The organism is Vibrio wakamikoensis (assembly GCF_050337275.1).
GTDB classification, from domain to species: domain Bacteria; phylum Pseudomonadota; class Gammaproteobacteria; order Enterobacterales; family Vibrionaceae; genus Vibrio; species Vibrio chaetopteri.
The window spans coordinates 57,672-115,342 of the sequence record NZ_JAKJST010000021.1; the positions used below are offsets into that span (position 1 = coordinate 57,672).

Annotated in this window: 51 protein-coding genes (2 of these 51 cut by a window edge); 13 read left to right on the forward strand and 38 right to left on the reverse strand. The window is 44.4% G+C overall.

All coding sequences use genetic code 11. The features are described from left to right. Positions 1-116: the start of a P-loop NTPase fold protein gene (locus tag L4C42_RS12485; RefSeq protein WP_429760699.1), read on the reverse strand. It extends 1,051 nt beyond the left edge of the window; only the first 116 of its 1,167 coding nucleotides appear in the window; its start codon is at positions 114-116; its stop codon lies beyond the left edge, outside the window. 188 nt (positions 117-304) lie between these two features. Between L4C42_RS12485 and L4C42_RS12490 the strand changes: the two genes are divergently transcribed. Beyond that, positions 305-502, forward strand: coding sequence for a DUF3088 family protein (locus tag L4C42_RS12490; protein ID WP_429760701.1), 198 nt, complete (start codon positions 305-307; stop codon positions 500-502). 33 nt (positions 503-535) lie between these two features. Here L4C42_RS12490 and L4C42_RS12495 read toward each other — a convergent pair whose 3' ends face one another. Together L4C42_RS12495 and torT are read right to left on the reverse strand one after the other, a co-directional pair. Continuing rightward, the gene (locus tag L4C42_RS12495; protein ID WP_112462691.1) at positions 536-991 is read right to left on the reverse strand and encodes a methylglyoxal synthase; all 456 of its coding nucleotides are present in this window, start codon (positions 989-991) and stop codon (positions 536-538) included. A gap of 178 nt (positions 992-1,169) precedes the next feature. Next, complete coding sequence (gene torT / locus L4C42_RS12500) at positions 1,170-2,198, reverse strand: TMAO reductase system periplasmic protein TorT (protein WP_353499300.1); 1,029 nt, start codon at positions 2,196-2,198, stop codon at positions 1,170-1,172. 192 nt (positions 2,199-2,390) lie between these two features. Between torT and torS the strand changes: the two genes are divergently transcribed. Next, positions 2,391-5,303: a TMAO reductase system sensor histidine kinase/response regulator TorS gene (torS, locus tag L4C42_RS12505; protein ID WP_429760704.1), complete on the forward strand. Its 2,913-nt coding sequence runs from the start codon at positions 2,391-2,393 to the stop codon at positions 5,301-5,303. Positions 5,304-5,436: 133 nt separating this feature from the next. On the opposite strand, the gene L4C42_RS12510 is transcribed toward torS, so the two are convergent. The 3 genes from L4C42_RS12510 to L4C42_RS12520 form a co-directional block, all read right to left on the reverse strand. Beyond that, positions 5,437-5,622 (reverse strand): hypothetical protein, encoded by a 186-nt coding sequence (locus L4C42_RS12510; protein ID WP_353499302.1) that lies wholly within the window; start codon positions 5,620-5,622, stop codon positions 5,437-5,439. A gap of 51 nt (positions 5,623-5,673) precedes the next feature. Next, positions 5,674-8,028 carry a fatty acid cis/trans isomerase gene (locus tag L4C42_RS12515; protein ID WP_353499303.1) on the reverse strand — a complete coding sequence of 785 codons (2,355 nt, stop codon included), beginning with the start codon at positions 8,026-8,028 and terminating at the stop codon, positions 5,674-5,676. Positions 8,029-8,214: 186 nt separating this feature from the next. After that, on the reverse strand, positions 8,215-9,447 hold the full coding sequence (locus tag L4C42_RS12520) for an L-lactate MFS transporter (RefSeq protein ID WP_353499304.1): 1,233 nt from the start codon (positions 9,445-9,447) through the stop codon (positions 8,215-8,217). A gap of 505 nt (positions 9,448-9,952) precedes the next feature. Here L4C42_RS12520 and L4C42_RS12525 point away from each other — a divergent pair. After that, positions 9,953-10,318, forward strand: a complete 366-nt coding sequence (locus L4C42_RS12525) for an NADH:ubiquinone oxidoreductase (protein WP_353499305.1) — start codon at positions 9,953-9,955, stop codon at positions 10,316-10,318. Positions 10,319-10,565: 247 nt separating this feature from the next. On the opposite strand, the gene L4C42_RS12530 is transcribed toward L4C42_RS12525, so the two are convergent. After that, positions 10,566-12,764, reverse strand: a complete 2,199-nt coding sequence (locus L4C42_RS12530; protein WP_429760708.1) for a TonB-dependent hemoglobin/transferrin/lactoferrin family receptor — start codon at positions 12,762-12,764, stop codon at positions 10,566-10,568. A gap of 208 nt (positions 12,765-12,972) precedes the next feature. Between L4C42_RS12530 and L4C42_RS12535 the strand changes: the two genes are divergently transcribed. After that, positions 12,973-13,860, forward strand: a complete 888-nt coding sequence (locus L4C42_RS12535; RefSeq protein ID WP_353499307.1) for a LysR substrate-binding domain-containing protein — start codon at positions 12,973-12,975, stop codon at positions 13,858-13,860. 27 nt (positions 13,861-13,887) lie between these two features. Here L4C42_RS12535 and L4C42_RS12540 read toward each other — a convergent pair whose 3' ends face one another. Next, entirely contained in the window at positions 13,888-16,572 is a 2,685-nt protein-coding gene (locus tag L4C42_RS12540; protein ID WP_353499308.1) for a bifunctional acetate--CoA ligase family protein/GNAT family N-acetyltransferase, read from the reverse strand. A gap of 240 nt (positions 16,573-16,812) precedes the next feature. On the opposite strand from L4C42_RS12540, the gene L4C42_RS12545 reads away from it, so the two are divergent. Both L4C42_RS12545 and L4C42_RS12550 read left to right on the forward strand, forming a co-directional pair. Continuing rightward, positions 16,813-17,442 carry an SPOR domain-containing protein gene (locus L4C42_RS12545; protein ID WP_353499309.1) on the forward strand — a complete coding sequence of 210 codons (630 nt, stop codon included), beginning with the start codon at positions 16,813-16,815 and terminating at the stop codon, positions 17,440-17,442. A 162-nt stretch (positions 17,443-17,604) separates the two neighbouring features. Further along, positions 17,605-18,600: a D-alanine--D-alanine ligase gene (locus L4C42_RS12550; protein WP_353499310.1), complete on the forward strand. Its 996-nt coding sequence runs from the start codon at positions 17,605-17,607 to the stop codon at positions 18,598-18,600. Here the strand turns inward: L4C42_RS12550 and L4C42_RS12555 are convergent. After that, positions 18,597-19,553: a tyrosine-type recombinase/integrase gene (locus L4C42_RS12555; protein WP_418642959.1), complete on the reverse strand. Its 957-nt coding sequence runs from the start codon at positions 19,551-19,553 to the stop codon at positions 18,597-18,599. The genes L4C42_RS12550 and L4C42_RS12555 overlap by 4 nt on opposite strands. A 93-nt stretch (positions 19,554-19,646) precedes the next feature. Here L4C42_RS12555 and L4C42_RS12560 point away from each other — a divergent pair, with 93 nt between their 5' ends. After that, positions 19,647-20,015, forward strand: a complete 369-nt coding sequence (locus L4C42_RS12560; RefSeq protein WP_042495946.1) for a DUF3319 domain-containing protein — start codon at positions 19,647-19,649, stop codon at positions 20,013-20,015. A gap of 1 nt (position 20,016) precedes the next feature. Continuing rightward, the gene (gene yciH / locus L4C42_RS12565) at positions 20,017-20,328 is read left to right on the forward strand and encodes a stress response translation initiation inhibitor YciH (protein WP_353499312.1); all 312 of its coding nucleotides are present in this window, start codon (positions 20,017-20,019) and stop codon (positions 20,326-20,328) included. A 1,452-nt stretch (positions 20,329-21,780) separates the two neighbouring features. Here yciH and L4C42_RS12570 read toward each other — a convergent pair. The 8 genes from L4C42_RS12570 to L4C42_RS12605 all read right to left on the reverse strand — a co-directional run bounded on the left by L4C42_RS12570 (position 21,781) and on the right by L4C42_RS12605 (position 30,034). Further along, entirely contained in the window at positions 21,781-21,936 is a 156-nt protein-coding gene (locus L4C42_RS12570; protein WP_353499313.1) for a YoaH family protein, read from the reverse strand. 76 nt (positions 21,937-22,012) lie between these two features. Next, the gene (locus L4C42_RS12575; RefSeq protein ID WP_429760713.1) at positions 22,013-23,158 is read right to left on the reverse strand and encodes a conjugal transfer protein TraF; all 1,146 of its coding nucleotides are present in this window, start codon (positions 23,156-23,158) and stop codon (positions 22,013-22,015) included. 93 nt (positions 23,159-23,251) lie between these two features. Beyond that, the gene (locus L4C42_RS12580; RefSeq protein ID WP_353499315.1) at positions 23,252-24,130 is read right to left on the reverse strand and encodes a DUF2861 family protein; all 879 of its coding nucleotides are present in this window, start codon (positions 24,128-24,130) and stop codon (positions 23,252-23,254) included. Continuing rightward, positions 24,130-24,789, reverse strand: coding sequence for a response regulator transcription factor VxrB (gene vxrB / locus L4C42_RS12585; protein ID WP_353499316.1), 660 nt, complete (start codon positions 24,787-24,789; stop codon positions 24,130-24,132). The genes L4C42_RS12580 and vxrB overlap by 1 nt, the downstream gene beginning before the upstream one ends. Beyond that, entirely contained in the window at positions 24,764-26,158 is a 1,395-nt protein-coding gene (gene vxrA / locus L4C42_RS12590) for a sensor histidine kinase VxrA (protein WP_353500199.1), read from the reverse strand. Before vxrA ends, vxrB begins: the two co-directional genes overlap by 26 nt. Positions 26,159-26,394: 236 nt before the next feature. Then, positions 26,395-27,798 (reverse strand): Re/Si-specific NAD(P)(+) transhydrogenase subunit beta, encoded by a 1,404-nt coding sequence (pntB, locus tag L4C42_RS12595; protein ID WP_353499317.1) that lies wholly within the window; start codon positions 27,796-27,798, stop codon positions 26,395-26,397. Between the two features lie 9 nt (positions 27,799-27,807). Next, a complete protein-coding gene (pntA, locus tag L4C42_RS12600; protein WP_429760716.1) occupies positions 27,808-29,346 on the reverse strand; it encodes a Re/Si-specific NAD(P)(+) transhydrogenase subunit alpha in 1,539 nt (512 codons plus the stop codon). A gap of 412 nt (positions 29,347-29,758) precedes the next feature. Next, entirely contained in the window at positions 29,759-30,034 is a 276-nt protein-coding gene (locus L4C42_RS12605) for an HlyU family transcriptional regulator (protein ID WP_353499319.1), read from the reverse strand. A gap of 308 nt (positions 30,035-30,342) precedes the next feature. Between L4C42_RS12605 and L4C42_RS12610 the strand changes: the two genes are divergently transcribed. Then, positions 30,343-31,581 carry a GGDEF domain-containing protein gene (locus L4C42_RS12610; RefSeq protein ID WP_353499320.1) on the forward strand — a complete coding sequence of 413 codons (1,239 nt, stop codon included), beginning with the start codon at positions 30,343-30,345 and terminating at the stop codon, positions 31,579-31,581. A gap of 24 nt (positions 31,582-31,605) precedes the next feature. On the opposite strand, the gene L4C42_RS12615 is transcribed toward L4C42_RS12610, so the two are convergent. Continuing rightward, on the reverse strand, positions 31,606-32,562 hold the full coding sequence (locus tag L4C42_RS12615) for a Solitary outer membrane autotransporter beta-barrel domain (RefSeq protein WP_429760719.1): 957 nt from the start codon (positions 32,560-32,562) through the stop codon (positions 31,606-31,608). Positions 32,563-32,767: 205 nt separating this feature from the next. Continuing rightward, entirely contained in the window at positions 32,768-33,751 is a 984-nt protein-coding gene (locus tag L4C42_RS12620) for a GGDEF domain-containing protein (protein ID WP_353499322.1), read from the reverse strand. A gap of 214 nt (positions 33,752-33,965) precedes the next feature. Between L4C42_RS12620 and L4C42_RS12625 the strand changes: the two genes are divergently transcribed. Next, a complete protein-coding gene (locus tag L4C42_RS12625) occupies positions 33,966-34,403 on the forward strand; it encodes a DUF3069 domain-containing protein (protein WP_353499323.1) in 438 nt (145 codons plus the stop codon). A gap of 43 nt (positions 34,404-34,446) precedes the next feature. On the opposite strand, the gene modC is transcribed toward L4C42_RS12625, so the two are convergent. From modC to L4C42_RS12645, 4 genes are read right to left on the reverse strand one after another with little or no spacing between them, the layout of a single operon-like run. After that, positions 34,447-35,559, reverse strand: a complete 1,113-nt coding sequence (gene modC / locus L4C42_RS12630) for a molybdenum ABC transporter ATP-binding protein ModC (RefSeq protein ID WP_353499324.1) — start codon at positions 35,557-35,559, stop codon at positions 34,447-34,449. Continuing rightward, positions 35,556-36,248 carry a molybdate ABC transporter permease subunit gene (modB, locus tag L4C42_RS12635; RefSeq protein ID WP_353499325.1) on the reverse strand — a complete coding sequence of 231 codons (693 nt, stop codon included), beginning with the start codon at positions 36,246-36,248 and terminating at the stop codon, positions 35,556-35,558. Before modB ends, modC begins: the two co-directional genes overlap by 4 nt. A gap of 1 nt (position 36,249) precedes the next feature. Then, the gene (modA, locus tag L4C42_RS12640) at positions 36,250-37,026 is read right to left on the reverse strand and encodes a molybdate ABC transporter substrate-binding protein (protein WP_429760723.1); all 777 of its coding nucleotides are present in this window, start codon (positions 37,024-37,026) and stop codon (positions 36,250-36,252) included. Positions 37,027-37,042: 16 nt separating this feature from the next. Further along, positions 37,043-38,530 (reverse strand): cobyric acid synthase, encoded by a 1,488-nt coding sequence (locus tag L4C42_RS12645; protein WP_353499327.1) that lies wholly within the window; start codon positions 38,528-38,530, stop codon positions 37,043-37,045. 239 nt (positions 38,531-38,769) lie between these two features. Here L4C42_RS12645 and L4C42_RS12650 point away from each other — a divergent pair, with 239 nt between their 5' ends. Next, entirely contained in the window at positions 38,770-39,306 is a 537-nt protein-coding gene (locus tag L4C42_RS12650) for a hypothetical protein (protein WP_353499328.1), read from the forward strand. 75 nt (positions 39,307-39,381) lie between these two features. Here the strand turns inward: L4C42_RS12650 and L4C42_RS12655 are convergent, their stop codons facing one another. The 4 genes from L4C42_RS12655 to nrdD form a co-directional block, all read right to left on the reverse strand. Next, entirely contained in the window at positions 39,382-40,065 is a 684-nt protein-coding gene (locus L4C42_RS12655; protein ID WP_353499329.1) for an ATP-dependent zinc protease family protein, read from the reverse strand. A 41-nt stretch (positions 40,066-40,106) separates the two neighbouring features. Further along, a complete protein-coding gene (locus L4C42_RS12660; protein WP_429760726.1) occupies positions 40,107-41,294 on the reverse strand; it encodes an amino acid aminotransferase in 1,188 nt (395 codons plus the stop codon). A gap of 228 nt (positions 41,295-41,522) precedes the next feature. Next, positions 41,523-41,993, reverse strand: coding sequence for an anaerobic ribonucleoside-triphosphate reductase-activating protein (nrdG, locus tag L4C42_RS12665; RefSeq protein WP_353499330.1), 471 nt, complete (start codon positions 41,991-41,993; stop codon positions 41,523-41,525). A 38-nt stretch (positions 41,994-42,031) separates the two neighbouring features. Beyond that, a complete protein-coding gene (nrdD, locus tag L4C42_RS12670; protein ID WP_353499331.1) occupies positions 42,032-44,152 on the reverse strand; it encodes an anaerobic ribonucleoside-triphosphate reductase in 2,121 nt (706 codons plus the stop codon). 398 nt (positions 44,153-44,550) lie between these two features. On the opposite strand from nrdD, the gene L4C42_RS12675 reads away from it, so the two are divergent. Then, positions 44,551-45,357 carry an endonuclease/exonuclease/phosphatase family protein gene (locus tag L4C42_RS12675; protein ID WP_429760777.1) on the forward strand — a complete coding sequence of 269 codons (807 nt, stop codon included), beginning with the start codon at positions 44,551-44,553 and terminating at the stop codon, positions 45,355-45,357. A gap of 91 nt (positions 45,358-45,448) precedes the next feature. On the opposite strand, the gene L4C42_RS12680 is transcribed toward L4C42_RS12675, so the two are convergent. The 6 genes from L4C42_RS12680 to L4C42_RS12705 all read right to left on the reverse strand — a co-directional run bounded on the left by L4C42_RS12680 (position 45,449) and on the right by L4C42_RS12705 (position 51,394). Further along, complete coding sequence (locus L4C42_RS12680) at positions 45,449-45,637, reverse strand: YgaP family membrane protein (protein WP_353499333.1); 189 nt, start codon at positions 45,635-45,637, stop codon at positions 45,449-45,451. A gap of 88 nt (positions 45,638-45,725) precedes the next feature. Then, positions 45,726-48,914, reverse strand: a complete 3,189-nt coding sequence (locus L4C42_RS12685) for an efflux RND transporter permease subunit (protein ID WP_429760729.1) — start codon at positions 48,912-48,914, stop codon at positions 45,726-45,728. Between the two features lie 8 nt (positions 48,915-48,922). Continuing rightward, a complete protein-coding gene (locus L4C42_RS12690; protein WP_353499335.1) occupies positions 48,923-49,927 on the reverse strand; it encodes an efflux RND transporter periplasmic adaptor subunit in 1,005 nt (334 codons plus the stop codon). Positions 49,928-50,141: 214 nt separating this feature from the next. Then, positions 50,142-50,585, reverse strand: a complete 444-nt coding sequence (locus L4C42_RS12695; RefSeq protein ID WP_353499336.1) for a DUF6691 family protein — start codon at positions 50,583-50,585, stop codon at positions 50,142-50,144. Between the two features lie 9 nt (positions 50,586-50,594). Then, positions 50,595-51,011, reverse strand: coding sequence for a YeeE/YedE family protein (locus L4C42_RS12700; RefSeq protein WP_353499337.1), 417 nt, complete (start codon positions 51,009-51,011; stop codon positions 50,595-50,597). 104 nt (positions 51,012-51,115) lie between these two features. Then, positions 51,116-51,394, reverse strand: coding sequence for an ArsR/SmtB family transcription factor (locus L4C42_RS12705; protein WP_353500200.1), 279 nt, complete (start codon positions 51,392-51,394; stop codon positions 51,116-51,118). Between the two features lie 207 nt (positions 51,395-51,601). Here L4C42_RS12705 and L4C42_RS12710 point away from each other — a divergent pair, with 207 nt between their 5' ends. Continuing rightward, a complete protein-coding gene (locus tag L4C42_RS12710; protein WP_429760732.1) occupies positions 51,602-53,263 on the forward strand; it encodes an FAD-dependent oxidoreductase in 1,662 nt (553 codons plus the stop codon). An 81-nt stretch (positions 53,264-53,344) separates the two neighbouring features. Here the strand turns inward: L4C42_RS12710 and L4C42_RS12715 are convergent, their stop codons facing one another. The 5 genes from L4C42_RS12715 to L4C42_RS12735 form a co-directional block, all read right to left on the reverse strand. Next, positions 53,345-53,716 (reverse strand): cytochrome b562, encoded by a 372-nt coding sequence (locus tag L4C42_RS12715; protein WP_353500201.1) that lies wholly within the window; start codon positions 53,714-53,716, stop codon positions 53,345-53,347. Positions 53,717-53,905: 189 nt separating this feature from the next. Then, entirely contained in the window at positions 53,906-54,649 is a 744-nt protein-coding gene (locus L4C42_RS12720; protein WP_353499339.1) for a phosphatase, read from the reverse strand. A 108-nt stretch (positions 54,650-54,757) separates the two neighbouring features. Beyond that, the gene (locus tag L4C42_RS12725) at positions 54,758-55,273 is read right to left on the reverse strand and encodes an RNA-binding S4 domain-containing protein (protein WP_353500202.1); all 516 of its coding nucleotides are present in this window, start codon (positions 55,271-55,273) and stop codon (positions 54,758-54,760) included. Between the two features lie 127 nt (positions 55,274-55,400). Continuing rightward, a complete protein-coding gene (locus tag L4C42_RS12730; RefSeq protein WP_353499340.1) occupies positions 55,401-55,892 on the reverse strand; it encodes a hypothetical protein in 492 nt (163 codons plus the stop codon). Positions 55,893-55,902: 10 nt separating this feature from the next. Continuing rightward, on the reverse strand, positions 55,903-57,671 hold the 3' portion of the coding sequence (locus L4C42_RS12735; RefSeq protein WP_429760735.1) for an LruC domain-containing protein. 376 nt of this gene lie beyond the right edge of the window; only the last 1,769 of its 2,145 coding nucleotides appear in the window; its start codon lies off the right edge, out of view; it ends in the stop codon at positions 55,903-55,905.

A 57,671-nucleotide genomic window follows, 5' to 3' on the forward strand; every position in this document is an offset into this window, starting at 1 on the left:
TCTTTACACATATTTGTTATGTGCTGTGCTAATACTGGGCGATGATAAAACCATGGGTCAGAATAAGGAATGTAACTGTGCTTACTCATAGTTGTATGACTCGGTGTACTTTTCATTGTAATTCATTATAGCAAAATGAATTCATCACGTCGTGATGAATTAAGGTGAAGTTAGGCAGAGCAGTGGCAGTAAGACACTAGACGGCGAGCCAGATAGGGAATTGGTATTCGCTTAAAAAGAAAAATTCCCGCTTGAGCGGAGGGGCTGGCGGTTCTGGTCGTGAACCGATCTGAACCTTCGGGGTATGGTGCTCTGCGAGCCGAATGTTGAGGTGTGTCGTATCCCTTTTGCGAAACTTCGTGACGTATTAGTAGCTGCATTAGGACCAGAGCATCAATGGCTACCCGTACTGATTCTGGAGGATAAACAGACCATCACTGAGCCTGAAGCGATCATTGATTACTTGGCGAAGCAATCCGGTGAGCCTCAAGTCCTCCCTTGAACAATGAAAGGGGACGATGCCCCCTTTGGTACACTAGATGCGTTCAGCCAAGTAAGCATCATAGTCTGGAATTTCAATATCCACTTCTTGCGAGAGTAGATTAGATTCAAACAAAAAGTTCGCGGTAGCGCGGTTGGTTGCGACAGGGATGTTCCATACGCTGGCAATACGTAGCAGGGCTTTTACATCAGGGTCGTGTGGTACTGCGTTAAGAGGATCCCAGAAGAAGATCAACATATCCAGTTTCCCTTCAGAAATGAGCGCACCGATTTGTTGGTCGCCACCCATTGGGCCACTGATCATGCTTTTGATGGCAAGGCCAGTTTCCTTACTAAGCATATTACCCGTTGTCCCTGTTGCATACAGAAAGTGACCTTGTAACTTTTCCTTGTTCTCTTGAACCCAGCGCAGAAGCTCAGGTTTGTAATGATCATGAGCCACCAGTGCGATGTGCTTGTGTGCCGGCATTGTGCGAATCGTTTTCTGCATGTACTTTTGTTCCTAATTATCTATTTTTGAATTCTGCTCGTTCTAATTTGAATGCACACAATAGGCTGACGTGAGTGCATTCGAATTAGTTTGATTTAAGTTATTGATATTAAAATCAAGCTTCATACTACGCATCACAACCAAAGCTCGCAATGAGCTTCCTTGGTATCTGTGACAATTAATGCTCTTCGACACTAAAAATAGGCCTGAATGCACTGGGAGACAAGGATTCCCCGATGATTTGTTCATCAAGTGAATCAGGTGTTAGCACTTCAATTTTAGGTGCAAGATCTGTTTCGTAGGGCTCATCTCGTAAATAATGTACGGCTTGACGGATAGACAATTGACCTTGCTCTACCATTTTGTCTGTCGGTGCAAACTCTACTTTGTTGCGAAGTAAGCCGCGATATACCCCGTGACTCAGGTAAATCGATAGAAGCTTGATATCAGAGTGGTGCGGCTGTGCACGTAGCTCACTAATAGCAGCTTCAATAGCAACTGCGCTGCCAACGACATAATCGAGGTTCGGGTAGTTTTCAATGACCTCTTGAACTAGGTTACGTTGTAACTCCTTGTCATTGTCTGCCCATAGGGTTTCAACAATGTTTACATCACTGTGTTTGACTGCTTCTAGAAATCCAAGAATGACAGGCTTTGTCCCACCACTTGATTCTGGGCCAGGAAGAAAAGCCACATCGACGACACCACTGCCTTTAGGGTGCTGCTCTGCCAAGTGTTTACCGACTCGATGACCCATCCAGTACCAATCAACGCCGACAACACCTTTTACGTGTTGACGTTGCGCTTTATCGACAATGAGATGATTTACTGTCGCAAATACAGGCGTGTCTTGTGTGTAGCGACTTAAATCCTGGCTAAATGCGGTGGGAGAGACGGTACCAAGAATGATCGCATCGGCGCCCCAGTCGCGGCAGGCGATAAGTTGCGCACGCTGTTTGTCTATATTCGGATAACCCCCAGACTCCAAGACCTTGAGGGTAATATTCTGCTTCTCTGCCTCTGTCACCATCCCATAGTTTACGGATAGCCAGTATGAGTCTTTAAGGTGTGGGTAAATGGCGCACACTTTTTCTGACTCCGGTGCGTTCTTAACAGTAGTGGCATTTGCTGCATTACTGCTCAGTGGAACACTGGTGGCAATCATTAGCGCACAAATTGTCGAAAAAAAGTGAGTTTTATTAGGCATATCGTCAACGTTTAGTGGTATCTAGCTCTGCTACACTGCAAAATATAGCGTAATACAGTCCAATGAGCGTCGGCAAGCGCTAAGTGTCGATGAGTGGGCGTAATTTTAGTAGTTTGCGTGCTTCTTTCAGGTTCCGATCGATATTGGAATGACAATCCTGGATGGAATCGAAGTAAAGTCAATGGAGTGGGTATGTTGCTCTCTAAAGCCAGTATTGGCCGTAAGTTATTATTTTCCTTTTTAGTGATGGCATTACTCGTATTGCTGTCGACGGCGATTGGCGTGTCTGGATTCTCATTTGTTGCTAAGACAGAGCGCAATGTGGTTGATACAGCCATTCCTTCAATGCTTGAAGCTCGTGAAGTCTCTGAGTTAAGTTCGCGCATCATTGCATCAGTACAAGTGCTCTCGAACGCAAAAACCAAACCACAGCATCAAGAGGCTGGGCGTGTGTTGTTTTCGCGTCTCGAATCTTTGCTCCTGCACATAAAAAGTCTTGGCTCAGATTCGTTCGATTCCAAATTGCTCGATAGCCTTGAACAAACCGTTCAATCTATCATTGATAGTCTTGCAGAGCTGGGCAGCTCTGTGGAACAAACCATCACGCTCGATCAATCAATTTTACAACTGACGACTCAGCTACGAGTGCAAGCGGAAGAGCTAGAGCAACTAACGCGCACCCAAGTTCTCAATACCAGTACGATTGCTGTTGCCAATGTGACTCATATTTACGGTTTGCTTGAAAAGGAAAAGAAAGCAGAAGCACTCAGTGCCTTGGACAGTCTAGTTGAAGTCGACCTTGATCTGTCCGAACGATTGCACGAGTTGCACCTTCTTGCCTTTAAAACACTTAATCAGATTGAGGAGGCGAGAACGGTTTCTGATCCTGGGCGTATCGATGAACTACAGCGTCAGTATCAGACCAACATTAATATCATGCAAAGACGGGTACCCGGCGTTGAGGATCCTACTCGCTCAGAGCAGATGGCTTCGCTTTTAGATGAACTGTCGTCTGGGAAAACGATTTTTACCTTACTCAAGCAAAAATACAACGAGAGGCAGCGGTCTAAAAGCTTAATGCACGAAACGCTCGAATTGTTTACCAAGCTCAATGAAACCATTTCAAAGCTTGTCGACCAATCTAATGCAGCGACAACGGCCGCTGTGGCCGACTTATCTGCGACATTAAAATACGCGCAGTGGACGTTGGGTATACTGTCTATTATCGGCTTTGTTGTGGTTGTATTGATTGTCTGGCGCGTGGTTTATGTGTCGGTAGTAAAACGACTGGCAGAATACTCTGGCGCGCTGCTATCTATAGCGAAAGGGCAGCTCAATGTTGATGTCAGTGTAAAGGGTAATGATGAACTCGCCCATATGGGTCAAGCCATTATCACTGCTCGTAATACGGCACAGGCTCTTAAAGTTGTCGCTGAAGCTGAAATCAAAGCCAAGAAAGAGCTCGAGAATCATAGAAATCAGTTAGAACAAATCGTTACCGAGCGGACACTCCAGTTGCAAACCAGTAATGAAAAACTCAACCAGGAAGTATTAAATCACGCCAAAGCACGCAATGCGGCTGAACAAGCGAGCCGCGCTAAGTCTGCATTTCTAGCGACCATGAGTCATGAGATCCGGACTCCGATGAACGGGGTACTTGGCACCGCAGCCTTAATGGAAGATACCTCGCTGAACTCTCAGCAACGTAATTACTTGCAAGTGATTAATCGTAGTGGGCAGAATTTGCTTGCGATTCTCAATGATATTTTGGACTACTCGAAAATAGAGGCTGGCCACCTTGAGATCCGAAACAAACCGTTTGATCTTTATCGAATGGTGCAAGATTGTTATCAGCTAATGCTCGGCAAGGCTCTGGAGAAGAACCTAGATTTTCGTTTTCATATCGAGAGTGATGTATCTGATGTTTATTGCGGTGACGTTACCCGCCTAAGCCAAGTGCTTAACAACTTGGTTGGTAATGCGATTAAGTTTACCTCGTCCGGTCAGGTTGATATCTACGTATCTCTAGACCCTGATGATGAAACTTGTGTGATGATCGAGGTCTCTGATACTGGTGTTGGGATTAGCCCTGATGACCAATTGCGCTTGTTTGAAGCCTTTACTCAGGCGGAAAATGGTCACAGTACCATTGGTGGTACTGGGCTCGGTCTAGCAATAAGCCAAAGGCTTGTACATGCGATGAATGGCGAGATCTACGTTGATTCCTATCTTGGGGAAGGAAGTCGTTTCTGGTTTGTCATTCCTTTGGAGCAATGTGCACTTGAAGGGCAAGAAATACAAACGCCTATTGGTGGCACTGAAACAGTAAACGGTCGCGTGCTGTTGATAGAAGATAACGCGGTGAATCTCATGGTTGCAGAAGGTTTTCTGGTCAATATGGGGCATCATGTGATTGCAGCGGAAACAGGAGAGGATGCCAAAATTATGTTTTCCGAGCATGATTTTGATATTGCACTCGTTGACATTAACCTACCAGACTGTAGTGGTGTTGATTTATTGAAAGCATTCAGACAAATAGAAAAAAACAAAGCTGCGAACGAAAAGACACCAATGATTGCGGTATCAGCTCACGTATTTAACGAAGAAGTCGAGTCATACTTAGAAGCAGGCTTTGACGGCTATCTTCCAAAACCCGTCGACAGAGAAGAACTGCGAGACACAATACAGCAGCATCTTGCCAATAAGGTGACGACCTACTTGGCTTCGGAAGCGCAACCCTCTCAAACTGAGTTGGACACGTTGGAAGAATCGATGATTATTGATGAAAAAGTACTGCGTGATGACTTGTCGATATTAGGTCATGACAGAGTAAAAAAAATTGTTGATGTGTTTGTTGAGTCGAGTCAGCAGATCATTGAAGAGCTAGAAAGTGCGGCACAAACGGATGATGAGCATGAAGTTAAAGCATTAGCTCACAAACTCAAAGGTAGCGCGGCTGCACTAGGCTTAACGCAACTATTTGAAATCTGCCTTGCTATCGAAACGGCCGATGATCATATTGGTCGATTGCTGTCAGTCCTAGAGCTTTTAATTCTGTCAAGGCAACAGTCCGTTAATCGTTTACAAGGTCTGCTAAACAACTGATACTGTATAAATATACAGTTAGTGGCTTTTCGCTACTTTTTTGACCATTAGAAAAGCTTTTTAGTCACTAAAAATCCAAACCAGAAAAAGGGCTCACATTGAGCCCTTTTTCGTTATACAGTTGGGTATGACCTTACCAATCATCATCAAGATAGGTTCGGTGTTCAACTGCATAGGGATCTTCATCAATCCCTTTGTTAGAGAGTCCTCTCAAGTGTTCGAGTTGGTGTTCCAACATGTTAACGGTCTCGTAGTCACCGTCTGAACAGGCAACATAAATCTGTTGCTCGATGGCTTCAATGCTATCTCTAATGCTCATCTTACACCTCCTAAGAGTTCCCGCGAGCACCTATCTGTTCTTAAGTCGATTCTATCTATTCTCAAACCGATTATAGTCCAACAGCCCGAATTCGATAGGTTGAGTGCGCTGGTAAAACTCATGAACTTGGTCGCTAAATTGCCAAAAATCAGGAGAGCTACGTCTAACTGCATAATTGTCGAGCAGTTTTACATAGTCCTCTTCGCCGTTGATATTACGAAGTGCAACGACAAAATTTTCGATCTCTGACTCTTTGAAACTTAGATACGCGCTGGGATAACTCCCGATCACACCTCGAACAAAGGTAAGGTCATCGTTCTTATAATCGCGATTCTTCTGTTCAGAGAACAAGCTTGAGATGTTGATGTGTGCATTATTGTGAAGCAGAGTAAACAGTTGTTGATTCCCATTGTCCGCTTCAATCATCACCATGACAATTTGAGGTACGGTTTGAAGTCCTTCTCCTCTAATGTCATCGATACTGCGAAGCAATGCTTCGTTTTTCTCAGACAAACCCGTGTTCACGATTTTGAATCGATCGTGAATTACTGGCTCGAGTTTGCTCTGTAACTTGCCATACAACTCTTGCTTATAGTTCTCGGTTAAATAGAGCTCTTGAGTTGGTTGGCTAAAGGGCTTGATGTTGCGTTGTAAAAACTCACTAAATTGTGGGCTTTGCTCTTGATACCAGCTACTGAACTCTTGGTGACGTACCGTATTTGGCAATAGGGCTAAGAAGTTACTTTCACCTTCCATTCGCAAGAAGTCCATGAACATACGAGTGATCAATTGATGGCCAAAGTTACCATAGACGTCAAAACCGGCCACCAGCAAATAATGGATACGTTCTAGAAGGGCGTAATCAAGGATCCACGCCGTTTTAGGTGGCGTGCCCACCATCCCCTGAACTACAGATGCACTATCGAAATGGCGGAAAACGGTCAGAGCTGCGTTTGGGTTCTCGCCATTACCGGTCCAAAGTACGTCGGTAGTCAGGTGTTTGCCGCCTTCAAACCATTTGTTCATGAACTCCGATTTTGCTTCAAGGTAGCGAGTTTGTTGATTTGCATATTTAACCCAGTTAGTAATTGGGACTGTATTGCTTTCAAGCTCACTTGGCAGCTTCAGGTTGTCTGCTTGCTGCTGATAAAATGCATTCACTTCTGGTAAATCTGCTTTGTCTGGGTCGAGGAAGAAGACCCAAAAGCGATCATTAATGACGTTGAGAGCGAGCTGACCGCGACACACTGGCCCTTTGATATAGGCCATGATAGTATTCTGAGCGTTATCAAGCATAAACTTGAAACGTGCATTCACGGGAAGATCTCTAAACGCTGTCATTGGGTTCGCAGAGACTGCGATATCATAGCTAGGAAGGCTATTAACCTCATAGTCTGGCTTAATGAACCATTGGTACCAGGACTCGAGCCTCGGCATGTTAAGCGCAAAAGGCATATGAGTTTTATCAACAATCGTGCTTCTTACCGGTACTAGGCGGTAATAGACGCGGTCAACACCTGGGGCATCATAAGGTCTCCGAGCTACGATCCTGTCTATAGGTTTACCAGGCGGAGTGGCGGAACGAACTATAGTGAAAAAGCGCTGCTCGGTTTCCACTTCTGAGAAATAGAGGTGAGCAAGATAGAGGTGCTCATAGATATACCTTGCCGTCAGCTGGTTTTTTAAGTCGTCATGATTGAGTAGCTTTTCATATTCATTGACTAGGCTTTGCTCTTCATCAGTAAGTGGCAGTGGTGAATTCATTTTTGCGCCATTACCAAGCCATGAGATGAGCGTTTGGTACTCTGTGTTGGTAATGCCTGGCATACCATAAGGCATACCCCAAAGAGGGTAATCGGCTTCGTACGCATCGTATTCTTCGATCGTTGGGCAAACTTGCGTACGATCGATGGAGAAATCAAATCCTTCAAGCTGATCCGTTTCTGGCAAAGGGTGACGTGCTTTCTGTGTTAGCATTCTCGCAACTAAGCCAGCATCTAAGTTACCTGACAGAGATTGTTCGCGCTCATTTAGCACTGGAAAAAAACCTAACTTTCTCCACTCGGCGGTGGACTGAGCGTCTTCAAATAGACGAGTTGGCTGCGAAGCAGTCAAACGGGTGCCTTGATAGACAAGTTCTTTGCTTGAGCCACGGTCAATACCATCAACAGAAGAGAGTTTGAGCTGACAAGGGGCATCGTAGCATGCGTGACAAACGACACAGCGATTGTCGATGATAGGTTTAACCTCAGAGAGGAAGAAGTCTGATTCGGGGGAAGAGACGGGAACGGTACGTTCTCTTACTTCAGGTTTGCCAAATAGCTGGTCATAGTTGAGCCCTGCGTAAGTGGCACATCCGGAAAAAATCAGGATAAGCAGGGTGAGTGAAAATCGTTTTATTGTCATATTGTGTTCTCAATGCATCGCATAGTGCGAGTGATTCCTTTTGCATAAAGGTAATTTTCATTGATAACTCGATAATTTTCCAACTATATATCCAAATCAGCGGATTTATAATGTTCTGAAGAAACAAAAAAAGCCTGACGATTTATCGTCAGGCTTCGATGCGATGGTACTTTTAAAGTAAGAGAATTACGCTGTTTTTAGCTCAGCTGCTTTCTCTTCAGAAATTGGTTTAGTCACAAGCGAAAGTACGATACATACGCCCATCATAACCGCAGAAATTGTGTACGCTAGGTTGTAACCACCACCATGAGTCATTGAGTAACCTACAATAGCCGCACCGATTGCGCCGCCAATACCCCAAGATGTGTAAAGTACGCCGTAGTTAGTACCGTAGTTCTTAAGGCCGTAGTACTCAGCGGTTAGTGATGGGAATACCGCTAGCAGTGTACCATAGCCAACTGCAGCAACGGCTGTACCGATGATCAACATGAACTCAGAAGTAAACGTTGAGAACAGTACCATATTCACACCCTGTAGGATGAACGCTAGCATCAGTGTACGTACGCCGCCGATCTTATCAGACAGGATGCCTGCTGCAATACGACCGCCAGAGTTAAAGATAGCAAGTAGAGAAGCTAAGTAAACCGCGTTCGGTAGGTTAGCTTGCACGCTAGCAATGTTTGTGATGTTACCAATGATCATTAGACCAGCAGCAGCTGCAAACGCATACATAACCCATAGAGAGTAGAACTGAGGCGTTTTTAGCATTGCTTTCCAGCTCATGTCAGCCGCTTTCTTAACTTGTACCGGTGCTTGACCTGCTTTTACTTTTGGCTCTTGTGGCTGATAACCCGCTGGTGGGTTATTGATTGTTGCCGCAAGTGGTACAGCAACGATAAGGACGCCAACACCTAGCACCATAAATGTAGAGCTAATACCCATAGAACCAATCAGAGAAGAGGTTAGGGGAGCTAGGTATACTGCTGCTAGACCAAAACCAGCTGCGATAAGGCCATTAACCATGCCTTTCTTTGAAGGGTGGAACCATTTCATTGCTGAAGGAGATAGACATGCGTAACCGAAACCAATACCCGCACCAGTGATCATGCCGAAAGTGATATTAAGCATCATAACTGATTGAACAAAGCTTGAAGCAATCATGCCAAGGCCAGTTAGCGTTGCACCCAAGATAAGGATGTTACGTGGACCCATACGGTCTTGAAGTACGCCAGCCACAAGAAGACAGATAGAAAAAGTGATGGTCGCGATAGCGTAAGGAGATGACGCGTCAGCTGCACTCCAACCCCATTCACTTACTAGGGCTTTGTTAAATACACTCCAAGCATACAGGATGCCAAGACAAAGGTTGATACAGAATCCTGCAATTAGGATTCGCATAGCTTTATCAATCTTGCTCATTTTTGTTCTCTGATATGTCGAACAACGTTCGGGGGGTTAAACACTCAAAATTAGTTTGCGTTTATCAACAGATGACGCAAAGGAGCGCGGATTATAACCAATATTCCTACAATTGGAATCGATTTTTCCGAATTAATTCAATTAACTTATTGATGTAACAAAGGTGTAAATTTGATATTAATTTGACGTGTGAATTATTGGCGTGGTTCGTCGGATCACAAATTTAGCAAGTATTAAAAAAAACTGAGTTGTAAATACATTGTTACAATGGAACTTTGTTGATTGGTAAAATACGTAACATACTGTTACCCAAGGCGATCTATATTTTCGATTGTTGTCTAAATGTAACGGGAAATGAATGGGTGAAATTTGCACTAAAAACGTTCAAAAAGTAAGCTTGAAATATCATCAATTAGGAATCACAATACAGGCAAAATGAGATTTCAAAATTGAAAATGGACATTTCAAACACGTTTTTGATTATTTGTTGAGGTGACGTATGTTCATGACCAAAATTCTAATGTTGCTCGGTGTCTCTCTTGGAGCAGGCTACGCAGCTGCTGACCACATTCACTCTTATCTACTTGGTTTGTCTATTGCTTCTTTAGCGGTTGGAGCTTGCTACATGATCGCATTTGCGAGTACACGTTTCCCGCAATTCGCTATGGGTCTTTTACTCCTAGGAACGATCGCGAAGCTGACAGTCACCGTGGTGGGGGTAGGGTTAAGTATTTCGAATGATTTGATCACCTCACCAATCGTATTTGCGCTGTCTTATTTGTTCTACATCATTGCAGTGAGCTATTTGTGGTTCAGCTACCGCGATAGCATTACGCCAGCGCCTAAAGGACTAAAAGCGCACGTAGCATAGCTGCCTCATAAGGTATGTTACCTAAACATAGAAAAGCGCCGATTCACATGGATGAATCGGCGCTTTTTCTTTTTCGAGTGTTACTTGTTAACTTTAGGCTATCCGTTTTCATGAAGCAGTTGGCTATGACTTAATCGAGCTCTATGCAGGGGGATACAATAAATTGAGCAACGAATCATTAACGAATATAGGCTGACATTAAAATTGAGAGATGTGGCGGCACTGATACGCCGCCACCTTTAACTCACTAGAACAAGTATTCTAAAGTAACTGACCAGTTTCGACCCGGTTGGGTATAAAGGTCGTAGTTCTTTGGGGACATTGAACCTGGTACTACTGTCTTCGACCTCAAGTCATCATGTAGCCAATACTTAGTGTCAAATGCGTTAAACAGACCTGCACGTAAGGTAAGGTCCTGCATTGGACGGTAGTAGGCGGTAAGATCGACGACGGCATAACCAGGTGCATCGACGTTCTTTTTGTCCGCTTCCGCGTCATTATCCTGCCAATCAGTTTTTCGGCTTGCCATGGTTAACGAGCTCAATAATCCCCAATTGTTAGCTACGTTGTCATATCCGAGCGCAAACACCGAGCGCACAGGTGTAACAGTATCTAGTTGCTCGCCAGTTTTCCTATCTTCACCGTCGGTGTAGGTCAATGAAAAACGAGAGTACATACCTTGAGGTGCGCCTAGCCATTCATCAAGAGCCACATTGGTTGAAAACTCAACGCCTCGAATATCTACGTTGTCTAAGTTAACCATTGTGTACACTTCTTTACCGCTGTCAGGATCCGTTCCGAGATATTTTTGAGAGATAAAATCGGTATATTGATTGTAGAAACCAACCAATTCATAAGTGGCATTTTGAGATTGGCTTCTAAAACCTAGCTCATAAGATGTGCTGCGTTCCGATGTTAGATTCGGGTTAGCCTCGATAATCGCGCCCTGATTATAGGTGTAGTACAGATCGTGAACAGTTGGCGCCTTAAAGCCTTGGCTTACCTGACCAAATACACTGTACTGTTGGTTCAGGTGATAAACTGCGCCCAGTTTTGCAGAAAAGTCATCATCTTGGTAGGCGCTGACTTCATTGCTATATCCGTCGCTTTGTTTTGGATCAGTTTTAAAGCTGTCGTAACGTAAACCCGCATTCAAGACCAATTGTTCATTCAGCAAGAAGATCTGATCGTCAATAAACAAACCAAAGTTTGTGGTGGTCGCATCGGGCACACCGGTAGACCCTACAGTACTACCAGTTTGCTTGTAGTCATCGTTATTCAGTTGAAAACGGTTGTCTTTGTAGCTAGTACCATAGGTAAGAAGGTGATAATGGTTGTCGAAATCCAATTGCTTGTTAAGTTTCGCATCAAATTGCCAAGAGCTGTCTTGGGCATCGCGTTGTCTTAGTCGATCGCCGTATAGATTAGTATTGTCAAAGTTTTTATTTAGGCTGCGACTATCTTGATAATTGACCGACCACTCCAAATCATCAGCGATTCCGCTATTGATTTGCCATTGGTGCTCGAATCCTAGTCGGAATCGTTTGTTCTCATCTGATGTATTTCTAGAGTTGTAGATGAAGTCCATCGGGCCCATCGGAATGCTAATACCGTAGTAGGAGAGTTCATCCTCTTTATGTGAATAATTGTAGTACTCACCCGTAAGCCCAATACGATGTTGGTCATTGACTTGGTAGTACGCTTTCGCTAAAACATTTCCTAGATTCTTACTCGCAGGGTTGGCGGCGCCTCGTTGATCGCCAATCACATTGGCACCACTGCCATGTGTTTTTGTTTCAGAGCCATCTGCATACGTTAGCATCAGCAATGTTTCTAATTTGTCTTGGCGCATTGCCCAGGTTGCTGTGGTCTTGAAGTTTTCGTCTGCTGAGCTGTAACCCGTTTTGATACCAAAACGGTGCTCATTACCATCTGTGATTAGTACGTCATCTGGATTTTTGGTTCTCATCACAACAGCACCCGCGACCGCATCTGAGCCAAACAGGGACGAAGACGCACCCTTATTGACTTCGATCGTTGCCAGCGTGTCGACTTCAATGGCGTTGGGATATTTACGCTGCTCTCCCGCACCTGGGTTATAGCCTACAGGCTGTTGAACTCCATCAACCATGATTTTGACTCGCGACCCGTTCATACCGCGAATGTTGAAACCAGAAAGCCCAAACCGGCCACTGCCTTCTGCTTCAACGCCGGGTAGATACTTCACTGCTTGTTTAATATCGCTCGCCATATTTTTCTCAAATTCATCACTTGAGATCTTGCTAATGGAAGTTGAAACATCAGAGTAGGCTTGAGGTGTTTTTGTGCCAGAAACGACTACCACGTCGTCATAGGACTTGGCGTCTATTTCTGCGTGTAGTTGTGGCGCGAAGGCCAGCAATACTGAAGTAGCGATGAGCTGTCTTTTGAAGGGAAACTGGTACATCAATTTAATCCATAAATAAAAATGTGAGTAATGCCTTTAGAGGATGCCTGGGTGATAATACAGATCAAAATGATAATTACTATTATTATCGTTAAATGAATTGATCGAGCGAGCAAAAATTGTTCATCTTGTATAACTCGATAAGTTTTGCTATCACTGACAGACAGTTAGACAATACCCACCAAATTGTCGGTGATAAGGAATAGAAATGTCGGTGTCGATTACATTGGAAGCGTTAACCATATTGGATGCCATTGAAAGAAGAGGCTCCTTTGCCGCCGCTGCGGCTGAGTTCGACCGTGCGACTTCATCGCTCAGTTATCAAATGCAAAAGCTTGAGCAAGATTTGGATATCATGATTTTCGATCGCTCTGGCCATAAAGCGACACTGACCGAAGCAGGGAAACTGATTCTAGAAAGGGGTAGAGTCATTCTTCAGGCAACGGAGAGCATGATTAATGAAGCAAGATTGCTCGCTAATGGTTGGGAACTCGATCTAACCATTGCTTACGACAGCATTATTCCAGTTGCTAACTTTTTTGACCTTGTTGATAAGCTAGGCAATGTCAGCAAAACACGAGTCAAATTAGAAGAAGAAGTCCTTGCTGGATGCTGGGAGGCGTTGAGTGAAGGGCGTTGTGACTTGCTTGTTTGTCCACAGCCAGATGTATTGCCACAGGGAGTTAAAGCACAGCGTCTTGGTGAAATGTCGATGACATGGGTTGCCGCAACGGATCACTATGTACATAAACGTAATGGTGAGTTTGATAGCGAAGCACGCAGTAAATACCGAGTGATTGCCATTGCTGATACTGCTCGTGAACAGCCTGCATTAAGCGTCAATATTTTAGAGAAACAGCCACGATTAACGGTGTCTAATTTAGACGCGAAAGTTGAGGCTTTGGTCTCTGGGTTAGGAGTTGGAACATTGCCAACACAAGTCGCGGATAGACTGATAGCAGAAGGAAAGCTCAAAGTTATTAAAGATACTGAAGTGAGCAGTATCGATGTAGTTTTGGCATGGAAACGTAATCACATTGGTGAAGCAAAATCTTGGTGTATTCGACATCTCACTAAAACGTGGGATTTAAAATAAGGGGCTTTCGCCCCTTTATCATTTCATTTAATCAAGTCTCAACACCATATCGGCAACGCCATCCTCAAACTGCACATCGAGTTCAAAGCCAAGCTTTTGAGCGAGGGTAAGCATGCCGCGATTAGTGGGCATCGTCATGCCTGAGATTTGCTTGGTTTGCTTGCTCTTGCAGTAATCGATGACCTTGTTCATCAAGATACGACCAAGTCCATTACCTTTAAGATCTGAGCGGATCAAGATAGCAAACTCAGCATCGCTGTTATCCGGCGTGACGAGCACTCGAGATACCCCAATGATATGTGGCGTTTGCTGGCCCATATCAACAGCAACAAACGCCATCTCTCGGTCATAGTCAATTTGAGTGAAGTTCGCTAAAGCTTCATGATTGAACTCTCCCACATCGGAAAAGAATCGCTTGTAGAGATCTTCTTTGGTGACGTTATTGATGAAGTCCGCATGGTAGGGCTCATCTTCAGGTCGAATGGGGCGCAGGAGTACTTGAGTCTCATCACGCAGCGTTAATGTTTGTTCCATTTCAGTTGGATAAGGTCTAATCGCCAGCCTGGATTGCGGCTCTCCTTCATAGCGTTTAATCACGACGGAAGCATCGAGAATGGTAATGTCATCGCCATTAAGAAGTAGTGGATGAATATCCAGTTCGTGGATTTCAGGGCAGGCCACCACAATCTGAGAGATCTTTACTAAGAAGCCAGCAAGCTTGGCGAGATTGACCGCATTGGGCGATTGTTGGAACTTAAGTGTCCCTTTATTAATCGCGTTAATAATCAAATAGCGGGCGAGTGCCATGTTTAAAGGTGGCAACGCGGTGACGGCCTCACGCTCAATATTCCATTCTGAGCCACCTTGTCCTATAAAAATAGCCGGGCCAAATGTTGGGTCGCTAAGCACTTTGACACGAATTTCTTGACCGCCGGCTACTTTCGCCATCTGTTGTACCGTAAGACCCTCGATACGCGCATCAGGGTAAGAGAGTCGGGTGCGATCAAGAATGGACTGGGCAGCATTCGACACTTCTTGCGCATCTTTAAGATTAAGCATTACCCCGTGAATATCAGATTTGTGGGCGATATCCGGAGAGCGAAGTTTTACAGCAACGGGATAGCCAATATTATCGGCTAAGTGTATAGCTTCGCTTGGATCGTGGGCCAACCATGTGGGGAGTGTCGGTAAATTGAGAAGACCAAATAGCTGTTCACAGACATGAGATTCGAGCGATGAAGATCCGTTCGCTTCTGGCAATGTGGAGATTTGTCCTGCCAGCCATTCGTGTGCTTTGTCGAGTTGCTCCGTTGAATAGGAATCCGTCGTGGTCGGCGTTTCCATGAGCTGCCATTGATTTCGTCGGTACTCGACAAGGTGCATGAAAGCAGTCACCGCACTCTCAGGCGTTCGATAGGTCGGTATACCTTGACGGGTGAACAGAAGACGTGCTTCTTTCGCTGTCGCTTCACCGGACCAGTTCGTAAGGATATTAAAGCGTTTTGCTTTAGGGTGTGCTTGGATGGTTTCTATAACTTCATGCGCAGTTTGTGAAGGCTCGGCTGTTGCTGATGGGCTGTGCATGATAAGCAGTGCGTCAATGTCTTCACTGTCGAGTATACACCGTATCGCTTGGCAGTATCGCGCGGATGTCGCATCACCGCCCAAATCGACAGGATTCGATTTAGGCCAGTTTGTAGGCAGTACTTTATCAAACTCGTCAATAGTGTTCGCTGATAGTTGGGCTAAACTCCCCCCTTTATCCGCGAGCGTATCGAGCGCCATTAACGCTGGCCCCATACCATTGGTAATAATGGCTAAACGCTCCCCTCTGAGTGGAACAGAGTGGGTAAGTGTTTCTACCGCAGCAAACAGTTCATGAGTGTTATTTACTCGCAACATACCTGCTCTTTGAATCGCGGAGTCATACACAATATCGAAAGAGCGTGAACTCTGATGAGGTTGAGTCAAACTACCTGTTGTGTGTCGACCGGCTTTTAGTACCAAAATACGACGATTACGAGAAGCAGCACGTGCTGCAGAGAGAAAGCGTCTTGCATCTCGAATGGAGTCCACGTAGAGCAAGATAGCTTCCGTTTTACTGTCACGAGACAAATAATCAAGAATGTCATCGAAATCGACATCGCTACCATTGCCGATGGAGATGAATGCCGAAAAACCGATATTCTTGTCGTTAGCCCAATCCAAAATCGTTGTGCAGACGGCTGAAGACTGGGAAATGAATGCCAACTTCCCGGGTAAACAGTCAACTGGTGAAAAAGAGGCGTTGAAATTTTGCCAAGGCAGCAATACCCCAAGACTGTTTGGACCTACGATTTTCATTCCTGCTTGCTGAGCGATGCGCAAACATGTTTGTTCTATCGTATTGTCATTGTCATAAGGCACGGACATGTCCGAGGCCATTATGATCGCAACTTTAACCCCAGCGACCGCTAAATCGTTTATCAAATCAACATTTCTATCACCTCGGGTACAAAGGATTGCAATGTCCGGAACCAGTGGTAATTCACTCACAGAGCGATAACATAGAATCCCATTAACAGATTTGTATTTAGGGTGAACCGGTAAGATGGTGCCTTGATATCCGCCCATGAGAAGATTCTTGATGACGACGCTACCTGCACGATTCGGTTTACGAGAAGCTCCGATTACGGCGATAGAGCTGGGTTTGAAAAGCGTATCCAACGACATAGCGTCTCCCTGAGCGATGGAGTGATGGAGTGATGGGTATAAGATGCATTATTCAACAATACTAGACTAGCTTTGAATCGATTAAAGTTGGTTTGCTCTTAAATTTAGATATAACGTATTGCTGTGCCTCAATTATTGTGTAACATGTCACAGGTAGTTAAGACAGGGTTTTGGAATCATCGTTAGATGATATTCCTGTCTGATAAAGGATAGACAATAGTTAATTCAGGCAGTGATACGATGAAGAAAGTGGTAATAGTGAGCTTAGCTACCATGTTGGCAGCTTGTTCGTCTGGTGAGTTCACAGCAGAAGTGAAATCTGAAAGTTATCGTGAGGACTATCAACCGGTAGCAACAACCGCTGCGCCTGTTGCTGTCGCGACAACAGCAGTTGCAAATGCTGAGTCAGAAAAAGTAGCGAAGAGTGAAACAGTAGAACGTCAGCCTGCAAAAGCTCAAGCAGCGTCGGCTCAAACAGCATCTACTGCGACTAAACAAAAAGCAGCTCCAACAAAAGCACAGCCTGTTCAGGACAACAAAGTTGTTAAGATTGTCCCGCCGTCTAAAAAGCAAGCAGAGCAAAACGTTCGCTTTGGGTATACGATTCAAGTTGTTGCCGTAGGTAGCCAAGATAAAGTAACTCGCTTTGCAAATAAGCTACCGAACAGTAGCCAACCGGTATGGCAAAACTACAAAGTGGTAAATGGCACCAAGTGGTATGCGTTATTATACGGAGATTTTGCGTCTAAAGCGAAAGCGCAGCAAGCTATCAAAACTTTACCCCAGGAATTCCAAGACTTAAAACCTTTCGTTCGCAGCATCGACAAGATCAAAAAGTCCGATTACCCTACATTGAGCAAGCTTAATTAGTAAAATGAATTACCAAGATGCCCAGCGCTTAGATGCACTGGGCATTTTTGTATGCAAACTGCTCATCCGAGTGAATAAATGGCAAATTTAACAGATTTAGAACTGAATCTTGCTGTTCAATCGTTTATGATTCTTTGAAAGCAATCTAAGGACAAGCTTAAGATGTCAAAACTGAATATCCTGCTTCTATGTGGCGGCGGCTCTGCTGAACATGAAGTCTCTCTCGTCTCTGCGAACTATCTAGAAAGCCAACTCAAATTGAACACTAAGTTCAATGTCACCAGAGTTGAAATCACCAAAGAAGGTTGGAAGTGTAGCGATGGTCACCTCGTTGTTTTGGATCTCAACCAAAAGGCATTGGTGGGAGAACATCTTAAACTTAATATCGACTATGTCGTTCCTTGTATTCATGGATTCCCAGGAGAAACAGGTGACATTCAATCACTGTTTGAAATGGCGGGTATCCCGTATCTAGGTTGTGGACCAGAGGCAAGCAGTAACAGCTTCAATAAAATCACTTCTAAGTTATGGTACGACACCCTAGATATTCCTAACACACCATACCTTTTCCTCACTGAAAATGACGAAAAGTCTCACCAGGCAGCAAACCAAGCGTTTGATAAATGGGGTAAAGTGTTCGTTAAAGCGGCCAAGCAAGGGTCTTCAGTGGGTTGTTACAGTGTAACTGAGAAGTCTGCGCTAAACGATGCCATTGACGCAGCATTCGGTTACTCAGACCAAGTTGTCGTAGAGCAAGCGGTGAAACCACGTGAACTTGAAGTAGCGGCCTATGAATATCAAGGCAAACTGGTTATTACTCAGCCTGGCGAAGTGACAGCTCCAGATGGTGCGTTTTATAGCTATGATGAAAAGTACAGTGCAGATAGCCACTCGACGACTACCGTAGAAGCGACCAACTTAACAGACGAGCAACGCGTCATTATTCATGAGTCGGCTCACAAAGTGTTCACTCGAATGAAGCTTAAGCACTTGTCACGCATAGATTTTTTCCTTACAGAAGACAACAAAATCTATCTAAATGAAGTCAATACATTTCCAGGAATGACACCGATTTCCATGTTCCCAAAAATGGTAGAGCATTCAGGTGTGCCTTTTTCTGAGTTTTTAACTGATTGTATCGAATCTGCTTTTAATTAATCGTGATCTTTCTTAGTCTTGAAGAGTGATTTTTGCTCTTCTGACAGCGACGTTTTGCCACTGTATTGCAGTGGCATCGCTGGACTTGCCCATCGACCAAACTCTTGTATTTCTCTGATTTTCAGACCTTCGCGAGACAACGCCTGAACCGCGCCAACGCGTCCTGATTGAGAAGAAAAACTGAGTGCTTCATCCAAACCAAGTAACTGACTTGCACGCTTCAGTACCCGATGTATTGAAGAGTCATCGAGCGGCGAATCGCTGATATTACCGTGTCTATCGATAGCTCTGAACAGAACAGAGTAGGGAACATAGTCTAACCAACGCTGAATACTCTCACCCCCATACTCACTTAATCTATATTGTCTGTCATCTAATGTTACAGTGTAACCATTTTCGTCTTGTGCGATATCCTCGGCTGCTAAGGACTTTAGATCCCGGCGCTTTAGTGCACATTCGTACAATAGAAAGTAGATAGCCAAATCACGAATGTCTTTCTTTTCATCACTGTAAGATAAGAGGCTATGTAGCTTTGCCAAATGGTCAGCAGTAAAAGGGGTGGTTTGTTTGACTTTAGTGTAGCTAGCAATTTTCAATTGATTCATCACCAATCCTACCTGCCGTGAACGAGTAGGGTCTTTATAATCAAACAGATAGTGAACGACGGATATGGTGACAATGTAACGCCTGACGCTACTGTACTTTTTTTCTTGTCTCGTATACTCGATAAATTCAAGTAAGGTTGCTTCGGAGGCTGGCAATGAAGGATGACTATGTAAGTTACAAAACTCATTGAAAGTGCGCCAATCTTTAGACATAGCCAGATTTGTACTACGTGAGTAACAATTAGCAGTCATGTCAGCGAACTCTTGATAGCTGATCGAAGAACGTAACAATCCTTTAAATCTGTTAGCTTCGTCAGGTTCTGTTATTTGTGGGATGTCTTTTTTCATACTAATGCACTATAACTTAATTGATTGACTTACAATACCTGATAACATGTCAGGTGGACAGTGTTACTACAACGATACAAGAGAAAAGTCTTTATGGCTCTAGCGAGTTATCGAGGGTTTACCCTTAAATCTATCGGCTCTTCCAATCAAACATGGAAAGTCACTATTAAAAACCGCGAATTACAGGGTAACCTTGCTGCTGTAAAAAAGAGCATTGACTGGTGGTGCGACACCGCGTCGATCATTGACCCAGCGACATTAGCCGCAAGTTCCGAAAAAGCCCCAGCGAAAGGTGCTCAAGAAAACTTCAACGGGTTTACTATTCGTAATGATACGGGTGAAAACAACGCCTGGTACTGTATGTTTAATGGTAAACTTATCAAAGGTGGTAAGCTTGCTATACAAAGACATATCGAAGCGTACCTAATTGCAAAGAAAAAAGCCGAACTAGCAAAGAAATAATATGACTCTCGTATACTCAACGGAAACAGGCCGTATCAAAGAAGAAAAACAAAAGCCAGAGCGTCCCAAAGGCGATGGCATTGTTCGAATCCAAAAACAGACTAAAGGCCGCAAAGGAAAAGGAGTTTCGATCATCACTGGTTTAGACCTAGATGATGCGCCGCTCAAATTACTTGCAGCAGAACTTAAAAAAGTTTGTGGCTGTGGCGGCTCAGTAAAAGATGGCGCTATCGAAATCCAAGGCGATGCCCGAGATAAGATTAAAGCCGCTCTTGAAAAGAAAGGCTACACAGTAAAGTTAGCTGGCGGTTAATCAAACCAGAATAAAGCAAAAGCCAGCATAATTCAGGTGCTGGCTTTTCTGTATCTAGAACCACATTATCTAAATCGCAGATTAAGATAATGTGGTTATTAGGTATTTTATGGTAAATCGCTGTTATGGTTAAATTGAACATGTTTGAGGGATAGAGGAGCGAGAAAGGTAAACAAATCAAGCTCCCTCACGCTTTATTTAACATAATATACATAATACGCACTAAGGTTATGGGCGCAAAGTCGTAATGTCACTATTTACCAAAGTTAAAATGTCCTCCTAAGCTTTAATCATAGTTGGCTTATGAGGCCCTTAACTGATGCTAATTGCTATGAGTGATCACGAGATAAGTCGATTCAAAGTCCTGACGGATTTGCGAGAAAAACATTTAAGACAAATCGACGCTGCTGATATTTTGCATATCTCTACTCAACATGTCAGAACCCTAATAAATCACCTGGCAACTTAAGGTCTTCAAAGCTAGGTTCATGCAACTCAGGCCATCCATGAAACCGCCGTAATGATGATCGCTTTCGTATCATAATGCCACTAATGAATCATCCTACAACTGGTATCACGACATTCCTCCTTTGCCGTATTCGGTGACTAATGGGCGAAATCTTTGCCGCTATCAAATTATCCGTTCAAAACCTACTGTTGTTGGTCATTAACAATCATTCCTTTAGTTCCTATCACTCATGGTTCAACAGTGAGCTGAAAATCTGTCGTTTATTTTGATATTCGTACATACAGCTTTTGTAGCAAATCCGCGAAAGAAAATATAGTTACAACGTAACTGCTACTAGTAGTTCATTGGGTTTAGTTCTTTACCTTAGATGTTATGTAATTTAGAAAACTCAAGTAAAGCAATATGTGGCCGTAGCAATAGTTAGCATCAAGAAATAATTAGTTATAGTGCGTTATGGTGGAACCTATCAGTGCGCATGACGTAATCACTCAATCTACTCCAGATTAGAATTTTCGTACCCTTCGTAACTAAAACACTTGATCGACTCTGAAATAAAAACCGAACAACGCGACATCAATTAGATTAGTTACAACGTAACCAAAGAGCTTTAATTAAATATGCCCTTGTGCTGGCAAGAAAATCAATAGTTGCCCAACGGATCTAAAAGAAAGTGCGCATTCAAAGCTAGTAAGTTTGTAAACACCTACTGTCTCTGAAAATCCCGCGTTAAAAGCAGCATAAAACTCTAGTGGTTTACACTAAAGAAAATCGGCCTGTAATTAAATTACACAACCGCACCCCCAAGATTGCCACGATAGTGTTTTATGCTATAGTAAGTTATTGTTTTAACGGTGTATGTATGGATTTTATATGTTAGAAACAATGTTGCGTCGCCGCGAAATATGACTTATTGGATTTTTATATAGGTGGATTCCGGGCACAAAAAAACCCACCGTTTGGTGGGCTGATTATGCTAATCGCGACTATTTGTCTTCTTTATTGCTCATATCTTCACGAATTTCTTCCGCTACTATCTTGATAGCTTGGGCAGTACTAATGCCCTGCTTCATGAGCTCTTGAATTTTTTCGACAGCCGCTTGTTGTTGTTCATGGCTTAAGGTTGGTAAGTCATCAAACATATAGTCCTCCAGTTACAACGGACATTTGTGATTGGAGGACTATAGACGAATTCAGGTTAAGCGCAAGTCATTTAGATTAGTAGGTTGCTAGGAAGTTGACCGATGCACCCATCGCTTGTGGAGATGTATAGCTTGCCGCAACGGAAAGTTCAAATAGGTTAAGTGGACTTAGTCCGATACCCGCAGTTAATGTTCCTTCAGAATCTCGGGCAAGGTTTTTGTGATACCCTCCCCTTAACTGTATTTGACGAACTAAATCGACCTCAATACCAGCACGGAACATTTGCACGTCGTCATCAAATTGGGTGAATTTATTTTCTTTGTTCAGATCGTAGTCGATAGATAGCTGGAAATAGTCTGCAATAAAGCCAGCGCCTACTGTGTAGAGCGGCTGTAATTGATATTGATAGCCATAGGCAACATCGCGTCCACCTACAGTAACGAAACCACTTTTAGTGTCTATATTTCTTGAAAACAGGTTTCTCGCAGATATGCCCGCTCTAAAAGGGCCATGAAACCACAGAGCACCTGCATCTAAGTTAAACGCAGTTTCACCCGTAGAATCCTCACGAATATTGTCAAACTTAAAATCTTGTAGTGAATTCACACTGGTGTAGGTGTAGATTCGTTGCAGTTTTGGTGAGATACCAAATGAGAAGTGTTGGCCAAACAAGGTTTGGTATTTAGCTAACGATAACCCAACTTCTGTTACCGCAACAGATGCAGTTTTAATCGCAGTATTCTGCGCCTGTGTTACAGGGTCACCCAGATCTGGTGCAATATCAGGCGTTGCTACATTTTCGATGTAAGCTTTTCCAAATATATTCGCTGCAATAAATCGATTTGGAAGACCAAATGCAACAGCCCCTCCAAAATCAACTTTAGCTTGCGTACCATCTAACGCTTGTAACGCTGCTTGCGTTGCTGCCGCGTCATTTCGATCCGCAGCACTGAATGCATCATCGACTTTGTCGAGTAATTGGTCTTGATCATCGTAGCTGATCCCTAAACTTGGTACCAACATACCTGCGTCGTCATTACGGCGGTAAATGGCCGTTAGAGCTGGATTGTAGAAAGGAGCGGTTAAATATGAAGCCGACACAACGCCAGTGCCCCCCATTGCATCTCCTCTGGCATCGATCGAAAGTGTCGACGCTACGAGTTGGTTTGATGCCGTTGCTGTAGTAACGAGAAAAGCGAGGGTTTTTAGTTTGGTCTTCATATAAAAAATAACGCCGTTAATCCTTTGTGTAGGTATTAACGGCGTCAATTATAAATTCTTTAGCGTGTATGCTAGGAAATTAGTGAAAATGTGTTACTCGTCAGCAGATACATCAAATGTCTTGTTTATGATCTGCGCGCGTTCAAATCGAATTGGGCCTTGCCAGCGACTTTGCTTCATAGAAACTGCTAACACATATCGATCTGGTGCAATACCTTTCGTATCAAGTGTGGTTGGATAATCTGATTCGTATTCCTGTCCCCAGACCTGAGTATATTTGCCATCGATGTAATCAAATAGTCCGACTTCAAGTTTTGGCAACGGGCAATATGGGTTGAGAAGCGCGTTCTTTTCTACCTGCCACTTGTCTTTTGATGCCCATCTAACCGTTTGTTTTAACGCTTGATTAGTCAATATTAGCCATTGGCTCCAACTCTCACCGTTAACTAGTGAAACATCTAGACGATATAAACCGACTTCTAGTGGCGATGCTAAGTTATAGCGAATACCGTAAGTGGTCTCATCGGTGACGCCGTCACTACTTCCAGTAACATAGAACTCACTGTCGTTAGATACTCGTTTATCAACCCAACGCTTAAGGCTGATTTCCGAAACTACTTTATTTGAGTCCAGTTCAATCGTTGATAAATAAGTATCCCGACCTGGACTTTGAATTGTTTGCTGCTTCACTACAACATTTTCAACCCAATCAGGTAGTGGCTGCGATGAATAGCCTTTACCGCAATCTACACTGAGTGATTGCAGAAACAGCTTATTGATATGCGATCTTATGCTTTTACTTGGCTGCTGTTGCCACTCTTCAACTAACGATTGAAACATAGATTCCAGATCATTATTGAGCAAATGCTTATGCGCTTGAGAAATGGTTGAGGTTCCCTCAAACCAATCGGCACCAACAGATGTTGATGCCGACAGTAACGCTATGATTGCAAGTTTACGTGCGTTAACCATTAGCCCTTCATTTTGTAGCCAACACCGCGAAGTGTTTCAATTTCCAATCCTGGAAGTTTTTGACGAAGCTGAAGTACGTGTGTATCAACAGTACGAGTCGTTGGGAAGTGATTGTAACCCCATACGTGATCAAGCAGTTCATCACGAGTAAACACACGACCTAAGTTGCTAGCTAAGAACAACAGCAAATCGAACTCAGTACGGGTCAGCGTAATAAGATCACCTTTGTAATTTACTTCACGAGTAGCTTTGTCGATAACAAGGCTATCTGTCACTACTTTAGAGGCATCTTCAGCATCCGCTTCTGGAGCACGAAGCTGAGCACGAATACGTGCAAAAAGCTCTGCTTCAGCGAATGGTTTTGTGAGGTAGTCGTTTGCACCCGCATCAAGACCGGTTACTTTATCTTTCACGGTCACTAATGCAGTGAGCAAAATAACTGGAACATCTTTGGTTTGCTTCCAACCAGCTAGGTGCTGTACCGAATCACCATCAGGAAGCTGTCTGTCGAGAATTACCAAGTCTGCTTGTTCCCAATACTGTTCGACCTGAGAAATAAGCTCGGCGTGCAGGACGTTGTAACCCGCTAGTTCCAAACTTACCAATAGGCCATCAGCTAGATTCTTGTCGTCTTCAACAAGTAGCAGTGTCTGTTTCACAAGGTATCTCCAATATAAAAGTTGTTGGTGGGCCAACTAGGGACATTTTACCGCCCATTCGGCCAACCATGGATTCTACTATTGTAAGTCCTAGCCCTAATCCGGCCTTACTTACAAATGGCTTACGAAGCTCTCGCCAGTCCTTAGCTGTTAACTGTCCGTTGTCTATCACTTCAATTTTGAGTGAGTTCGATGACGTCACGACATTGACGCTCACAGGTGCAACACCATATTTAATTGCGTTGCGAATCAAGTTATCGATGCAGGTTCCAAGCCAATAGATGTTAATCTTAGCGGCTACATCTTGATTAATAGTCAATTTTACGTCAGCTTCAAACTCTTCTTCTGCTTTATAGCTTAGCCAATCCTGTACAGAAGGCAGCCATTCAGTCGCTAACGGCTTATTATCGGACTGCAAATAGTCTTTACTGGCCTCCGCCAATTGTCGCAGTCGGCGAGTATCTTCACAAAGACGTCGAAACTCATCATATACAGTTTCTGGTAAGTGCTCAAATTCTCGACGAAAACCTTCAACAGTTAAAGATAGACTCGCGATTGGAGTACGTAACTCATGAGTCAATATTTGCAGAACCAACATACGACTTTTCATCTCTTGTCGTTTAGAGTTCCAACGATATATCGACCAACCGATGACCAGCAAGATATTGGCAATGATCAGTACGATCATACTGATTCTTAGTACATCAGAATGATCTTCTACTTCCCAACACAAGTTGCCTCGTTGTACAAAACAAGTATTTGTCTGTGAAGCTAATTTAAAGTTCAATCCAGCTTGCTTGGCATTCTCGCGCCACATTGCCGAGTCAAACAAATAGTAACTATCCCCTCGCCTTAGCCAAAGTTCTGAGTTCTCGACAAACATAGATGAGCCACGAATTAGAGAGATCACCGTTGCTTCATCCATAATTTGTAAGCGCCCTAACAGAGAGCCTGGCGGTGCAAGTTCACGCTCCTTAATATGCATGTACTTTTGCAGCACGTCTTTTTTATCCGGATACTTGATGATATACCGCGCCGCATAAGTACCTCCCCCGGGGTGAATCAAACCACTTCGAGCAAACCATTTAGTCGAAAGCTGACGTCCTCCACACATAGCCCGAGTGTATACTAAAGGCTCCGTAATCAATGGGCTTAGTGGCAAAGTGCCGCTGCAGTTTTCTGCTAAACGATATAACTGCTGTATTTCTTTCAGAGGATACTTCGTCGTTTGCGGTAACATAGACACCGGCGTAAGTAGCTGCGTCGGGTAATCAGCTTGAATGACTCGAACATCGTATGAAGCGGTCGCTTGTTCATAATCGAAAAACTCTACGAACTTATCGATTCGTTCAGGCAAAGACTCAGCCATTACCGTATGGGAATAACTCAGAGGCAGTGACAGCAATAAGGTGTAAAGTAAGTTCTTCAAAAGACGCGTCTTGTAGATCGTTTGTTGGCATGGATTTTTACACATTATCGGCAAGAAGAAAGCTAAGTGCACGCAATTATTTTGTTAATTCACTGTTTGTTGATGTAAATGTGTACAAAAAAAGCCAGCAATCGCTGGCTTTTGAGAGTTAAGAGCTTGTATTGACTTATATCGTCTTAAAGCGCTTTTGAAATCGCATCGACACTGTCTTTCGCATCGCCAAATAGCATCGACGTGTTTTCTTTGAAGAACAGTGGGTTTTGAACGCCTGCATAACCGGTGTTCATCGAACGTTTAAATACAATAACGTTTTGCGCGTTCCAAACTTCAAGTACTGGCATACCAGCAATTGGGCTGTTTGGATCCTCAAGTGCCGCCGGGTTGACCGTATCGTTCGCACCGATAACAAGAACAGTATCAGTTTCGCCAAAGTCATCATTGAGCTCGTCCATTTCAAGCACGATGTCATAAGGTACTTTTGCTTCTGCTAGTAGTACGTTCATGTGACCTGGTAGACGACCCGCTACTGGGTGAATACCGAAGCGAACTTCAATACCTTGTGCACGAAGCTTTTCAGTAATCTCATGGACTGGGTACTGAGCTTGCGCAACCGCCATGCCGTATCCAGGGGTAATGATGACAGACTTACTGTTTTTCAGCATCTCTGCCACTTCTTCAGCTGTTGTCTCGCGGTGTTCGCCTTGCTCTTCATCACTAGAAATGACGATTTCTTGACCAAAGCCGCCAGCAATAACACTGACGAATGAGCGGTTCATCGCTTTACACATGATGTAAGAAAGAATGGCACCTGATGAGCCTACCAATGCACCTGTTACAATTAGAAGGTCGTTCGACAACATGAAACCTGCCGCCGCCGCCGCCCAACCAGAGTATGAGTTCAGCATTGAAACCACAACTGGCATATCAGCACCACCGATAGACGCAACCAAGTGGTAACCAAACACAAGAGCAATCGCCGTCATCACTAATAACGCGAACATGCTGCCATCAGCTTTCACGAAGTAGATCATTAGCAGTGTTGAAACAACGACAGCTGCGAGATTCCACTTGTGCTTATGAGGGATATTCAGTGGCGACGATGAAATTACACCGCGTAGTTTTCCGAAAGCAACAATAGAACCAGTAAAGGTCACTGCACCGATGAACACACCTAAGAACACTTCTACTAGGTGAATAACGTGGTGAGCGTGAACTTCAGCTGCTGCCAATGTTTCTACATTTGGAATTGCAGGTGGATCGATATAGCTGTTGTAACCAACAAGCACTGCTGCCAAACCCACAAAGCTGTGAAGAATCGCAACCAGTTCTGGCATTTCAGTCATTTCTACTTTCTTAGCGTAGAAAATACCAATCGCAGCACCGATAACCATTGCAACAATGATCCATGCGAAGCCTTGCGCATCTGGGCTAAAGATCGTCGCAATCAGTGCGATCGTCATACCCGCGATACCGTAGTAGTTACCGTTGCGAGCTGACTCTTGCTTAGACAGTCCCGCCAAACTCATGATAAAAAATAGTGCAGCTACAATGTAGGCTGCTTGTACTAATCCTGCAGACATTGTGACTCCTTATTTATCTTTACGGAACATTTCAAGCATGCGCTTGGTGACGGTGAAACCACCGAAAATGTTGATACTGGCAATCAATACAGCGATGAACGCCAAGAAAGAGACAACGCCATTGCCTTGACCTATCTGTAGCAGTGCACCAACTACGATAATGCCCGAGATCGCATTTGTAACTGACATCAGCGGTGTATGTAGAGCGTGAGTTACGTTCCATACAACGTAGTAACCGACAACACAAGCCAGTACAAATACCGTAAAGTGAGATAGGAATGCTGCAGGTGCAACGGATGCAATCCAACCAAATACACCTAGTGCCGCCACAAGTCCAGCCAGTTTTTTAACCGGAGAAGTCGGCTCTTCTACTTTTTCAGCTGGTTTTGGTGCTTGCGCTTTTGGCGCTTCAGGTTGTGCTGAAACTTGAATAGGTGGCGCAGGCCATGTGACCTCGCCTTCTTTCACGACAGTAACACCACGAAGAACGACATCTTCAAAGTTGATGTCGATGTTGCCATCTTTTTCTTTGCAGAGCAGTTTTAGAAGGTTAACAAGGTTTGTCGCGTAAAGCTGAGAAGACTGAGTAGGTAGACGACCAACCATGTCGGTGTAACCGATCACTTTTACACCGTTGTCAGTAGTAATCACTTGATCTGCGACTGTGTATTCACAGTTGCCGCCGTTGGCTGCAGCGAGGTCAACGATAACGCTACCCGGCTTCATGGCGTCAACCATTTCTTTAGTGACAAGTTTTGGAGCTGGACGGCCAGGAATAAGTGCCGTTGTGATGATGATATCGACGTCTTTAGCTTGCTCCATATAAAGCTCGGCAGCTTTTTTATTGAAGTCATCAGACATCTCTTTGGCGTAACCATCGCCAGAGCCCGTATTTTCTTGGTAGTCAACTTCTAGGAACTCAGCGCCCATTGACTCAACTTGCTCTTTTACTTCTGGTCGAACGTCAAACGAGCGAACAATCGCACCTAAGCTACCTGCAGCACCGATTGCTGCAAGACCCGCCACACCGGCACCGGCTACTAATACTTTAGCTGGTGGTACTTTGCCTGCCGCAGTAATTTGACCTGTGAAGAATCGGCCAAACTCGTGTGCTGCTTCAACAACGGCACGATAACCTGCAATGTTCGCCATAGAACTTAGTGCATCAAGAGCTTGAGCACGAGAAATACGCGGTACCGCATCCATAGCCATAACGTTAATGTTTTTGCTAGAGAGCTTTTCCATTAACTCTGGATTTTGTGCTGGCCAAACAAAACTAATCAGGCTCGCGCCTTCTTTAAGTGATTCAATCTCTTCATCATTTGGCGCATTTACTTTCAGAACTAAGTCTGACTGCCAAACTTCTTGTGATGAGATAATAGTTGCTCCAGCAGCTTCATAAGCTGCGTCGTCGAAGCTTGCAAGCACACCCGCTTGCGATTCCACTGAGACATCAAATCCCAGCTTTAACAGCTGCTCGACCGATTTCGGCGTTGCAGCGACTCGCGTTTCTCCCGCGAGGGTTTCTCTTGGCACACCTATCAACAAAACTGACTCCTTGTGTATCAACTTGTGAATACTTTTCTTACCAAACAGAAGTCAAAGGGGTGCTTGGAGCATTTTGGCACGCCAATTTGCATAGCCATTCCTTAACTATTGGCAGAAGTATTGTTCTTTTTTAACCAACTGGGTTCGTAACATCAAGCTATTTGTAACTAAAAGACATAATTTCATTACATATAACGGAAAGTAATGACTTTTAAACAAACCAATCTAGTAAAAAAACCACACGAAAACCCCATATTAGAGGTCATAACAGTGCAATATTACCTATACTTGGGAAATTTTCGTGTAAGTAGGTCATATTATGACAATATTTGCTGCAAACAGATGACCAACGTCAATTAAATCAATCAACTGAAACTGGTCTTTCCAGAACAAAAATGCATCAAAAATAGGGTTAGAAAATCTTCTCACCCATTTGGTCTATGAACATTTGCGCTTTCTTAAGCATGAGTTCATTGGCGTCACCCTCGGTTCCGAGTACATCAGAGCGAATGAATCTGTGTTCTTTGACTTCGTCGTCAAATGTCTTAGTGATTCGACCAGCAATACGATATTGGCCATTTTCTGCAATGGCTTCTTGGTAAATGAGGAACCCTTTGTACTCAACAGGTTCGACTTGCTTTGGCTCTGGCGATTTACCGCCACCAAACAATTTTGAAAACAGTCCCACAGGCTTTCCTTAACGGCAAGTTATCTTATAAAAGCTCATGTTCGCTATTTTCCATTTTAGGGTCAACTTGAATCTCGCAAAGTTGTCGAGCTAATGCCGAATTGAATTGATTATTCCCGCAGCGATTCTATGGTTTCTAATGACATGAAATTTCTAAACATTTAATTGCAAACCGTATTTTTATAAACGTTGCGGGAAAGGATCAGGTTTTGGACTTCTAAATGACAAAATACTTGGCAAAACATTAAATTACCGTATGCTAAAGCACTGTATAATAATCTCTATTGAAGTACCTGAGTTCTTATTTAATGGCGACCTCTTTTACCAGTTCAAACCTATTTCGTCTCTTCATGCCCGTGTTGATGATGATTGGTGTATTGGCTGGTGTAAATCACATCATTGACGCTACTCAAGCTAACTCCGGCTTCGTCACCAACCTCCCTTATATCTTGTTTGCTACGGCAATCGCGCTTAGCCACACTTTTAAGCAGTCTCGAATGGCAATGGTGGCTCTATCAATGCTACTTGCTTACTTAGTCGTGCAAGTTCGTCTGCAAAGTCCACTAAGTTCTGGCACTACATTACTCGAGTTGTCATTGTTGAGTTTGTTGCTCCCAGTTTCTTGCTGTCTCGTTTATCTGTTTTCTGACACTGGTGTAATTAGCCGCGGCATGGCGATCTTTGGTGTTACGATTATGAGCTTCGTTGGCTGGACCGCACTAATACTGTCTCATTTTGCTGGCGGTGGATTTCTAGGGTTTGAAAGTGACTTGCTGATGGCGTTTCCTCAAATCTCACGGCTACCATTGGTTTTAGTGCTTTTTACTGTAGCGATAGTCGGGGCGACTGGTATATTTCTGCTTAACTACAACCGCCCTATTGACGCTGCAGTCTTTGCCTCAATATTTATGGCAGGCGGCACGTTCATCTTCTTTCATATCCCTTACATTTCGAGCACGCTATTTTCGTTATCAGGTGTATTGATCATTATTTACGTCATTTCCGCTAGTCATCAAATGGCGTTCAACGATCGATTGACAAACATACCAGGCCGACGCGCACTCGAAATGGACATGAAGCATTTGGGAAGAAAGTTCACCATCGCTATGCTCGATGTTGATCACTTTAAATCATTCAATGATACTTACGGCCACGATACTGGTGATGACGTACTTAAACTGGTCGCATCACGCATGACTGGTGTTGGTGGTAATGCAAAAGTATACCGTTATGGTGGTGAGGAGTTCACTATCTTGTTCAAAGGTAAAACTGCAAAAGATAGTAAACCCTACTTGGATGAACTGCGTGAGCAAATTCAAGACTATCAGATGGTTATTCGAGACGAGACCAAGCGCCCTGCCAATACAAAACAAGGCGTGAAAAAGCGCGGAACTAAAAATGATCAGTCAACGGTGAGTGTCACTGTTAGTATTGGTGCAGCCGACAGCAAGACGACTCGCAAACCTGAAGACGTGCTTAAAAAGGCGGATAAAGCGCTTTACAGCGCTAAAGAGAAAGGCCGAAACCAAGTACAGTGCGCGCGATAACCACATTGTTCTCAATCAAAGACGTTACTCCTGGTTAAAGAACAGTACTATACTGCCCCCTTTCAAGTCACTACCGTAATTGACGCTGAGTCCAATTCCAACATTGTCGACCATCGGAATATGAAATGGCGGCGTTAGCAACCAACCCACCGTCCCTTCATAGTAATGACTCGAGCCTAATATCCCTATTGTGTCACCGCCGATATCGACTCTTCGTATACTGGTATAAACCGTTTGAATCGAGCGACCCCAGTCAGTCACATCATAAAAGAGCTTCGCTTCATTTGACCAATACCATCCTTCCGGCGTGCCAACATCTCCATCATTTGCTTGGCCCCAACCATAACCAGAAAAGTAGTTAAAGTTAGATCTAAATTTCACCTCACCCCAGTCTTTATCTTTGGTGTAATTGAATCCGACTTTTGGTTGAATCGATGTCGACCAAGCCGTTGTATTCACGAGCTTTCCATCAATAAAAGGCTGAAACAACTTGGAAAATGGGGATTGAAAATCGTAATTACTATTGAGGTATTGAAGATGGATACCGACGCCAGTTTCAAATGTCCAGTTTGGTGTAAAGTTGATTTCTTGCTCATAACCACTAAAGACACCGAGGACATATTTTCTGTGGCTATCTGGCCCATCTATAATTTGATCTTCAATCCTAAGCGCAGAAAAGCGTATGACAGCACGTTGTTGGAACATCTTATCATCGGAAAGATCGAAAGTAAGAGGCAATGCTGATACAGCAATATTCTTGCGCTTGTCGAGTGCGTCTTGGGAACCAATATTTTCGTTGCCGATATTAAATACGGTATTGGGATCAAAGTCTTTAAACCCGAGCGTCAAAGCTTCACTGTCCGTAAGAATAATTGCGGCAGCAAAGTCCTCTTCGAAGATGTCCCTAAACTCCGGGTCAGCCTGAGCTGAAAAGTGACAAATTATCGCTGCAGCCACAAAGCTTTGAGAGACTTTTAACAAAACAACCTCATAAATGAACCACTAAAAACCTGACTAACTGGCTTATTAATTTACTTACTTGAATCGAGCCTAAGGCTAAGAATAGCAAAAGCATCACCCGATAAAGTAACGCTTTGTCATGACGGTAGCTAAAATTCGTCTTAACCAATCACTTTGAATAAGTGCTTAGTCGTTGTTTTAACAACCATTGATAGGATAAGAGATATTATGAAGTCGTACTAATGATATCGCTCTCTAGCTGCAATACGTAGCGATTACGACCACTTCGTTTCGCTTGATAGAGCAGCTTGTCGGCTCTTTCATACAGCTCATTAATGGATTCAGTCCCTGTTGGGATAGCACTATAAACACCAAGTGACAGCGTCACTCTATCTGCAGTTTGAGAGTACTCGTGTGGAATGTTCAACGATACTATCCCGTCTTTTACTCGTGCTGCATTTTCTTCTGCTTCGGCTATATCACTTCGACTGAGCAATATAACGAACTCCTCCCCACCATAACGCCCTACATACTCACCAGAACGGATGAACATGACGTCTAAAAACTGAGCAATGTTAATTAAACACTGGTCGCCTTCGGTATGTCCGTAGTTATCGTTGAACGCTTTGAAATGATCGACATCCATTAGAATCACAGAAAGCGGCATTTGATGTCGGCCGTGCCACTGGATCAGCTCGGTCAATTTTTGATCCATATAACGGCGATTAAACAGTTTGGTTAGGCCATCTTCATTTGCTTGATGCTGAAGCGCTCGGTTCGCTTCTTCCAACTGAGAACTGGCTTGTTTTAACTCACGTCTCATGTGAGCAATACGCTGCATAGCAATCAATTTTGATTGCAACACAATCTTGTTGACGGGTTTTACAAGATAATCGTCACCACCCGCATCGATCGCTTTAGCGATCATTTCCGGCTCATCGTGACTACTTAGGAAAATGATAGGGATCCAATCGGCTTTGTAGCGTAGACGTATCTCTGAGGCGACTTCAAACCCGTCCATTTCAGGCATTGAGATATCTAGGAGCACCAACTCAGGGTCAAACGTCGGGTAAAGCGCGAGAGCCTCTCGCCCACTCGCTGCAACCTCAACCTCATGCCCCAGTTGTTTGAGGCGTATCTGCAACTGCATTCTTTCCAACTGAGCGTCATCAACGAGGAGTATTTTCATCGAAGATTCTATGGACATCATAAGCATCCTTGTCTTTGTATTACGCCGATGTATTGTTAATATCAACCACATATTAGGACAATATTCAAACAGTCCCACAAAAATCGCAATAATAACAGCTTGTTTAGGCCGAAAACGAAGTTTTGGCTGGGCATTATCTAATGAGTTGGATTATTATTGTCTTTTAGGAAGGTAATCGCAGGATTATCGATAAACGTTATACAGAGAAAGCTGCATGTCTGACACACAAAATACTGAAACCCCAATCGTAGACCTAGAAACGATATCCGCTGAGCTAAAGCAGGTTATCCTATTTGACGAGGTGCCAGAAGAGCTTTACAACATGGTAGTATCGATTCACGAAGTGACTGAAGAAGCAGTTCGTGAAGCATGGGATTCACTGCCAGCCAGTGCTCAAAACATCCTAGACAACTTTGAACAGTTCCACGCGTTGATCTCGGTTAGCCAAGCTTTCGCTGGTGTAAGCGCTCTTGAAGAGTTTACAACAATGGAACTTCCAGCAGATATGAGCGACGAAGATAAAGAATCTTACAAAGCTGAGCTTCTTGATAAAGTACTGCAAAACTGCATCAAAGACATGGTTAAGCAAATCAAGAAAGCGCGTCGTGACGCGATTCTAAAGCGTGACTTCAAAGAAGTATTCGTGAAGTAATCGCTATAGAAGATCAAAAAGCCACATTGTCATGTGGCTTTTTTTATAGGTGGGGTTCAAGCGCGACGTCTTTTTGCGCGACACTCACACCTTTAATTTGAGCGTACACCGATTGGCCTACGTTCAATTGCAGGTCATCCACTGCCCACTGGGTAACCGTCGCAACAAGTTCACAGCGACCTCCTAAAGACAATACCACTTCAACACTTTGTCTTGGGGTTCCTTTTCCGCCCTGAGCAATGGTTTTAATGGTACAAGGTAAAATATTTCGAATGGACGTATTTATCGCTCGGCTTAGTGCAATTGAAACGTCGTTAGCTCTAACTCGCAATCGCACTGTTTCACCGACGGCCGCTTCCGTTCGCTGCACCCATAAGTAGTGATCGTTCGTTAACGCCACTTTCGTCAGGCCATACGTATCATTTTGAGCGACCACCTCACCTTTAAATAGTGCGCTTTTGTCAGAAAACGATTGCCACGATTGCATGATTTTCGTACCCCACACATGCTCAATCAAACCGGATTCGACAATGCAACCCTCATCAATAATAACCAGGTGCTGTGCCAGTCGCAAAATCTCATTAAGGCTATGTGTCACGTATAGAATCGGGATATCAACACGACTCGACAATGCTTCTAGAAAAGGCATTAACTCGCGTTTTCTCGGATTATCAAGTGACGCTAATGGTTCATCCATGAGCAATACCTTAGGCTTGCTCAGTAGTGCGCGTCCGATAGCAACTCGCTGTTTCTCCCCTCCAGACAACGAACTTGGATAGCGATTCAAAAGCGGCTCAATAGCAAGCAGCTCTACAATTTCATTAAAATGCCCCGCATCATTTTTAGTGACCCCGTAACGCAAATTGCGCTCTACAGACAAATGAGGAAATAAACGTGCGTCTTGGAATACATAGCCTATTTCTCGCTTTTCTATCGCGAGATCAATCCCCTGGCTGGAATCAAATATCGTTCGACCATTAAAGTGAATATGCCCTGAATCTGGTTGGACTAACCCACTAATAAGGTTTATTAACGTGGTCTTACCCGCGCCAGAGCGCCCAAAGATGGCACTGATACCACTCGAAGGCAATGAAGCTTTTAGATGGAATGCTTGCTCACCAAATTTTTTGGTTACATCGATATCTAACCTTGTCATTGTGTCACTCCTAAGCGGCGTGCCACCCACCGGTTAAGCGATTCAGAGAAATAGAGTGACGCTAGCGATATCACAATAGAGATGATACACAGTCTCATCGCTGCGTCTTCAGCGCCCGGGGTTTCTAAAAAACTGTACATGGCTAAAGGGATCGTTTGGGTTTCACCGGGAATATTCGATACAAAACTGATCGTTGCGCCAAACTCACCAAGGCTTCGAGCGAACGACAGCATGGTACCGCTAATAATACCCGGAATAACAAGCGGTAGCGTGATGGTGAAAAACACCTTTCTCGGCGATGCGCCTAGCGTTCTAGCGGCCTGTTCTAGCTTGTGATCGACACTATCCATCGACAAGCGAATGGAACGAACCATCAAGGGCAGCGCAACGATAATGCAGGCTAATACTGCACCTCGCCAGCTAAAACTAAAACTAACGCCAGTTAGCTGATAAATAAACTGGCCTATGACCCCTTGCTTTCCCATGGAAACCAAAAGCAAATAACCCACGACAACCGGCGGCAGAACTAAGGGCAAATGAATCACGCTGTCTAAAACACTTTTACCAATGAACTGCTTTTTGCTTAGTAGCCACGCGAAAAATACGCCAATTGGAATCAACCAGAGAATGGCGACACCGGCCACCTTCACACTGAGCTGTATCGCTTCAACTTCATAGTCAGTCAGCATATTAAAGTTTTGCTTCCTTATCTGTGATAAATCCATGTTGTCTTAATATGGTTTGCCCTTGTTCTGAAGCGACAAACTCAGCAAACTGCTTGGTCTGCATGTCATGGTTGAGTGTCACTAAAGGATAGTCGATAGCATCGTGACTCGAAGCCGGAAATTCAGCCAGTTTAGTGACACCGTCACCAGCCATTAAATCCGAACTGTATACGATACCTAAAGGTGCCTCTTTCCTATCCACGAGTGCCAGAACCTGCCTTACATTGTTCACCGGCGCTAATTGACTACGCACAGTTGACCACAGCTTTAACGATTCCAATGCCTGTTTCGCGTAAATACCCGCTGGTACTGCGTTAACTTGTCCGATTGCTATTCGGTCATCATTAAGGTACCGCTGCCAATCACTTTGGTTTGAAATATCAAATGACCTTACTTCACCCTTTGATTTGCTAGTGATTAGAACCAACTTATTTCTGGCGATATGTTGAATATCATCTGAGCTGATCACCTTTTGGGAGACGAGATAATCAACCCAGCGCGCGTTGGCAGAAATGAACACATCCGCGGGCGCCTCTCTTTGAATCTGTCTCGCCAATGAAGATGAGCCCGCGTACACTGCCCTTACTTCAATGCCATACTTATGTTCAAACGTTTGAGCGAGTTCATTGACTGCATTGGTCATAGAGCTTGCAGCAAATACGGTGAGTGGTTTAGCCATTGCAGGTTGAACCATTGCAATATGTGACAGCGTAACTAAAAGCAGAGTAATTACAGTTCGCATTAACGGCGTTTCCTCTTCAGAACTCTTTATCTTTTTTCCCTGATAATTCAAGATCAGGCCACAGTTTTACAAGGTCTAGATGCTGTTCAATCGCATCCGCGATTCTATCGATGGCCGACTCTTTCTCATCGTTGATCGCAAACGACTCAATATCCGCTCCGTTCACCCAGCGGCAGACCAACTGAGTCACTTCCGGAGAATCAAAGAAACCATGTACGTAGGTGCCAAACACTTGATTGTCACTGCTGACCGCTCCATCAAACTGCTTATCATCAAAGCTAACCGGCTGCTTGTCGCCAACAGTTGATCGGCCTGCATGAATTTCATAGCCAGAGAATGGTGCAGAGCGATTTTCAAGAGTAAGGGTTCCATTAACGTTGGTAAGCTGCTTCTCACTTTCCAATACAGTGTCGAGTTGAAGCAGGTTCAAGCCATCACTACTTCCAGCGGAGCCTTCTATTCCTTTAGGATCTGCAATAGTATTGCCAAGCATTTGATAACCTCCGCATATCCCCATCACTTTGCCGCCAAAACGCAGATGCTTGTAGATATCTTTATCCCACCCCTGCTCTCGAAGATAAGCAAGATCATCGCGCACAGATTTAGTCCCAGGCAATACAATCAAATCAGCGTTATCTAAACGTTCACCTTTACCTACATATCTAAAATCGATATCAGGATGCAGACGAAGTGCATCAAAGTCGGTGTGATTGCTGATACGTGTTAATACAGGGACTGCGACACTGAGCTTTGTACTGGACTTAATATCATGTGAGGCATCTATGGCGTCTTCTGCTTCGATATTTAGGCCATGCAAAAAAGGTAATACACCGATAACGGGCTTACCCGTTTTTTCCTCTAGCCAATCTAAACCGGGTTCTAGTAATGATATATCACCACGAAAACGATTGATGACAAAACCCTTCACGCGCTGCTGCTCAGATTCCGATAATAAGGCCAGGGTGCCGTAAAGATGGGCGAAAACACCACCTCGGTCTATGTCTGCGACGATAATAACAGGGATATCTGCTTCTTCTGCGAACCCCATATTGGCGATGTCATTCGCTCTGAGGTTAATCTCTGCTGGGCTACCTGCGCCTTCAATAACCACGGAATCAAAACGGCTACTAAGCTTCTCAAACGAGTCAAGCACATAAGGCATAGCAAAGCGTTTGTAATCATGAAAACCCACTGCGTCCATATTCGCATGGGCTTTGCCTTGGATAATTATTTGCGCGCCGGTATCAGAATTTGGCTTAATCAACACCGGATTCATATCAACGGTAGCCACTACATTCGCAGCTTGGGCTTGAACCGCCTGAGCGCGTCCAATTTCACCGCCATCTTCAGTAACTGCACTGTTTAATGCCATATTTTGTGGTTTAAATGGGGCAACCATTATCCCTTGGCGTGCTAGAACGCGGCATAACCCTGCCACTAATACACTTTTACCCGCATCGGATGTCGTGCCTTGAACCATAAGTGCTTGTGAAGTGCGGCGCATATCGTGCAAATTTCCTTAATCAATAGTCCGATTAGTTTACCTTTTTTACTCATCACGACCAACGCTTCACATTGAAACTTAACGAATTATTGGACACCCAATTGACTAAAGCTTCGTCAATTATGCCTACAAGCTCTCGATATCGTTAAAATGGTCTGTATTTTGCAATTAGTTTTTTTATATACTTAGTCAATTCAAAATTCGAGATTATATCGATATCTTTTTATCATGGAGTCCTCATGCTAGGTAAAGCAAGTCGAGCTGCGCTGTTAACATTGGCAGTTGCCGCCCCTACGCTGGTTCAAGCGAACAATTTTAACTATAACTCTTTCGAAGTCCGCTTAGGTGCTAACCCAGGTACAGTAGGAGCTGAGTTTACGACCTTCTTTACGGAAAATACGCATATTATTGCTCGTGCAGACAGTCGCTTTGAAGGTGACTGGGATGTTGCCGGTGGTTTAGGCTTTAACGGCCCCATTGGTCAATTCGCCGATGTTTTCGGTCAACTTTTGGTGCACAATGTGAAAACCAAGGACGACGAAAAATTTGATAGCGAATTTATGTCTGAGTTCAATATCGGTTCACGCGTTTGGCTTCTTCAGAATGTTGAAGGTGTAGGTCAAGTCGGTATGCTAAATCGCCGTGATGATACCGTGTTTATTTGGAGTGTGGGCGCGCGTTTCCACTCTACTGACGCACTATCACTAGGTGCAGACATCAAAGATAGCGGTATTTACGGTCCTCAAGTACAGATGTCCGTAGAGTTTGGCTTCTAAACTCTACTGTATTATCTATTCACCACGCTGCGAAGAATTAAAAAGGGCTTTCCAAATATGGAAAGCCCTTTTGTTTTATTTGGTTGGTTTTGGCTGAACGTATTTACGGCTTACGTCTACAATTGCCACATCTCTAAAGAAACTTCTACCTAATAATACTGGGTATTTTAGGTGGGTTCTATCAGCAAGAGTAAATTCCGTCTTGCTAGTCATGTCACCAATTTTAATCACCGAAACGATGACTGGGCGCTTATCACTCTCTTCTGAGCTTGACTGCTTTACTTTTACCCAACGGTCAACTGGCATCGATACTTCTTTAGATTCCACACCATCGTGCTTCACTTTAAATTTAACCCAATCTTTACCATCACGCTCAAATGGGACAATATCAATGGCGCTAAGCGAAGAGGTTGTCGCACCAGTATCGACACGTGCCTTTGTCGTCACTTTCATATCCATAAGGCGAACATATTCTTGCTCACCTAGGATTAACTTGCCGTCGTCACTCTTAACTGGAGCTGGCTTTGGCTTCTCCGCTGGTTTGGTTTCTTTTACTGGCTCCTCCGGCTTTTCCGGTTTCGCTTCAGTCACCTTCTCTTCCGGTTTTACTTCTGGCTCAACCGGTTCAGCTTTTGGTGCTTCTGGCGTCGCTTCTGCTGCCGGTGGCTCAACCGGTGGCGGAGTTTGTGTCGGTGTTGTCGAACACGCAACCAAGCCACCAGATAACATTAATGGCAATATCGCTTTCCAAGGTTTCATTCATTCACCTTTATTATTTTTAGTAGTTTCTATTATCGTCTTTATTTTTGACTAACAGCGGCTAATGCATCGGCAACATATGGCAATTGAGACTCAGAAAGTCCAGCGATGTTAATACGTCCATCGTCAACACCATAAATAGCATAGTCCGTGCGCAATCGTTGCATTTGCTCTGCTGTAAATCCTAGCACAGTAAACATGCCTTTGTGAGACATGATGAAGTCAAAATCAGTCGATGAGCCAGTTTGCTTCACTGCTTTACATAAGCCATCACGCAAAGATACAAGTCGTTGTTGCATCTCAGAAAGCTCTGTTGTCCACATAGTAGTTAAATGGTCATCTTTTAGAATCGTTTTAACCAGCGCCGCACCGTGGTCAGGTGGCATGGTATATGTTGAACGCGCAAGCGTTAGCAGCTTACCTTTAGCATTATTCGCTTCAGCTGCGTTTTTTCCAATGACAATCGCTGCACCTGTACGCTCACGGTACAAGCCAAAGTTTTTGGAACAAGACGTAGTCAACAGCATCGCTTCCACATTTTCTGCCATGTGACGAAGACCCAATGCATCTTGCTCTAGCCCATCACCAAAACCTTGGTAAGCAACATCGACAAAAGGAACAAAACCGTTTTTAACGCTAAGCTCGGTGATCGCTTTCCAGTCGTCTAGCGCAATGTCCGCGCCTGTTGGATTATGGCAACAACCATGCAGCAATACTACATCGCCCTGACCTGCTTGACTAAGATCGGTCAGCATCGCATCTCGATCCACTTGCTTTGTTACTACATCGAAGTAGCGATAAAACTTAACCTGCAAGCCAGCAGCTTCCATAACAGGCTTATGGTTTACATAGCTTGGGTTTGATAACCATACTGTTGTACCTGGGGCAGCTACATTCATTAGGTCACCCAGCATACGCAAGCCACCACTTGCACCAGGGGTTTGAATGACCGACATACGGTCGTAAATAGGTGTTTCACCAAAAACCACTTTCGCGATGCTTTGGTTAAATTCTTCACATCCGGCAAGCCCAACGTAGGCTTTAGTCTGTTGCTCTGAAGTCACAATGCGCTGAGCTTCGGCAATAGCCTTCATGATTGGAGTTTGACCGTCGCTATTTCTATATACACCAATGCCAAGATCGACTTTGTCGGTACGAGGATCATTTCGGTAAGCTACGGAAAGAGAAAGAATAGGATCGAGCACTGGCTCGGGTAACTGAGAGAACATGAAAGTCACAACCCTTTGAAATTCAAGCAATGGCCTTCACGTTATCATTAGATTAAAAATATTGAAATAGTTTTGTTATTGGTGAGGGCGATTCATTCTGTAAACCTAACTGTAAACCAGATTAACTCCTCTCCATATGTTGCATAAAAGATCATCAGTTCCAATGAAATTAAGTGCTCTGCGGCATTAAAAAAGGAGCCGAAGCTCCTTTTTTTTGCATAATCAATGTTACACATTTGTAAATCGGTGTATAACCTGGTTTGCACTTCCGCGCCATTCTAACTCTGGATCGGCGAGATCTTTCTCGAATTTGCCGTCCACCAGCACATCAATAAGATCAACCACTTGCTTTTGTTCTGTACTCAGGTCTGTAAGCACATACCCAGTCCAAAGCCAAATATCCTTTCCTTCACACTCTGCTCGTACACGCTCCACCAGTTTAAGTACAGCGCTCACATTCGCAGGATGAAGTGGATCTCCCCCAGATAACGACAGACCGCGCTTTCTAATTCGACTGTCGTTTAAGTCCGCTATGATTTGGTCTTCAAGCTCTTGGGTAAACAAATGACCAGAATGCAATGACAGAGTCGACTGATTATAACAACCACGGCATTGATGCACACAACCAGAAACAAAGAGAGTACAACGCGTACCAGGTCCATTGACCACGTCGATTGGATGATACTGGTGATAATTCATGGGTTGTGACTCTCTTTACTGACTTCTTTGTTTAACGATTACAGGTGCTTAACGCGGCGTTTAACTTCTTCTTGTTTACCGAAGTTAAAAGGACGAGCATCCGGGCTACCTAGATAGCCACACACACGGCGTGTTACTGACACGCGGGTAGAGTCATGGTTACCACATTTAGGACACGTAAAGCCCTTACTTGTACAGTCAAACTCACCCATGTAGCCACATTCATAACACTCATCAATTGGTGTGTTTGTACCGTAATATGGCACTCGGCTGTAACTGTAATCCCACACGTTCTCTAGCGCTTCGATGTTACGCTGCATATTCGGGAACTCGCCATAGCAGATAAAGCCACCTGACGAAATTTCTGGATACGGCATCTCGAAATCGATCTTGTCGTACGGGTTTACCTTTTTCTGCACATCTAGGTGGAAGCTGTTGGTGTAGTAACCTTTGTCTGTTACGCCTTCAATCACACCAAATTCTTTAGTATCAATTTGGCAGAAGCGGCTACATAGGTTTTCACTAGGTGTGCCGTATAGGCTAAATGCGTAACCTGTTTCTTCAGCCCACTTGTTCACAACTTCTTTCATATGTTTGATGATATCCAGCGCCATATCGCGCATTTGATTATCATCGTACATGTGAGTTTCTGTACCAAAAAGTGCAGTCATCGTCTCGTGGATACCAATGTAACCTAGAGAGATAGACGCACGACCATTTTTGAAGATTGGTGCAATGGAATCATCCGCTTTCAATCGAACGCCACAAGCACCTTCCATATATAGAATAGGTGCAACGCGCGCTTTAACTTTTTCTAGACGACTAATGCGTGTTTCTAGTGCCTTACGAGCCAGTAACAAACGGTCATTCAATAGCTCATAGAACTTATCAACGCTGCCCTTCGCTTTGATTGCGATACGTGGCAAGTTCAAGCTCACAACACCTAGGTTGTTACGACCTTCATGTTGCAGTTCGCCATTCTCTTCGTAAGTATTCAGGAAGCTGCGGCAACCCATCGGAGTTTTGAACGAGCCTGTTACTTCAACCACTTTGTCGTAGTTTAAGATGTCTGGATACATTCGCTTAGATGCACACTCCAAAGCCAACTGCTTAACATCGTAGTTTGGATCCTCTGACTTGTGGTTCAATCCATCTTTAATTGCGAATACCAGTTTCGGGAACACCGCTGTTTTTGCGTTTTTACCAAGGCCAGCGATACGGTTCTTAAGGATCGAAGTTTGGATCAACTTCGATTCCCAGCTCGTACCTAGACCAAAGCCAAAGGTAACAAAAGGAGTTTGACCATTCGCGGTATGAAGTGTGTTTACTTCGTACTCAAGAGATTGGAATGCGTCATAACACTCTTTCTCAGTACGTGATTGAGCGAACGCTTCTGGTTGATGAATATCCCAGTCTTTCGCGATTTCAAAATGTTTGTCGTAGCTTGCTTTTACATAAGGCGCGAGTACTTCATCAATGCGGTTGATCGTAGTACCACCATAAATATGGCTCGCTACCTGCGCAATGATTTGTGCCGTTACCGCTGTCGCAGTTGAAATTGATTTCGGTGTATCAATTTCTGCATTACCCATCTTAAAGCCATGCGTCAGCATGCCTTTTAAATCGATAAGCATACAGTTAAACATAGGGAAGAAAGGTGCGTAATCTAGATCGTGATAGTGAATATCACCCTCATCGTGTGCCTGAACCACATCGCGTGGCAAGATGCGAGTTTTCGCATAGTGCTTAGCAACGATGCCAGCCAGCAGGTCACGTTGGGTTGGAATCACTTTACCGTCTTTGTTAGCGTTCTCATTAAGAAGATCGGCATTGCTCTCTTCAATAAGGCCTTCGATCTCTTTAGTCAGAGCGCTTTTCTTTTCGCGTGAAATATCACGGTCATGACGATACTCGATGTAAGAACGTGCTAGCCCTTTGTATGGACCTTGCATCAACTCGTTCTCTACGAGAGTTTGGATTTCCTGAATATCCACATGTTCGCAATCCTGCAGCTTGAGCTCGACCGCTAACGCTACATTTTTAGCATAGATTTCGAGTTCCTTATCTGCATGTTCCGCCGCACTTACCACAGCAGCTTCAATACGATCCTTTGTAAACGGAGCACGAGAGCCATCTCTCTTGATTACGATTGTTTTCACCCTTTCTCCTTACCCCTAGCATACTCACAGACTTATCCACAAACACACTATATAGGGTTGTTACTTTTTCTTCTGACACAATATATTGTGGTGTATTTAACGAGAAGCACCAACTGAAAGTATTGATTTAGATCAATAAAAACTGGGTAGTGAACAAGAAGAATTCGATCTAAATGAACTGGATCTCATACCGTGTAATTTCAAAATAAGACACGAATTTTTGGTCAAAAACAGTTGCATTTCTGCCAAGGCTTACGGCACATTGCCTGAAAGAAGTTTTATAAATGGCAAGGACAATGATAAGAACAAACAGTTATAAATACTTAGTTACAACCTTATTTGTTGGAATATCTCTTTTTCCTACATTAAGTATTGCGAAAGACGAATCTCTAACTTTGATGACTTGGAATCTTGAGTGGTTAACTTCAACTCCATCTAAAAAATTTCCAACGAGTTATCGTTCCGAAGACGACTTTTCCGCGCTGAAGACACAGTTCATGGGGTTCAGCCCTGATATTCTCGCCTTTCAAGAAGTGGACAGCGTAGAGGCCATTTCTCGGGTTGTGGGATCCGATTACGAAATCTACCTCTCAGACCGGTCATTACCTAACAATAAGCGGCATCAGTTCTCTGGAATAAATCAATATACAGGCTTTGCCGTTCGTCATGGACATACCGTAAAAGACGTCGCTGACTTTCCCCTAAGTAAAGGAGGACGACTTCGATTTGCCTCTGCTATTGAATTAACGTTAGAAGATGGGGCTACGGTTAAGCTTCTTTCTGTTCACCTTAAAGCCGGATGCAGTGGTAAATACACATCTCATCACTCGTGCAAGACACTCAAGCAACAAGGCAGAGTTCTTAACAGTTGGCTTAAGCAGCTAGAATCTAGTGACGAATCGTATGTATTACTTGGTGACTTCAACCACAACCTCGCTTATTCGGGCGACTGGCTCTGGACAATACTCACCAAAGACCTCAATACTGTGCCTAGGCTTACAACGAAGTCAACCAAAGCCGAATGTAAAGTACGTTCTAATCGCACCCCCAACAAGACCCATCAGTTTCGGTCGTTAATCGACCATATTGTCGTCAGTCCCAACTTACGCAGCAGTCCGGCCAGACAAGACGTCATGCCGACCAAAAGTGTTCTCAACTACCAGATGAGCGATCATTGCCCTATTTCATTGATACTGTATAAATAAACAGACATCAGTAAAGATGGCTAAGCTTAGAAGCACAAGAATTATCTGACTTTGTAATCATTGTTGTCGATGCCTCATCGCTTAAATAGGATTATTCCTTTAGACCAAGCTTTAACAACCATCTTCGTGGTGGGCAAAAACCTGTGAAACCACTTTGAATCAGGTTGAAACCGATGAACACCGTAAACCAGACAAAATAGTGACTGACGTAGATGGTAAGAAATAGCGAAATCAAAATCATTGTTCCTGCTAGAATTCGGATACCATTTTCCACTTTCATAATCAACTCCTTAATAAGCCATATCTAATGTAACATTTAAAAATAAAGCCCCGCACCCAAAGCGGGGCCTTCTAGTGAAGGGAGTGTTTTAGACCGTTGCTGTCACAATCCCACGCTTTAGCGCTACGTAATATAAAATTGGGATAACCAATAGCGTCAATACTGTCGATACGAAGATACCGAATATCAAACTGATCGCGAGTCCATTGAAGATAGGGTCATCTAGGATAAAGACAGCGCCAATCATCGCAGCCAGTGCGGTAAGCATAATTGGTTTGGCACGGACGATAGCCGATTCAATCACTGCCTCGCCCAATTCCATTCCATCTCTTAACTGATGATTAATAAAATCAACCAACAGTATCGAGTTTCGAACGATAATACCGGCAAGCGCTATCATGCCTATCATCGATGTCGCTGTGAACTGAGCTCCCAATAGCGCATGACCCGGCATAACCCCAATGATGGTCAATGGAATCGGCGCCATGATAATGAGTGGCACTAAGTACGATTTGAACTGCGCGACCACTAACAGATATATCAGTATCATGCCAACTGCATAGGCAATACCCATGTCGCGAAATGTCTCGTAAGTAATCGTCCATTCACCATCCCAGAAGATCTCGATTCCTTTAAGCCCCGATGGTTGGTCAACAAAGTACTGCTCGGCATTCAGTCCATTGTCCGCTAGGCTCGATGAAATATCGGCCATGCCATAAAGAGGACTATCTAAATCGCCAGTCATATCACCGACAACCATGATCATTGGAACAAGGTTTTTATGAACGATGTAATTATCCATCGCTTGCTCTCTTACCTTAATCAAATCCGCAAGAATATACTGCGTACCCGAAGCAGAGTTTATCTTCATATTCATCACCTGATCCAAACGCACCTTGGCACTCTCTTTGGCCTGGATTTGGATTGGGATCGGATATTTGCTCTGCTCACTATGCAAATAGCTCACCGGCTTACCACCTACCGCCGTCGCGAGTGAATCGACTATCGATGAGTAAGCCACGCCCAAGCGAGAGGCTTTACTGCGATCAATCACTACCTGCCATTTTCGATGTGCTTCTGGTAAGTAGAGATCGACATCCACAATGTCATCCGTCTCACGGAAAATCTCTCTAAGTTTCAACGCGGCTTGTTCACGAACTTCCTGAGTCGGCCCGTACACCTCTGCCAGAATTGGCGACCAAACTGGTGGGCCAGGTGGCACTTCAACTACCTTAACTTTGCCGCCAAATTTCTGTGCGATCTCTACAAGCTTTGGTCTCACTGCGACAGCGATCTCATGGCTCGAACGATCACGCTCTGACTTATCCACCAAGTTAACTTGGATATCCCCTTTTTCTGGTGCTTGGCGCATGAAGTAGTGACGCACTAAGCCATTAAAGTTAATCGGCGCCGCAGTACCTGCATAGATCTGGTAGTCACTGACTTCTTCGACGTCATTCAAAGCATTACTAAGCTCAAACAACACGCGCTGCGTGCGCTCTAGTGAGTTGCCTTCAGGCATATCCAATATCACTTGGAACTCAGATTTATTGTCAAACGGCAGCATTTTCATGACCACGAGTTGCTGAACCGGCAGCCACATTGACACGGCAATCGCCACCAATACGCCCACACCTAACAACATGCGATTGCGTTTTTGTACTCGACTCACGACAAACGGTGACATCACCTTTTTAAAGAAAACCGATTGTTTACTGCTGACTGCTTCTTCGTGGGCATTGCCCTCTTTAAGCAGAATGCGCGCTAACCAAGGTGTTAACACAAACGCGATAATCAGCGAGATCAACATCCCCATCGAGGCATTGATCGGGATTGGGCTCATATACGGCCCCATTAACCCCGATACAAAGGCCATCGGTAACAAAGCTGCGATAACGGTTAATGTCGCCAATATAGTAGGACCACCTACCTCATCAACGGCGCCCGGAATCAGCTCTGCCAGTTTCTGTTTACCTTTCACCATATGACGGTGAATATTTTCCACCACCACAATGGCGTCATCGACCAAAATACCGATAGAGAAAATAAGCGCGAACAGAGAGACACGATTGAGAGTGAAGCCCCAAGCCCATGACGCAAACAGCGTCAGCAACAAAGTGATAATAACTGCGACACCAACAACGACCGCTTCGCGTACGCCCATGGTCACGAGAACCAACAGAACTACCGCGCCCGTAGCAAAAGCAAGTTTACCAATCAGCGTATTGGCTTTATCTGCCGCGGTCTGGCCGTAGTCGCGGGTGACATCTACTTGGATGGTATCCGGAATTAAAGTGCTTTCTAACTGACCTATGCGTTCATCAACCGCTTTGGCGACATCTACTGCGTTCTCACCGCTTTTCTTCGCAATTGCAATAGTCACGGCTGGTTTAATGTCGCTCTTGTCACTTGTCCAAACAACTTGCGTTGGCGTATCTGTCCCTAAATTTATCTCGGCAATGTCTGCCAAATAAACAGGCTGACCATCATGCAAACCAACCACTAACTGTTTCACTTCATCGACGTTAGTAAGGAACTCGCCGATTTGTAGAGGTATGGATTGGTTGTCTTGCGTCAAGCTCAGCATAGGTGATGCAGAATTAGCATCTGGCAACATCTGATTAAGCGAATCAATAGTGACGCCGTAACCTGACATTTTCGCTGGGTCGAGCCTAACATCAACAATCGTTGGCTGACGACCAACCGTGTAGATATCTCGCGTACCTGGAATGCGCTTTAGCTCGGTTTCAAGCCCGTGCGCAACACTGGTGATCTCTTGTAGCGTTGCCGAGTCCGATTTAGGTGATAAGGTCACGTTTACAATAGGCACATCTTCGATACCACGAGGCTTGATAATAGGCTGTCCGACGCCCATGTTCGCTGGCATCCAATCATTGTTGGAATAGAGCTTATTGTATATCTTAACGACGGCTTCGTTTCTTGGAATCCCGACTTCGAATATCGCAACAATCATTGCGCCGCCAGGTTGAGAGAACGAGTATATTTTGTCGATGCCGTTGATCTCCGAGATAATTTGCTCAGCCGGATTGGTGACTAAACTCTCGACTTCTCTAGGTGAGGCACCTGGAAACGGAATATAAACATCAGCAAAAGTGACATCAATTTGCGGCTCTTCTTCTTTGGGCGTAACAGCAATCGCCATCAAACCGAGCAACAATGCAACTAAAGCCAATAAAGGCGTCATTGCCGATGACTGGAATGCGGCCGCGATGCGCCCCGAAATCCCCATCTTATCGTTTTCTGTATCGTGACTCATACTGCCCCCTACTTCTCAGCCAAGAAGCTGACTACATCGGTGACGATCTCATCACCCACTTCTAGACCACTAAGTACTTCAAGTTGACCGTTACGCGATTGACCAACACGCACAGGATTCATTGTGACTTTTTCACCTTCCAAACGATAAACAACACTCAACTCGCCACGGCGAATGACGGCTGATTCTGGAATTTCAATCGACGGTCTATCATCATAAGTAAAGGCGACCTTCACCCACTCGCCTGGCAGTAAATTTTGTGGCTGCTCAAGAAGCTCAAGACGAAGGCGGAAAGCACGAGATTTTTCATGAGCGTAATTGAACAGTTTCGCCTCATAAGGCTCAAGGATCTCTCCATTTAGAGTGGTTATAGAAAACTGACTGGCATCCTCTACCTTTTCGCGATAGCGCTGAGGGATTTCTGTTACCACTCGAAGCGGAGACAATGAAAAGCCAGTCATCAATTGGCTACCTGGTGCGACGGTTTCACCAAGTTCGACATGACGTTGAGTGACAACACCGGTATACGGAGCGCGTATGCTGGTGTAGCCCAATGATTCTTTGGCCTGCGCGACAGCCGCTTTCGCTTGCTTGACTTCGGCAACGGAAGAGCGCGCTTCAGCTTCTGCTGCATCTAAACGCTCGCGCGAAATTGCGCCCTTGGGAAACAGGTCGCGGTAGCGCTTCACTTGAGCCGTTGCTTTGATGTTTTGCGCATTGGCGCTGTTAAGCTGAGCCAACGCCGCATCCAGTGACGCAGATTGTTGCTCTGCGCTGATTTCCAGTAACACATCGCCTTGATTGACGATGTCATTCACATCAGCATTCACCGCCACTATTCTTCCGGATGTTTGTGCCGAGAGCGTACCGCGATTCACGGCTTCTACTGTTGCGTCTAACTCAACAACGGAATCAATGTTGTTTACTTCAATAATGGTGGTGTCATAAGCGCTTGCTGTTGCGCTGAATACTGCGCTAGCAATCACTGCCCACTTTAGAAAGCTGACTTTCATATTTACCTCATTATCATTAATTAGTTAAATCTAATATAAACACATTCATTAGCAATGTCTAATTCTTTTGTTTAGATTTTGCTAAATTAAAGTACTGATGATGACTTCTTATGTGACTGGTTGAATTATAGGCAATAAAAAAGCCCGGTTTTTCAACCGAGCTTTCAAATTCTAATCTTAATATCAGAAAGTTAACTAGACGCCTAATGAAAGGCTATGACTGTTTGGCCATATTGACTTGCTTGTTCTTACCTAACAATACATCACCAATGAACATTCCTACCAACATGGCAAAAACAAAACCAACAATCCCCAGATTGCCATTAGCGATAGAGGAAATGGCGGGGCCAGGACAAATACCTGCTATGCCCCAACCCAACCCAAATAGCGCTGACCCGCTTAGTAGTTGAACATCAAGTTTTTTGTTCTCAGACAGGCAAAACTGATCAGTACAAACTGGCTCAGCTTTACGACGAATAACAAGCCAATAGCTAGGCGCAAACACCAATAGCGCTCCACCCATAACAAAAGCTAGGTCTGGCGACCATTGTCCGAAAATATCTAGAAATGCCATCACATTGGCAGGATCGCTCATGCCAGAAACAATCATACCCGCGCCAAACAAAAAACCACTAATCAATGCAATCAATCGAAACATGGTCATCTCCTATAATACGTGCAGCATAATGGTAGTGGTTGCCATCGCGACCGCCATGAAAGTCATAGTCGCAGCGATTGAACGTTTAGAGAGACGCCCCATACCACAAATACCATGACCACTGGTACAACCGTTACCAAGCTTAGTGCCAATACCGACAAGTAAGCCTGCCACCAGTACTAGCGGGGTAGAAACCACCATAGCCACTGGTGCTATGTTTAGCGCTTTAGCTGAAACAACGCCACCTAAAATCATTCCAAGTACGAACAATATACGCCAGCTTGTATCACCCTTACGGCCTTTATAGATACGACCAACAATACCGCTGATACCCGCAATTTTGCCATTGAACAACAGCAATAACGTGGCCGATACGCCTAAAAGCATGCCGCCGAGCAAAGATGCCCAAGGAAATGTAAACTCCATACTTACCTCTTGAATTTCAAACTTAAAATTGATTTAAGTTGCAAAATTCATCCGAAAAATTTTGCAAGTTAAACCAGCTACAGATAGAAAATTAAGTACGAGGCTTAGTGGCAGTAAAGATTATGAAGCTGCTGAATCAGTCCCACCACACGTTCATCTTTAAGCGCATAATAAACGTGTTGCGATTCTTTGCGAGATGTCACCAAATCGGCCTTCTTTAACACCGATAAATGCTGTGAGAATGCAGATTGGCTTAAATTCGAATTGGCTTGTAGTTGCCCAGCTCCCTGTTCACCTTCAACTAATTGGCACAACACAAACAAGCGATCTGGATGAGCGAGCGTCTTGAGTACTTCCGCTACGTCCACTGCGCGTTCTTTCATTTGCAGTAAGTCCACTTTGTTACCTCTGTGTGTTGATATGATGTCGTCATTATCTACACACTCATTTATTTAGTCAATGCTTAATTAGTATTTCTATATTTAGATTAAAATACATTAGACAAAGCTAATTTTAGTCGTTATAGTGGCTCTCATTCACGATTAACATGCATTTTGGATAAGCATCCAAGACAAGTAATGAGGTAAGGTATGACTAAGATCGTAATTGTAGGTGGTGTTGCTGGTGGTGCTTCTGCTGCTGCTCGTGCGCGACGTTTAAGCGAAGACGCTGAAATTATCATGTTAGAGCGCGGTCCTTTTGTGTCGTTCGCGAACTGTGGTCTTCCTTACCACATTGGTGGTGATATTAAAGACCGCTCTAAGCTACTTTTGCAAACTCCAGAGAGCTTTCTAGCGCGTTTTAATGTTGATGTGCGCGTGATGAATGAAGTCGTATCAATCAACCGTGCCGACAAGACTGTCACCATTAAAAACCTAATTGATGCCAGCGAATACAATGAGTCTTATGACTTTTTGCTACTAAGCCCAGGTGCTGCGCCATTCATTCCAGCGATCGCCGGTATTGATAACCCTCTAACCTACTCGCTGCGCAATATCCCAGATATGGATCGCATCATTCAAACCATCCAAACCAACAAACCAAAGCACGCAACGGTTGTGGGCGGAGGATTTATCGGTTTAGAAATGATGGAGGCGTTCCACCAGCTTGGTATTGAAACCACTCTTATCGAAATGGCCGATCAAGTTATGACGCCAGTAGACAAAGAAATGGCGGGTTTTGCACATGCAGAGATCAAACAGCGCGGTATTGACCTCCGTTTGGGCGTTGCTCTGGAGTCAGTTGAGTTTATTCCGGAAGAAGACAATACTGGCAAGCTTGCGCTTACCCTCAATAATGGCGACACATTGAGTACTGAGCTGCTCATCATGTCGATCGGCGTTCGCCCAGAAACGAAGCTAGCACAAGAGGCGGGCTTACAGTTAGGTGAACTTGGCGGCATCTACACTGATAGCAGCATGCAAACCAGTGACCCTGCTATCTTTGCTGTAGGCGATGCTATTGAAGATACAGATTTTGTCACGGGCAAATCAGGGTTTGTTCCACTAGCGGGACCTGCCAACCGTCAAGGCCGCATGGCTGCGGACAACATGCTTGGCCGTTCTGAAACCTATCAAGGCACTCAAGGTACGTCGATCGTTAAGATCTTCGATCTCGCAGTAGCTTCAGTAGGTAAGAACGAGAAGGTACTGAAACGTGAAGGTATCGCTTACGAAAAGGTCTACGTGCACACAGCTAGTCACGCCGGCTACTATCCTGGCGCAGAGATTGTATCTCTAAAAATGTTGTTTAGCCCTGAAACCGGCAAAATCTTAGGGGCGCAAGCCGCGGGTAAAGACGGTGTAGATAAGCGTATTGACGTACTGGCAGTCGCGCAGCGCGCAGGCATGACGGTTGAGCAGCTTCAACACCTGGAACTTACCTATGCGCCTCCATACGGAAGTGCTAAAGATGTCATTAACCAGGCTGCGTTTGTGGCGAATAACATCCTTAAAGGTGATGCAACGCCAATCCATTTCAATGAGATTGATAACCTAACGGAAGATCAGTTCCTGTTGGACGTTCGCAACCCAGGCGAACTGGAAAACGTTGGGTTTATTGAAGGTGCTATTAACATCCCTGTTGACCAACTACGTGGACGCATGAATGAGCTACCAAAAGACAAAGAGATCGTGATCTACTGTCAAGTAGGACTTCGTGGCAACGTTGCGTATCGTCAGCTTGTCAACAATGGTTTCAAAGCTCGAAACTTGATTGGTGGCTACCGCACCTACAAGTTTGCGCAAGCTTAATCGTCGGTCCAACATTACTTAACTAGACGTAAAAAAGGAGCACCTCGGTGCTCCTTTTAAGTTTGTGTCAGTCTCACTCAATTAACCAAACAGCTTCTTCCAAATACTCGGATTGCGCTTGTCATGATATTCAAGACGGAGACTATCGACTTCACGCAAAGATTGCTTTGCGGCTTCTAGATTGCCCTTTTTAAGCTCCGCATCAACATTATCAATTGCTAGCGAAAGCTTTTTGAACCCCTCTAAGTAAAGATCTGCTTTTTCTGGTGGGTAATCGCCTTGTTTAGAATCTGCAATCAATTGATCAAGTTCAGCAATCGGGGTTTGCATCGCTTCCACAGACTGTGCTTCTGCAGCCTGTTTAAACGCGAGTTTCATCGCTTGCATGTTCTTTTTAAGGTCAACACCACCTGATGCCATTGGTGACGTAGAGATAGCAATGCAGAGGGTCATCAGACTGAGAAGTTGAACTGGTTTAGCGAACGTTTTCGTTTTTATAAGCGCTGTCGTTGTCATTCTATATCCTTTTGAGAGCAAAAGACCCCAGCTTCCTGAGGTCTTAGCCATTGTACTCGAAGTTCCTGCAACAACGGGACAAAAAATTGCATCAAAACATGTAACGTTTGCGCTACACCGATTTACTTAAAATTCGCTGAACTCAGCGATAGGCTCTCGACCTCTAAGAGCTAGGAAATCGAGAAATTGGCGCGCAGATGCTGTAATGATTTTCTCAACAGGCATTTCTACTTCAGTGAGCAATTGGCTAGTCAGTTCGAACTCACCAATTGTGTCATAAAAATGAGAGTCACTCCCGGTCGTAATATATCCGCCTGCCGATTTCACCGCTCTGGCAATCTCATAACAGCGGTCAACACTCCCGACTCGGCTATGCCCTTTCAGTGTTGAGTTATTAATTTCAATAGCAACATGATGCTCCGCGGCACACTTTGCAACGGCAGCAAAGTCAAAATCAAAGTTTGGGTTACCTAAATGACCTAAGGCATCGATGTTACCGCTTTTAATCACGTTAATGAGCGCTTCGGTGTGTTCTTCTTTGCTAGCCGGTTGAAACACGGGTTCATGAAAACTGCCAATAATCCAGTCGAGCGCCTTGTATGATGTCGGATTAACGTCAATCTCACCCTGAGTATTCAGAATGTTGGCTTCAATCCCGCGAATGATAGCGACACCAGAAAGAAACCTAGGAATCACTCGTTGGTTTGAGAAAAACCAAAAGTGCGGAGCGCCTGGCATGGACTCTGCGTGATCCGTGGTACATAGAATTTCCAATCCATTGGCCTTTGCTGCCTGAGCATTCTCGGTAATGGTGCTGTATGCATGACCGCTGGCGTAGGTATGCGTGTGCGTATCAACCACAAACTTCATTCTTCTCTCCTCGATAAACCGATACTTTGATTAAGTATCGGTCATTGATATTGCAGTTTTGTTCTAGATCCTTTTAAACTCAACGCTACTATTGACAACAATGCGTAACTAGAAGAAATCGATGGAGCCGCGTCCGCTATTAGGATCTTTACTACCCTTTTGATTCGATTTGCTTGAGTTTGATTTGTTCGACTTATTGGTTTTTTCTGACGATTGACCAGGCTTGTTGGACTTCGTCTTTTTGTTGTTTTGTTTGTCTTTTTGCGGCTTGTTTTGTTTCGATTGCGCAGCTTTTGGCTCAGGTTTTCTCTCTACCTTAACCTCTTCTGGCTCGCTAGCTGGCTGGTCACAAACAACAACGTAGTACTCTTGGTTAAATTCAAAGAAGTCACCATCGTACATTTTGCGGCGCTTGCGCGTTTCCAGTTCACCATTTACAGCAACATAACCTTCAGCAATAAAGTGTTTCGCTTCACCGCCACCACCCACTAAATTAGCAACTTTAAACAGTTTATATAGCTCAATAGGATGGCTTGAGACTTCGATTCCGATGGCTTCAATTTCGATCTCTTCGCCTTCTTGATCGTCAAATTCTTCGGGCTCGTTTAGGTATTCTTGATTCATTGTCTTTATCGCTTGTGGCTTTTTTTGCATTGTACTGTCTTGGCTATCGACAAGCTATTAAAAAGCCTCGCAATAGCGAGGCTTTTTGTCTTTTACCGATACGTTACGTATCTATCTAGTACGCTTTTTACCAAGTTAAGTTCTCACTTGAGGCGTTCACCAGTTTTTTCACTGGATCATTGCCATCATAAGTCCATATCTCTACTAAAAATGCCCCTACGTGTTCTGCAGCATTAAAGTTAAGCTCCGCTTTACCGTTTCGCAGTGCTTGCGACGCTACTTTACTCTCGTAGTTAGGTTCTAACTCGCCGGATGACTTTTCAACAAACTCTGTATAGATCGAAACAAACGCTCTGCCATTTACATCGTTAGTGGCGTCGACTATCAATGAGTACGCTTCTATGGGTTGGTAGTCAAAATCATCAGGGATCGACAAATCTTCCATCGTTCTTTCTGTGACTACTACTGGCGTTGGCGCTGGTACTGGAGCCGGTGCAGGGTCTGGTGCCGTCGCCGGTGGTGTCGATACACTGCCACCTGAGTCGCTACCGCCACCGCCGCCTCCACAGCCGACTAACAGCCCAAGAGAAATTATTGAGGTTACTGTAAGTGCTTTCATGATATTTCTCCTATGGGATGTAGCATTTGTCAGGGGTTGCGAATTGCGATTCAAACCAGTTTTCCGCTTGCTCACCGCTCGATTCCGCGTACGTTGCATACTGTGGATATGCCGCTAATAGATCCGTGGTTTCCGTTGGCCATAACCACTCGTCGTTAACCATAATTGCCCAAGGCAAGTTTTCGGCTGTTTTGAAATAGGTGTTGGTAGAAGCATTACTGACATCTCGTCCAAGACCTGCGAATAAATCAGCGTCGAATTGCTCAGTTGGTTCGTAGTTTGGCAAGTGAACTTCCCATTTTCTTCCTGGCTGGAAGTACCCTGCCCCATGGTAGTAATCTGGAGTTGCAAAGATAAATGGGTCATATGGCATAGACATCATCGAAGAGGTATTAGTACCGTCTTTAATGTTTACATGAAGCGTAAAGTTGAGCTGTACATCTTCTGCGCCACATGACATCAATGTACGGTGGAAGTCACAACCATCGAGTTTGTACACTGTCGTATCTTCACTAATCACGAAAATGGCTTCGTTCGATATCTGTTCTAGACCGCTGGTCTCAGACTGAACGTCATTTTTGATTAAGCGCGTTGTATCAGTATCAATGTCACTTCGGTTAAGTCCTTTAAGACGAAGCGCGAATCCATTGTGATATGACGCTCCTACCGCTCCTAGGTAACCGTCGATTTTAGATTTGACGACATTGCCATCACGAAGGATTTCTGTAATTCGGTAACTGACAACCACATCATTCATGTCGTAGTCCGCGGTATAAGGCCAGTTATCCTCAAAAGCAACGGTCACATAATCTGTTGCGTTAGGATAGTAGCGTACTGACAAGCCGTCACCCGTTACGGTTAATGGATGGTCTTCCACCTCACCCGATAGCGCGCCGCCAGCGTATCCTAACCCTTCCTGCTGACTAAAACGGAAACGACTCCAGGTCGTACCAATATAAGCCGCTGCATCGACGGTAAACACTAAGTTGTTGTTTCCCGCTTGTAGCTGCCTATCTGCAAATACCTGCTCTCCCTCATCCGCAAAGTCACCATCTTGGTTCCAATCAAACCATGCTGATAGGTAGCCTGTAGTGGAGGCATTGACCGCGATAATGCTATCGAGACCTGGTTCAATAGCGGTGACAAAACCCACACCATCTTCATCATCCAAACCCGTATCATCATCCGCTAAATTATTTACGCGACCATCTTGCTCTCCATCCGGCTCTGAATCACCAAGCCAAGTTACCCCATCACGTCCGTGCCTTGGTCCATTGTCTGCCAATTTGGTTTGGTAGGTCGTTGGTGCATCACCAAAATCAACCTGTGAGTCTTCATCAATGATTGGGGCGTTGGCACAGCGAGCACCATCGTTTTGGTTTGAATTCGGCCCAAAAGCAAACAATTGTGCCGTCACGTTGCCGTTTCCAATGTCAGACGCGTTATCTGGCGACAAGTCGATTCGAAAAATGTGGCCATCGGAATTACGTGATACATAGTAGTAGCCATTGACGTCAAAATAGCCAGCTCCAAAAGTCCCTGTCACTCCAGTATCACCAATGTACGTCTCCTGTCCGGTTTCAACGTTAAAAGAGTAAAGCCCGCCTGAACCGTTATCGATACCATAAAGCTTGCCATCACTTGGATGAAAAGCGAAATCCGTTAGATTGACAACGCCTCGTGTTGTGACTCGCTCGACGCTCAGTACTGCGCTCGGATCACTGTTTAACGGTGTAAGATCCACCTTAAACAACCCTTTGTTCTTACGATATAGGTAGT

Coding starts and splice junctions, on each gene's coding strand:
- L4C42_RS12490 (WP_429760701.1), top strand. CDS start 305: ATGGTGCTCTGCGAGCCGAATGTTGAGGTGTGTCGTATCCCTTTTGCG.
- L4C42_RS12495 (WP_112462691.1), bottom strand. CDS start 991: ATGCAGAAAACGATTCGCACAATGCCGGCACACAAGCACATCGCACTG.
- torT (WP_353499300.1), bottom strand. CDS start 2,198: ATGCCTAATAAAACTCACTTTTTTTCGACAATTTGTGCGCTAATGATT.
- torS (WP_429760704.1), top strand. CDS start 2,391: ATGTTGCTCTCTAAAGCCAGTATTGGCCGTAAGTTATTATTTTCCTTT.
- L4C42_RS12510 (WP_353499302.1), bottom strand. CDS start 5,622: ATGAGCATTAGAGATAGCATTGAAGCCATCGAGCAACAGATTTATGTT.
- L4C42_RS12515 (WP_353499303.1), bottom strand. CDS start 8,028: ATGACAATAAAACGATTTTCACTCACCCTGCTTATCCTGATTTTTTCC.
- L4C42_RS12520 (WP_353499304.1), bottom strand. CDS start 9,447: ATGAGCAAGATTGATAAAGCTATGCGAATCCTAATTGCAGGATTCTGT.
- L4C42_RS12525 (WP_353499305.1), top strand. CDS start 9,953: ATGACCAAAATTCTAATGTTGCTCGGTGTCTCTCTTGGAGCAGGCTAC.
- L4C42_RS12530 (WP_429760708.1), bottom strand. CDS start 12,764: ATGTACCAGTTTCCCTTCAAAAGACAGCTCATCGCTACTTCAGTATTG.
- L4C42_RS12535 (WP_353499307.1), top strand. CDS start 12,973: ATGTCGGTGTCGATTACATTGGAAGCGTTAACCATATTGGATGCCATT.
- L4C42_RS12540 (WP_353499308.1), bottom strand. CDS start 16,572: ATGTCGTTGGATACGCTTTTCAAACCCAGCTCTATCGCCGTAATCGGA.
- L4C42_RS12545 (WP_353499309.1), top strand. CDS start 16,813: ATGAAGAAAGTGGTAATAGTGAGCTTAGCTACCATGTTGGCAGCTTGT.
- L4C42_RS12550 (WP_353499310.1), top strand. CDS start 17,605: ATGTCAAAACTGAATATCCTGCTTCTATGTGGCGGCGGCTCTGCTGAA.
- L4C42_RS12555 (WP_418642959.1), bottom strand. CDS start 19,553: ATGAAAAAAGACATCCCACAAATAACAGAACCTGACGAAGCTAACAGA.
- L4C42_RS12560 (WP_042495946.1), top strand. CDS start 19,647: ATGGCTCTAGCGAGTTATCGAGGGTTTACCCTTAAATCTATCGGCTCT.
- yciH (WP_353499312.1), top strand. CDS start 20,017: ATGACTCTCGTATACTCAACGGAAACAGGCCGTATCAAAGAAGAAAAA.
- L4C42_RS12570 (WP_353499313.1), bottom strand. CDS start 21,936: ATGTTTGATGACTTACCAACCTTAAGCCATGAACAACAACAAGCGGCT.
- L4C42_RS12575 (WP_429760713.1), bottom strand. CDS start 23,158: ATGAAGACCAAACTAAAAACCCTCGCTTTTCTCGTTACTACAGCAACG.
- L4C42_RS12580 (WP_353499315.1), bottom strand. CDS start 24,130: ATGGTTAACGCACGTAAACTTGCAATCATAGCGTTACTGTCGGCATCA.
- vxrA (WP_353500199.1), bottom strand. CDS start 26,158: ATGGCTGAGTCTTTGCCTGAACGAATCGATAAGTTCGTAGAGTTTTTC.
- pntB (WP_353499317.1), bottom strand. CDS start 27,798: ATGTCTGCAGGATTAGTACAAGCAGCCTACATTGTAGCTGCACTATTT.
- L4C42_RS12610 (WP_353499320.1), top strand. CDS start 30,343: ATGGCGACCTCTTTTACCAGTTCAAACCTATTTCGTCTCTTCATGCCC.
- L4C42_RS12620 (WP_353499322.1), bottom strand. CDS start 33,751: ATGATGTCCATAGAATCTTCGATGAAAATACTCCTCGTTGATGACGCT.
- L4C42_RS12625 (WP_353499323.1), top strand. CDS start 33,966: ATGTCTGACACACAAAATACTGAAACCCCAATCGTAGACCTAGAAACG.
- modC (WP_353499324.1), bottom strand. CDS start 35,559: ATGACAAGGTTAGATATCGATGTAACCAAAAAATTTGGTGAGCAAGCA.
- modB (WP_353499325.1), bottom strand. CDS start 36,248: ATGCTGACTGACTATGAAGTTGAAGCGATACAGCTCAGTGTGAAGGTG.
- modA (WP_429760723.1), bottom strand. CDS start 37,026: ATGCGAACTGTAATTACTCTGCTTTTAGTTACGCTGTCACATATTGCA.
- L4C42_RS12645 (WP_353499327.1), bottom strand. CDS start 38,530: ATGCGCCGCACTTCACAAGCACTTATGGTTCAAGGCACGACATCCGAT.
- L4C42_RS12650 (WP_353499328.1), top strand. CDS start 38,770: ATGCTAGGTAAAGCAAGTCGAGCTGCGCTGTTAACATTGGCAGTTGCC.
- L4C42_RS12655 (WP_353499329.1), bottom strand. CDS start 40,065: ATGAAACCTTGGAAAGCGATATTGCCATTAATGTTATCTGGTGGCTTG.
- L4C42_RS12660 (WP_429760726.1), bottom strand. CDS start 41,294: ATGTTCTCTCAGTTACCCGAGCCAGTGCTCGATCCTATTCTTTCTCTT.
- nrdG (WP_353499330.1), bottom strand. CDS start 41,993: ATGAATTATCACCAGTATCATCCAATCGACGTGGTCAATGGACCTGGT.
- L4C42_RS12675 (WP_429760777.1), top strand. CDS start 44,551: ATGACTTGGAATCTTGAGTGGTTAACTTCAACTCCATCTAAAAAATTT.
- L4C42_RS12680 (WP_353499333.1), bottom strand. CDS start 45,637: ATGAAAGTGGAAAATGGTATCCGAATTCTAGCAGGAACAATGATTTTG.
- L4C42_RS12685 (WP_429760729.1), bottom strand. CDS start 48,914: ATGAGTCACGATACAGAAAACGATAAGATGGGGATTTCGGGGCGCATC.
- L4C42_RS12690 (WP_353499335.1), bottom strand. CDS start 49,927: ATGAAAGTCAGCTTTCTAAAGTGGGCAGTGATTGCTAGCGCAGTATTC.
- L4C42_RS12695 (WP_353499336.1), bottom strand. CDS start 50,585: ATGTTTCGATTGATTGCATTGATTAGTGGTTTTTTGTTTGGCGCGGGT.
- L4C42_RS12700 (WP_353499337.1), bottom strand. CDS start 51,011: ATGGAGTTTACATTTCCTTGGGCATCTTTGCTCGGCGGCATGCTTTTA.
- L4C42_RS12705 (WP_353500200.1), bottom strand. CDS start 51,394: ATGAAAGAACGCGCAGTGGACGTAGCGGAAGTACTCAAGACGCTCGCT.
- L4C42_RS12710 (WP_429760732.1), top strand. CDS start 51,602: ATGACTAAGATCGTAATTGTAGGTGGTGTTGCTGGTGGTGCTTCTGCT.
- L4C42_RS12715 (WP_353500201.1), bottom strand. CDS start 53,716: ATGACCCTCTGCATTGCTATCTCTACGTCACCAATGGCATCAGGTGGT.
- L4C42_RS12720 (WP_353499339.1), bottom strand. CDS start 54,649: ATGAAGTTTGTGGTTGATACGCACACGCATACCTACGCCAGCGGTCAT.
- L4C42_RS12725 (WP_353500202.1), bottom strand. CDS start 55,273: ATGAATCAAGAATACCTAAACGAGCCCGAAGAATTTGACGATCAAGAA.
- L4C42_RS12730 (WP_353499340.1), bottom strand. CDS start 55,892: ATGAAAGCACTTACAGTAACCTCAATAATTTCTCTTGGGCTGTTAGTC.